The sequence below is a fragment of the Flaviaestuariibacter flavus genome (assembly GCF_004337505.1).
Lineage (GTDB): Bacteria > Bacteroidota > Bacteroidia > Chitinophagales > Chitinophagaceae > Flavisolibacter > Flavisolibacter flavus.
In genome coordinates this window covers 452,959-499,350 of sequence record NZ_SJZI01000002.1, presented here as the reverse complement: position 1 = coordinate 499,350, position 46,392 = coordinate 452,959, and the positions used below count along the sequence as shown (strand labels likewise).

The 46,392-nt window shown below is 56.4% G+C and carries 48 protein-coding genes, 2 tRNA genes, 1 other RNA gene and 1 pseudogene (1 of these 52 only partly in view); 25 read left to right on the top strand and 27 right to left on the bottom strand.

Going from position 1 to position 46,392, the window contains the following annotated elements; genetic code table 11:
- The coding region (locus EPD60_RS17410) for a hypothetical protein (RefSeq protein ID WP_425168843.1) at nucleotides 1–1,961 on the bottom strand (1,961 nt) is incomplete at its 3' end.
- Here EPD60_RS17410 and EPD60_RS17365 point away from each other — a divergent pair.
- Nucleotides 1,950–2,087 (top strand): GIY-YIG nuclease family protein, encoded by a 138-nt coding sequence (locus EPD60_RS17365; protein WP_131446649.1) that lies wholly within the window; start codon nucleotides 1,950–1,952, stop codon nucleotides 2,085–2,087. The two genes, EPD60_RS17410 and EPD60_RS17365, sit on opposite strands and share 12 nt — an antisense overlap.
- A 391-nt stretch (nucleotides 2,088–2,478) precedes the next feature.
- On the opposite strand, the gene EPD60_RS02885 is transcribed toward EPD60_RS17365, so the two are convergent.
- On the bottom strand, nucleotides 2,479–2,712 hold the full coding sequence (locus EPD60_RS02885; RefSeq protein ID WP_131446647.1) for a hypothetical protein: 234 nt from the start codon (nucleotides 2,710–2,712) through the stop codon (nucleotides 2,479–2,481).
- Between the two features lie 368 nt (nucleotides 2,713–3,080).
- Between EPD60_RS02885 and EPD60_RS02880 the strand changes: the two genes are divergently transcribed.
- Entirely contained in the window at nucleotides 3,081–3,467 is a 387-nt protein-coding gene (locus EPD60_RS02880; RefSeq protein WP_131446645.1) for a PAS domain-containing protein, read from the top strand.
- A 25-nt stretch (nucleotides 3,468–3,492) separates the two neighbouring features.
- On the opposite strand, the gene EPD60_RS02875 is transcribed toward EPD60_RS02880, so the two are convergent.
- On the bottom strand, nucleotides 3,493–3,900 hold the full coding sequence (locus EPD60_RS02875) for a response regulator (protein ID WP_165871378.1): 408 nt from the start codon (nucleotides 3,898–3,900) through the stop codon (nucleotides 3,493–3,495).
- A 194-nt stretch (nucleotides 3,901–4,094) separates the two neighbouring features.
- Between EPD60_RS02875 and EPD60_RS02870 the strand changes: the two genes are divergently transcribed.
- A complete protein-coding gene (locus EPD60_RS02870; RefSeq protein WP_131446641.1) occupies nucleotides 4,095–4,304 on the top strand; it encodes a hypothetical protein in 210 nt (69 codons plus the stop codon).
- Here EPD60_RS02870 and EPD60_RS02865 read toward each other — a convergent pair.
- Nucleotides 4,301–4,591 carry a hypothetical protein gene (locus EPD60_RS02865; RefSeq protein ID WP_131446639.1) on the bottom strand — a complete coding sequence of 97 codons (291 nt, stop codon included), beginning with the start codon at nucleotides 4,589–4,591 and terminating at the stop codon, nucleotides 4,301–4,303. The genes EPD60_RS02870 and EPD60_RS02865 overlap by 4 nt on opposite strands.
- Nucleotides 4,592–4,724: 133 nt before the next feature.
- On the bottom strand, nucleotides 4,725–6,002 hold the full coding sequence (mtaB, locus tag EPD60_RS02860) for a tRNA (N(6)-L-threonylcarbamoyladenosine(37)-C(2))-methylthiotransferase MtaB (protein ID WP_131446637.1): 1,278 nt from the start codon (nucleotides 6,000–6,002) through the stop codon (nucleotides 4,725–4,727).
- Nucleotides 6,003–6,146: 144 nt separating this feature from the next.
- Here mtaB and EPD60_RS02855 point away from each other — a divergent pair, with 144 nt between their 5' ends.
- The 3 genes from EPD60_RS02855 to priA are packed head-to-tail and all read left to right on the top strand — an operon-like array spanning nucleotide 6,147 to nucleotide 9,793.
- On the top strand, nucleotides 6,147–6,548 hold the full coding sequence (locus EPD60_RS02855; protein WP_131446635.1) for a DUF4258 domain-containing protein: 402 nt from the start codon (nucleotides 6,147–6,149) through the stop codon (nucleotides 6,546–6,548).
- Nucleotides 6,549–7,325, top strand: a complete 777-nt coding sequence (locus tag EPD60_RS02850) for a lysophospholipid acyltransferase family protein (protein WP_131446633.1) — start codon at nucleotides 6,549–6,551, stop codon at nucleotides 7,323–7,325. It begins immediately after the preceding gene.
- Nucleotides 7,326–7,351: 26 nt separating this feature from the next.
- Complete coding sequence (gene priA, locus EPD60_RS02845) at nucleotides 7,352–9,793, top strand: replication restart helicase PriA (protein WP_131446631.1); 2,442 nt, start codon at nucleotides 7,352–7,354, stop codon at nucleotides 9,791–9,793.
- Between the two features lie 3 nt (nucleotides 9,794–9,796).
- Here the strand turns inward: priA and EPD60_RS02840 are convergent, their stop codons facing one another.
- Complete coding sequence (locus tag EPD60_RS02840; protein WP_131446629.1) at nucleotides 9,797–10,489, bottom strand: NAD(P)H-binding protein; 693 nt, start codon at nucleotides 10,487–10,489, stop codon at nucleotides 9,797–9,799.
- A 106-nt stretch (nucleotides 10,490–10,595) separates the two neighbouring features.
- On the opposite strand from EPD60_RS02840, the gene murB reads away from it, so the two are divergent.
- The 3 genes from murB to EPD60_RS02825 all read left to right on the top strand — a co-directional run bounded on the left by murB (nucleotide 10,596) and on the right by EPD60_RS02825 (nucleotide 12,646).
- Nucleotides 10,596–11,603: a UDP-N-acetylmuramate dehydrogenase gene (murB, locus tag EPD60_RS02835; RefSeq protein WP_131446627.1), complete on the top strand. Its 1,008-nt coding sequence runs from the start codon at nucleotides 10,596–10,598 to the stop codon at nucleotides 11,601–11,603.
- A 57-nt stretch (nucleotides 11,604–11,660) separates the two neighbouring features.
- Nucleotides 11,661–12,056 carry a hypothetical protein gene (locus EPD60_RS02830; protein WP_131446625.1) on the top strand — a complete coding sequence of 132 codons (396 nt, stop codon included), beginning with the start codon at nucleotides 11,661–11,663 and terminating at the stop codon, nucleotides 12,054–12,056.
- Nucleotides 12,057–12,154: 98 nt separating this feature from the next.
- A complete protein-coding gene (locus EPD60_RS02825) occupies nucleotides 12,155–12,646 on the top strand; it encodes a hypothetical protein (protein ID WP_131446623.1) in 492 nt (163 codons plus the stop codon).
- 66 nt (nucleotides 12,647–12,712) lie between these two features.
- Here the strand turns inward: EPD60_RS02825 and EPD60_RS02820 are convergent, their stop codons facing one another.
- The 11 genes from EPD60_RS02820 to EPD60_RS02770 all read right to left on the bottom strand — a co-directional run bounded on the left by EPD60_RS02820 (nucleotide 12,713) and on the right by EPD60_RS02770 (nucleotide 24,371).
- Nucleotides 12,713–14,239: a magnesium chelatase ATPase subunit I gene (locus tag EPD60_RS02820; RefSeq protein ID WP_131446621.1), complete on the bottom strand. Its 1,527-nt coding sequence runs from the start codon at nucleotides 14,237–14,239 to the stop codon at nucleotides 12,713–12,715.
- Between the two features lie 107 nt (nucleotides 14,240–14,346).
- The gene (locus EPD60_RS02815) at nucleotides 14,347–15,444 is read right to left on the bottom strand and encodes a vWA domain-containing protein (RefSeq protein WP_131446619.1); all 1,098 of its coding nucleotides are present in this window, start codon (nucleotides 15,442–15,444) and stop codon (nucleotides 14,347–14,349) included.
- A 101-nt stretch (nucleotides 15,445–15,545) separates the two neighbouring features.
- The gene (locus tag EPD60_RS02810; protein ID WP_131446617.1) at nucleotides 15,546–18,875 is read right to left on the bottom strand and encodes a glycosyltransferase family 117 protein; all 3,330 of its coding nucleotides are present in this window, start codon (nucleotides 18,873–18,875) and stop codon (nucleotides 15,546–15,548) included.
- Nucleotides 18,876–19,205: 330 nt separating this feature from the next.
- Nucleotides 19,206–19,502 carry a putative quinol monooxygenase gene (locus EPD60_RS02805; RefSeq protein ID WP_131446615.1) on the bottom strand — a complete coding sequence of 99 codons (297 nt, stop codon included), beginning with the start codon at nucleotides 19,500–19,502 and terminating at the stop codon, nucleotides 19,206–19,208.
- Nucleotides 19,499–20,308 (bottom strand): SAM hydrolase/SAM-dependent halogenase family protein, encoded by an 810-nt coding sequence (locus EPD60_RS02800; RefSeq protein WP_131446613.1) that lies wholly within the window; start codon nucleotides 20,306–20,308, stop codon nucleotides 19,499–19,501. The genes EPD60_RS02805 and EPD60_RS02800 overlap by 4 nt, the downstream gene beginning before the upstream one ends.
- Before the next feature lie 91 nt (nucleotides 20,309–20,399).
- Nucleotides 20,400–21,209, bottom strand: a complete 810-nt coding sequence (locus EPD60_RS02795) for an SDR family oxidoreductase (protein ID WP_131446611.1) — start codon at nucleotides 21,207–21,209, stop codon at nucleotides 20,400–20,402.
- Between the two features lie 161 nt (nucleotides 21,210–21,370).
- Nucleotides 21,371–21,443 (bottom strand) — tRNA-Lys (locus EPD60_RS02790).
- 114 nt (nucleotides 21,444–21,557) lie between these two features.
- Nucleotides 21,558–22,412, bottom strand: a complete 855-nt coding sequence (locus tag EPD60_RS02785) for a hypothetical protein (protein WP_131446609.1) — start codon at nucleotides 22,410–22,412, stop codon at nucleotides 21,558–21,560.
- A 48-nt stretch (nucleotides 22,413–22,460) separates the two neighbouring features.
- Nucleotides 22,461–23,384 (bottom strand): phosphate acyltransferase PlsX, encoded by a 924-nt coding sequence (gene plsX / locus EPD60_RS02780; protein WP_131446607.1) that lies wholly within the window; start codon nucleotides 23,382–23,384, stop codon nucleotides 22,461–22,463.
- Between the two features lie 72 nt (nucleotides 23,385–23,456).
- On the bottom strand, nucleotides 23,457–23,645 hold the full coding sequence (gene rpmF / locus EPD60_RS02775; protein ID WP_131446605.1) for a 50S ribosomal protein L32: 189 nt from the start codon (nucleotides 23,643–23,645) through the stop codon (nucleotides 23,457–23,459).
- Nucleotides 23,646–23,813: 168 nt separating this feature from the next.
- On the bottom strand, nucleotides 23,814–24,371 hold the full coding sequence (locus EPD60_RS02770; protein WP_131446603.1) for a YceD family protein: 558 nt from the start codon (nucleotides 24,369–24,371) through the stop codon (nucleotides 23,814–23,816).
- A 100-nt stretch (nucleotides 24,372–24,471) separates the two neighbouring features.
- Here EPD60_RS02770 and EPD60_RS02765 point away from each other — a divergent pair, with 100 nt between their 5' ends.
- Both EPD60_RS02765 and EPD60_RS17215 read left to right on the top strand, forming a co-directional pair.
- Nucleotides 24,472–25,566: a DUF3810 domain-containing protein gene (locus tag EPD60_RS02765; protein ID WP_131446601.1), complete on the top strand. Its 1,095-nt coding sequence runs from the start codon at nucleotides 24,472–24,474 to the stop codon at nucleotides 25,564–25,566.
- Between the two features lie 87 nt (nucleotides 25,567–25,653).
- A pseudogene (locus tag EPD60_RS17215) lies at nucleotides 25,654–26,127 on the top strand (TspO/MBR family protein).
- Nucleotides 26,128–26,260: 133 nt separating this feature from the next.
- Here the strand turns inward: EPD60_RS17215 and dcd are convergent.
- A complete protein-coding gene (gene dcd, locus EPD60_RS02755; protein WP_131446599.1) occupies nucleotides 26,261–26,797 on the bottom strand; it encodes a dCTP deaminase in 537 nt (178 codons plus the stop codon).
- Between the two features lie 88 nt (nucleotides 26,798–26,885).
- Between dcd and EPD60_RS02750 the strand changes: the two genes are divergently transcribed.
- Complete coding sequence (locus EPD60_RS02750) at nucleotides 26,886–27,509, top strand: 4'-phosphopantetheinyl transferase family protein (RefSeq protein ID WP_131446597.1); 624 nt, start codon at nucleotides 26,886–26,888, stop codon at nucleotides 27,507–27,509.
- Between the two features lie 127 nt (nucleotides 27,510–27,636).
- Here EPD60_RS02750 and EPD60_RS02745 read toward each other — a convergent pair whose 3' ends face one another.
- A complete protein-coding gene (locus tag EPD60_RS02745; protein WP_131446594.1) occupies nucleotides 27,637–28,947 on the bottom strand; it encodes a DUF2130 domain-containing protein in 1,311 nt (436 codons plus the stop codon).
- A gap of 119 nt (nucleotides 28,948–29,066) precedes the next feature.
- Here EPD60_RS02745 and EPD60_RS02740 point away from each other — a divergent pair, with 119 nt between their 5' ends.
- Nucleotides 29,067–29,849: a HipA family kinase gene (locus EPD60_RS02740; RefSeq protein ID WP_131446592.1), complete on the top strand. Its 783-nt coding sequence runs from the start codon at nucleotides 29,067–29,069 to the stop codon at nucleotides 29,847–29,849.
- Entirely contained in the window at nucleotides 29,827–30,216 is a 390-nt protein-coding gene (locus EPD60_RS02735; RefSeq protein ID WP_131446590.1) for a DUF3037 domain-containing protein, read from the top strand. Before EPD60_RS02740 ends, EPD60_RS02735 begins: the two co-directional genes overlap by 23 nt.
- 32 nt (nucleotides 30,217–30,248) lie before the next feature.
- Here EPD60_RS02735 and EPD60_RS02730 read toward each other — a convergent pair whose 3' ends face one another.
- On the bottom strand, nucleotides 30,249–30,671 hold the full coding sequence (locus EPD60_RS02730; protein ID WP_131446588.1) for a response regulator: 423 nt from the start codon (nucleotides 30,669–30,671) through the stop codon (nucleotides 30,249–30,251).
- Entirely contained in the window at nucleotides 30,672–32,576 is a 1,905-nt protein-coding gene (locus EPD60_RS02725; protein ID WP_131446586.1) for a PAS domain-containing sensor histidine kinase, read from the bottom strand.
- 276 nt (nucleotides 32,577–32,852) lie between these two features.
- On the opposite strand from EPD60_RS02725, the gene EPD60_RS02720 reads away from it, so the two are divergent.
- Genes EPD60_RS02720 through EPD60_RS02705 form a run of 4 tightly spaced genes read left to right on the top strand, consistent with a single transcriptional unit; the run spans nucleotide 32,853 to nucleotide 35,644 of the window.
- On the top strand, nucleotides 32,853–33,287 hold the full coding sequence (locus EPD60_RS02720) for a thioredoxin family protein (protein ID WP_131446584.1): 435 nt from the start codon (nucleotides 32,853–32,855) through the stop codon (nucleotides 33,285–33,287).
- A gap of 4 nt (nucleotides 33,288–33,291) precedes the next feature.
- Nucleotides 33,292–34,233 (top strand): FAD:protein FMN transferase, encoded by a 942-nt coding sequence (locus tag EPD60_RS02715; RefSeq protein WP_131446582.1) that lies wholly within the window; start codon nucleotides 33,292–33,294, stop codon nucleotides 34,231–34,233.
- Nucleotide 34,234: 1 nt separating this feature from the next.
- Nucleotides 34,235–34,447, top strand: a complete 213-nt coding sequence (locus tag EPD60_RS02710) for a DUF4266 domain-containing protein (RefSeq protein ID WP_131446580.1) — start codon at nucleotides 34,235–34,237, stop codon at nucleotides 34,445–34,447.
- Between the two features lie 6 nt (nucleotides 34,448–34,453).
- Nucleotides 34,454–35,644, top strand: a complete 1,191-nt coding sequence (locus EPD60_RS02705; RefSeq protein WP_131446578.1) for a DUF3570 domain-containing protein — start codon at nucleotides 34,454–34,456, stop codon at nucleotides 35,642–35,644.
- A 42-nt stretch (nucleotides 35,645–35,686) separates the two neighbouring features.
- On the opposite strand, the gene EPD60_RS02700 is transcribed toward EPD60_RS02705, so the two are convergent.
- Nucleotides 35,687–35,770, bottom strand: a tRNA-Leu gene (locus EPD60_RS02700).
- Nucleotides 35,771–35,782: 12 nt separating this feature from the next.
- Nucleotides 35,783–36,298, bottom strand: a complete 516-nt coding sequence (locus EPD60_RS02695) for an iron-sulfur cluster co-chaperone HscB C-terminal domain-containing protein (protein WP_131446576.1) — start codon at nucleotides 36,296–36,298, stop codon at nucleotides 35,783–35,785.
- A gap of 51 nt (nucleotides 36,299–36,349) precedes the next feature.
- Between EPD60_RS02695 and EPD60_RS02690 the strand changes: the two genes are divergently transcribed.
- Nucleotides 36,350–37,564 carry an NAD(P)-dependent oxidoreductase gene (locus tag EPD60_RS02690; protein WP_131446574.1) on the top strand — a complete coding sequence of 405 codons (1,215 nt, stop codon included), beginning with the start codon at nucleotides 36,350–36,352 and terminating at the stop codon, nucleotides 37,562–37,564.
- On the opposite strand, the gene EPD60_RS02685 is transcribed toward EPD60_RS02690, so the two are convergent.
- The 3 genes from EPD60_RS02685 to EPD60_RS02675 all read right to left on the bottom strand — a co-directional run bounded on the left by EPD60_RS02685 (nucleotide 37,555) and on the right by EPD60_RS02675 (nucleotide 40,644).
- Nucleotides 37,555–38,262: a tRNA1(Val) (adenine(37)-N6)-methyltransferase gene (locus tag EPD60_RS02685; RefSeq protein WP_165871377.1), complete on the bottom strand. Its 708-nt coding sequence runs from the start codon at nucleotides 38,260–38,262 to the stop codon at nucleotides 37,555–37,557. The genes EPD60_RS02690 and EPD60_RS02685 overlap by 10 nt on opposite strands.
- Before the next feature lies 1 nt (nucleotide 38,263).
- Nucleotides 38,264–39,268: a tRNA (adenosine(37)-N6)-threonylcarbamoyltransferase complex transferase subunit TsaD gene (gene tsaD, locus EPD60_RS02680; protein ID WP_131446570.1), complete on the bottom strand. Its 1,005-nt coding sequence runs from the start codon at nucleotides 39,266–39,268 to the stop codon at nucleotides 38,264–38,266.
- A 125-nt stretch (nucleotides 39,269–39,393) separates the two neighbouring features.
- Nucleotides 39,394–40,644 carry an ABC transporter permease gene (locus EPD60_RS02675; protein ID WP_243647745.1) on the bottom strand — a complete coding sequence of 417 codons (1,251 nt, stop codon included), beginning with the start codon at nucleotides 40,642–40,644 and terminating at the stop codon, nucleotides 39,394–39,396.
- 120 nt (nucleotides 40,645–40,764) lie between these two features.
- On the opposite strand from EPD60_RS02675, the gene ffs reads away from it, so the two are divergent.
- Both ffs and fsa read left to right on the top strand, forming a co-directional pair.
- An RNA gene (gene ffs / locus EPD60_RS02670) (signal recognition particle sRNA small type) lies at nucleotides 40,765–40,864 on the top strand.
- Between the two features lie 111 nt (nucleotides 40,865–40,975).
- Nucleotides 40,976–41,629: a fructose-6-phosphate aldolase gene (fsa, locus tag EPD60_RS02665; protein WP_131446568.1), complete on the top strand. Its 654-nt coding sequence runs from the start codon at nucleotides 40,976–40,978 to the stop codon at nucleotides 41,627–41,629.
- 97 nt (nucleotides 41,630–41,726) lie between these two features.
- On the opposite strand, the gene EPD60_RS02660 is transcribed toward fsa, so the two are convergent.
- Complete coding sequence (locus EPD60_RS02660; RefSeq protein ID WP_131446566.1) at nucleotides 41,727–42,131, bottom strand: hypothetical protein; 405 nt, start codon at nucleotides 42,129–42,131, stop codon at nucleotides 41,727–41,729.
- 246 nt (nucleotides 42,132–42,377) lie between these two features.
- Between EPD60_RS02660 and hisG the strand changes: the two genes are divergently transcribed.
- The 4 genes in view from hisG to hisB are tightly spaced (at most 33 nt apart) and all read left to right on the top strand, a layout consistent with a single transcriptional unit that may run on beyond the window.
- The gene (hisG, locus tag EPD60_RS02655) at nucleotides 42,378–43,232 is read left to right on the top strand and encodes an ATP phosphoribosyltransferase (protein ID WP_131446564.1); all 855 of its coding nucleotides are present in this window, start codon (nucleotides 42,378–42,380) and stop codon (nucleotides 43,230–43,232) included.
- A 33-nt stretch (nucleotides 43,233–43,265) separates the two neighbouring features.
- Nucleotides 43,266–44,549 (top strand): histidinol dehydrogenase, encoded by a 1,284-nt coding sequence (gene hisD, locus EPD60_RS02650; RefSeq protein WP_131446562.1) that lies wholly within the window; start codon nucleotides 43,266–43,268, stop codon nucleotides 44,547–44,549.
- Nucleotides 44,550–44,575: 26 nt separating this feature from the next.
- Nucleotides 44,576–45,628 carry a histidinol-phosphate transaminase gene (gene hisC, locus EPD60_RS02645; RefSeq protein ID WP_131446560.1) on the top strand — a complete coding sequence of 351 codons (1,053 nt, stop codon included), beginning with the start codon at nucleotides 44,576–44,578 and terminating at the stop codon, nucleotides 45,626–45,628.
- Nucleotides 45,621–46,392: the 5' portion of a bifunctional histidinol-phosphatase/imidazoleglycerol-phosphate dehydratase HisB gene (hisB, locus tag EPD60_RS02640; RefSeq protein ID WP_131446558.1), read on the top strand. It continues 380 nt past the right edge of the window; the window shows 772 of its 1,152 coding nt (coding positions 1–772); the start codon lies at nucleotides 45,621–45,623; the stop codon falls past the right edge of the window. The genes hisC and hisB overlap by 8 nt, the downstream gene beginning before the upstream one ends.

The following is a 46,392-nucleotide window of genomic DNA, read 5'->3' as shown; positions in this document are numbered from 1 at the left end:
AATTTGAAAATAAAGTGGACGCCTACGCACGCGAGCGCGAGATAAAGTCGTGGAAGAGCCGCAAACGAATTGAGCTTCTGATCAAAAGCCGTCGGTAGCGATGCTGGTTCAGAGCATCCCGCTTTCAGCGGGAGGGTCGGCGGTTCGAACCCGTCAACTCCCACCAAGAGCCCCGCAAATGCGGGGCTTTTTTTATGCCCTGTCATTTCTATATACTTTACTCTACGCAGCGTGATCGCTACTACATCGGTCACACCGGTGATACGCTGGAGCAACGCCTGCGGCGGCACCTTAGCGGCCACAAAGGTTTTACCGGCGCACAGGCCGACTGGACAATCGTTTACAGCGAGGAATTTGAAAATAAAGTGGACGCCTACGCACGCGAGCGCGAGATAAAGTCGTGGAAGAGCCGCAAACGAATTGAGCTTCTGATCAAAAGCCGTCGGTAGCGATGCTGGTTCAGAGCATCCCGCTTTCAGCGGGAGGGTCGGCGGTTCGAACCCGTCAACTCCCACCAAGAGCCCCGCAAATGCGGGGCTTTTTTTATGCCCTGTCATTTCTATATACTTTACTCTACGCAGCGTGATCGCTACTACATCGGTCACACCGGTGATACGCTGGAGCAACGCCTGCGGCGGCACCTTAGCGGCCACAAAGGTTTTACCGGCGCACAGGCCGACTGGACAATCGTTTACAGCGAGGAATTTGAAAATAAAGTGGACGCCTACGCACGCGAGCGCGAGATAAAGTCGTGGAAGAGCCGCAAACGAATTGAGCTTCTGATCAAAAGCCGTCGGTAGCGATGCTGGTTCAGAGCATCCCGCTTTCAGCGGGAGGGTCGGCGGTTCGAACCCGTCAACTCCCACCAAGAGCCCCGCAAATGCGGGGCTTTTTTTATGCCCTGTCATTTCTATATACTTTACTCTACGCAGCGTGATCGCTACTACATCGGTCACACCGGTGATACGCTGGAGCAACGCCTGCGGCGGCACCTTAGCGGCCACAAAGGTTTTACCGGCGCACAGGCCGACTGGACAATCGTTTACAGCGAGGAATTTGAAAATAAAGTGGACGCCTACGCACGCGAGCGCGAGATAAAGTCGTGGAAGAGCCGCAAACGAATTGAGCTTCTGATCAAAAGCCGTCGGTAGCGATGCTGGTTCAGAGCATCCCGCTTTCAGCGGGAGGGTCGGCGGTTCGAACCCGTCAACTCCCACCAAGAGCCCCGCAAATGCGGGGCTTTTTTTATGCCCTGTCATTTCTATATACTTTACTCTACGCAGCGTGATCGCTACTACATCGGTCACACCGGTGATACGCTGGAGCAACGCCTGCGGCGGCACCTTAGCGGCCACAAAGGTTTTACCGGCGCACAGGCCGACTGGACAATCGTTTACAGCGAGGAATTTGAAAATAAAGTGGACGCCTACGCACGCGAGCGCGAGATAAAGTCGTGGAAGAGCCGCAAACGAATTGAGCTTCTGATCAAAAGCCGTCGGTAGCGATGCTGGTTCAGAGCATCCCGCTTTCAGCGGGAGGGTCGGCGGTTCGAACCCGTCAACTCCCACCAAGAGCCCCGCAAATGCGGGGCTTTTTTTATGCCCTGTCATTTCTATATACTTTACTCTACGCAGCGTGATCGCTACTACATCGGTCACACCGGTGATACGCTGGAGCAACGCCTGCGGCGGCACCTTAGCGGCCACAAAGGTTTTACCGGCGCACAGGCCGACTGGACAATCGTTTACAGCGAGGAATTTGAAAATAAAGTGGACGCCTACGCACGCGAGCGCGAGATAAAGTCGTGGAAGAGCCGCAAACGAATTGAGCTTCTGATCAAAAGCCGTCGGTAGCGATGCTGGTTCAGAGCATCCCGCTTTCAGCGGGAGGGTCGGCGGTTCGAACCCGTCAACTCCCACCAAGAGCCCCGCAAATGCGGGGCTTTTTTTATGCCCTGTCATTTCTATATACTTTACTCTACGCAGCGTGATCGCTACTACATCGGTCACACCGGAGATACGCTGGAGCAACGCCTGCGGCGGTACTTTAGCGGCCACAAAGGTTTTACCGGCGCACAGGCGGCATAGTAAAATTCTTACGCTTGTTAGGTAGATCGGGCAGTAATCCGTTCGCTTTGGAACGGCCTGCAGGTTTGCACCTGCCATTAAGAGGCTAAGAACCCCGGTGGTTAGCCGGGGTCCTAGGAATTGCGATTGTGATGAGAGGAAAGTAACTTTTGATGAGGTGGCTAAGGTACTGTTGCAAGACATCGTATTTATACATACAGCAATACGAAGGGCGACGATTTTTATACTTTAGCGGTTATCACCTAGCCAGAAATGGTTATCACCTAGCCGGGCGGTTTGCCTTCTCTTTTTCACCGGCCTGCGTCGGTATGATGGATTATTTGTTTCCAGTGAGAAGTATTGTGCGGTATAGTTGCCGCGGGTGCGAACAGGAGCCTGGCCGAACAATATCTTAATTGAGCTCCGGCTCGGTCGACGCGCGGTTTTGGTTTTCGGCAGGGTTGCCACCTGCCATCCGCAGCTTTTTGTAAAGCGCGATTTCCAGCTCGGTAACGTCGTGCCGGTACTCCTGCAGCGCGTCCCAATCGGCGCCGTCCAGCAGTGCCTGCTTGAGGATCGTCGCCGCGTTGGCATACATATCCTTCAGGGTTTCCAGTTCCAGTTGTATCAGTTTCTTGTGATCCACTGTCGTAGGTTAATGGTGTTTTCTAGCCGTATTGATTAGCAATAGTTGTACCGATGGGCTAAAGCGCGAACAATAATAAAAAATTTAAGCATATGTAAACAGATGAGATTAAGGTCTTACTACTAATAGGCACTCCCGGCTCCGCAAAGCTTTGGTTCCCTGTTTTGTCGGGGGAATTCGTATTCCGTCACCCGGGCGGGCTTACGGATCGTTGCCGCGACCTGTTCGGGCCAGCCTTTCTGTTTGGCGGTCGCGGGGAGTGTAGTTGCATTTTATTGCGGAAGGGCGCGTCGATACTGTGGAAGCATGCCACATTAAAACAGATTAAGACATAAACGTCGGATTTGTTCAACCGGTATTTTCGCGCGATGGAAAAGAAGAAGTTGCTGGAAACCCTGCACCGGCAAATGATCGAGGAGGTTCAGGATTATGCAATCATCCTGCTTGACCTGGACGGAACGATACTTTCCTGGAACAAAGGCGCCGAGCACATTAAAGGGTACAAACCGGAAGAGATCATCGGGCAAAACTTCCGCCTGTTTTACCTGCCGCAGCATCGGGAGGAAAAGCTGCCGGAGCGCCTGCTGGCACAGGCGGTTAAAGAAGGAAGGGCCAAGCATATCGGCCGGCGCCTCCGCAAAAACGGAACGACCTTCTGGGGCAGCATCCTTATCACCGCACTGCACGACGAAGACAACAACGTCGTTGGATTTACCAAGCTGACCCGCGAGCTCAGTGACTACGAGATTGGTTGATTGCCGGCTGTTTTCGAAAGCGAGATCAGTATTTACCCCGGTGGCATAAAGCGCCGAACCCTGCCACTATTTCCTTCAGCTTTTCGAACGAATTTGGTTTCTGGTAGATCGGGGCTTTGTATTTCCGGCAAAAAACCTCGTCGAGCGTGCTTGCAGAGGTTGTAAACACCACCACCTGCAGCTGCGCGAATTCCGGGGTCGATTTTATCGCCGCAAGGGTACTCCGCCCATCCATCTGCGGCATATTCATATCAAGGATCACCAGGCAGGGAAGCTGGCCGCAGGCGCCGCGTTCCTGCAGGTAGGCCACGGCCTCCACACCGTTTCGGGCATGGTGAATTTTTACGTCAAGACCCGTTACGGCCGCGGCATTCCGGAACGTTTCCAGGTCGTCCTCGTCGTCGTCTACCCAAAGTATGATTGATTCCGCCATATCCATCGGGGTGGCTTGTTGCGCGAAGAAAGCTAAAAACGGGCCTAAAATCCCGGTTAAGCCTCCCGGTGTGTGTAAAAAAGAAGGGGCACGAATGTTGATACGTTAAACACCGGAAACCTAAATTCGAAACCCTTAGCCGGCAAGTAAGCCGCCCGGTAGCACCCGGCGGGACGCCTTGCACTACATCCGACATGACGCTCAATCACCCCCAGGACCTGGAAACCATGGATCTGAAAGATCTCCAGACACTCCTCTCCTCAATGAAACAAAAGTTTGAAACTGCATTTGCGGCGGGCCGACCGTACGAAGAAACCAATGCCGTTTATAAGCTATTGAAAGAATTGCAATATGCCGTCAGCCTCCGCTATGCGCGTACGGAGGCGCTCGCCGAGGCGAGCTAGTTGAGCTGCACGGCAGGAAGGCGGTAGCCCACCCCGTCCCAAAGGAAAAGCTCGGTCAGCTCCACCGTCCAGAAGCGGCTGAAAGGCGACTCGTCGAGGATCTCGCGGGCGTGTTCCGGGCTTTCGGCGTTGAGGGTTACCCAGGCCTGCTGCTTTTCCATGCTCACTACATAATGCTCGATCACCTGCTCGTCAATCAACTCGTTGATGTAGGTGCGGTGATCCTGGATGACGGCGCCTGCCTCCTCACTCCATTCAAAATCTATGATCGCCAGGTATTTTTTCATCTGTCGGCGTGCGGTTTTTCGTTGATAGGTCTATTGGTGCAATGGTCTGCTTGTCTAATGGTAAATAGTAGCTCAGGCTCCAGCCCGGGTGCTCCCGTCGGCACTTTACCTCGTTAGCACATCAGCACATGAATTAAACGGTCCAGTCCACAACCTGGTTGGCCCATTCGGCGCGGTAAGGCGTGCGGATGCGAATATAGTTATCGGTATAGCCTTCCATCATGCCTTCTTTTTCGTGGCCTTCGAAAAGCACTTTCCGAACGGCACCGCGGTGCTGCTCTGTAAAATGCTGCAGCTTCAGGTAACTGAGGTTGCGAAGCGTTTTGTTGCGTTCATTCCGCAGTCCTACCGGCACCACGGGCTCGATCTCAAGTGCCTTTGTGGCCGCCCGCTCCGAGTAGGTAAACACGTGTAGGTAAGATACGTCCAGGCTGTGCAGGAAGTCGAAGGTTTCGCGGAAGTGGGCGTCCGATTCCGACGGGAAGCCCACGATCACATCAACTCCAATGGCGCAATGCGGCATCTTTTCCTTGATCAGCGCCACACGCTCGGCATACAGCTCGCGCCGGTAGCGGCGGCGCATGCGCCCGAGGATGTCGTTGGACCCGCTCTGCAGCGGCACGTGGAAGTGCGGCATAAACTTCTTGCTGCCAGCTACAAAGTCGATGATCTCCGGTGTGAGCAGGTTGGGCTCGATAGAGGAGATGCGGTAACGCTCTACACCCCCGATTTCATCAAGTGCTACGATGAGGTCGTAAAAGCTCTCCTCGTGCGCACGGGAGCCGTCAGGACCCTTGCCGAAGTCGCCGAGGTTGACACCGGTAAGCACAATCTCTTTCACGCCGCCTTCGGCCAGTTTGCGGGCATGGCCAAGCACATTTTCAACAGAATCGCTGCGGCTTTTGCCGCGGGCCATCGGTATCGTACAGAAAGAGCAGGTGTAATCGCAGCCATCCTGCACCTTCAGGAAAGTGCGGGTTCGGTCATTTACCGACCAGGAGGCATGAAAGCCGGTCACGGCTTCGATATCACAGGAGGAGATCCGGCTCGAGTCGCCCTTGGTCAGTTCACGCAGGTGCGTGGCCAGGTTGAATTTTTCGGCGGCGCCGAGCACGAGGTCGACACCGGGAATTTCAGAAATCTCCTTCGGTTTCAGCTGGGCATAGCAGCCCGTGATCACCACGAGGCTTTCAGGTGCGCGGCGCTGGATGCGACGAACCAGCTGTCGGCACTCCTTGTCGGCATTATCGGTCACCGAACAGGTGTTGATGACGTACACGTCGGCCGCTTCCTCGAAGTCCCGCTTGACAAAACCCTCGGCCTCCAGGTGGCGCGACAGGGTGGACGTTTCGGAGAAATTGAGCTTACAGCCCAGCGTGTGAAAGGCGACGGTACGCTGTGTGGTGGACATAGCGGGCAAAATTACGAAAAGGATGTCTGATGTCGGATGCCTGATGGCTGATATGCCGGAAGGTGGGCGAAGCTTTAACATTTTTGCCCCCCGGCTTGACATCGGTCAACCCGAGGTACCGGCCGAAGGCTTTATCTTGGACCCGTGAAAGCCCGTAATCTTTTCTTCGTCATCTTCCTGCTGGTGCTGGCCGCCGGCATCTTCCTGAAGCGGCGCTGGCACGAGCCGGTGGCGCGCGAGGCCTTCGACCGGCACCCCGCCCGGCTGGTGTATACGAAGCACGCCCGCTGCCGGATGGACTGCCGCGAAATCTCCGAGCAGGATATCCGGGAGGTCATGGACCGGGGCATCATCAACCTCGCCAAGAGCGACCCGCGCGACCGTCCCTGTCCTACCTATGCCCTCCAGGGCGAGACCTCCGACCATGAGTCGGTGCGGGTTATTTTCGCCCAGTGCGGCTCCGAAACAAAAGTTATCACCTGCTATAACCTCCGCCAGGAGTTTGAATGTCACTGTCCCGGCGACGAGCGCAAACAATTCCGTTAAATGCGAATCCTGCTCAGGCCGCTGCACCTCCTTTACTGGATCTGGGCCGTCGGTCTTTTCCTTGCCCTGATGATCCCCGTCTTTGTGTGGGCACTGCTGGTGGTCGGCTTCGGTCCGGTGCGTGGCGGCAACCTGATCTACCGTGCCTGTGTGCTCTGGGGCGCCATCTGGTTCCCGCTGATCGGTGTGCGCCACCGCAACATCGAGGAGGCGCCAACCGATCCCGACGCGGCCTTTATCTACGTCTCCAACCACGTTTCTTATTTCGATATCCCGGTCATCGTAAAATCCTTCCGGCACCCGGTGCGCCCGCTTGGCAAAGCAGAAATCGCCAAAGTGCCCATATTTGGATTTATCTACCGCAACGCCATCGTTACCGTTGACCGGAGCAGCCCCGAAAACCGGGCGCGCAGCGTGAAGCTGTTGCGGAAGACGATCGAGAAAGGCGTGTCGGTGCTGGTGTTTCCCGAAGGCACCTTCAACGAAACGGGGCAGCCGCTCAAGGATTTTTACGACGGTGCATTCCGCATCGCCATCGAAACCGGCACCCCCATTCAGCCCGTGCTGATGCTGGATACGTGGAGCCGGATGCACCCGCGCAGCATCTTCAGCCTGCGCCCCGGACGGAGTCGAACCGTGTTTCTTGAGCCCATTCCGGTCGCCGGTTATGGTCTGGCCGACGTGGCCCGCCTGCGGAAGGAAGTATATCGCCGCATGGAAGAAGGCCTGCTGCGCTGGAAGGCGCCCTGGATCGAGCCGGTCGGCGCTGCCGTTTAACCGCGGAGCGTTACTTTTGCGGGTTCATGTTTGCCGAGATTGTAATACCCCTCGCGCTGCCGCGCAATTATACGTGGGAAGTGCCGGCGCGGCTTGAGCCGCAGGTGCGTGTGGGCTGCCGCGTGGAAGTCAACCTGGGCAAACAGAAGAAATATGCCGGTGTCATCAAGGCGCTGGTCAACGAGAAGCCCGCGGGCGTAGATGTCAAGGAGATTCTCAACCTGCTCGATCCCGAGCCGGTGGTGCATCCCTGGCAGCTTGGATTCTGGGAGTGGCTCGCCTCTTATTACTGCTGCACCGAAGGCGAAGTGATGGCGGCCGCGCTGCCGGCGCATTTCAAGCTTTCCAGCGAAACGGTGCTGGTATTCAACGAGGAGTACGGCGATGATTTTTCCACGCTCGATTCGGAAGAATACATGGTGGCCGAGGCCTTGCTGATGAAGCAGGAACTGCGGCTCACCGAAGTGCAGCAAATCCTCGACACCGCGCATGTTTATCCCATCGTCAACAAACTGATCGGGAAAAAGGTGTGTCATGTGTGGGAGTCGCTCAAGCAGACCTACGCGCCGCGCAAAGACACCTTCGTGCTGCTGCAGCCGGACTATTCCAGTGAAGACCGCCTGTCGGAACTATTAAATAACTGGACGCGGGCTCCCAAGCAAATGGAGTTGCTGCTCGGCTACCTCCACCTGATGAAGACGGAAGGCGAGGTAACGAAAGCGGGTTTGCTGAAGAAGTCGAACGCTACCGACGCACAGCTGAAAGGGCTTGTAGAAAAAGGGATCCTCCGCACCGAGCGCCGCAACGTTGATCGCATTCAATACCTGCCCAAGGACGTCCAGATCGACTTCACCCTCACGCCCGCCCAGGATGCCGCCTTTGCCGGTGTGCAGGACGCGCTGGCGCAGAAGCAGGTGTGCCTGCTTCAGGGTGTTACCTCCAGCGGCAAAACGCAGATCTATATCCGGCTCATCGAGCAATTCATCCGCCAGGGACGGCAGGTGCTTTATATGTTGCCCGAGATTGCGCTGACGGCCCAGATCGTGCGGCGCCTGCAGAAATATTTCGGCGGGCATATCGGTATCTACCACTCCCGCTTCAACCATAACGAGCGGGTGGAGATCTGGAATAAGGTCAAGAGCGGCGAGCTGAAAGTGGTGCTGGGTGCCCGTTCCTCGCTTTTTATGCCCTACCAGGATCTGGGGCTCATCATCTGCGACGAGGAGCATGACTCCTCGTACAAGCAGCAGGACCCGGCACCGCGTTACCATGGCCGCGATGCGGCGATCTATCTTGCCGGCATCACCGGTGCCAAAGTGCTGCTGGGCAGCGCCACGCCTTCGCTGGAGACGTACCATAATGCCCAGACCGGGAAATTCGGACTGGTAGAAATACGGGAGCGCTACGGTGATGTAAAGATGCCCACCATCGACCTGGTAGACCTGCGTGCCGTGCCCCGTAAGCCGGGGGAGAAAGTGATGTTTTCGATGCACCTGCTGGAAGAGATGAAGGCGGTGATCGAACGCGGCAAGCAGATCATTCTTTTCCAGAACCGCCGTGGTTATGCGCCCCTGCAGCTTTGTACGGTATGCGGCTGGATTGCCCAGTGCAAACACTGCGATGTGTCGCTCACCTTTCACAAGTTTTCCAACAAGCTGAAGTGCCACTATTGCGGCCAGGTGTACCCGCCGATGCATACCTGCGGCGCCTGCGGCTCGGACAAACTGGTGCAGAAAAGCTTCGGCACCGAGCGCATTGAGGAGGTGCTAGAAGAGCAGCTGCCCAAGGCGCGGGTGGCGCGCATGGACTTCGACGCCATCCGCAACAAGAACGCCCATGATGTGCTGATTCAGCAGTTTGAGCAAAAGAAGATCGACATCCTGGTGGGCACACAAATGGTCGTGAAAGGACTGGACTTCGACAACGTGGAGCTGGTAGGTGTGATTGATGCCGACGGCCTGCTGCATTTTGCCGACTTCCGCGTGCATGAGCGCGCCTTCCAGCTGATGGAGCAGGTGAGCGGCCGCGCCGGCCGGCGCGATGGCGTAGGGGAGGTGCTCATCCAGACGAATACGCCCAACCACCCCCTGCTCCAATACGTGATGCGCCACGACTATAACGGGATGTATGCCGAGGAGATCGAAAAGCGGAAACAGTTTTTTTACCCGCCGTATTCCCGGATCATCATGCTGCACTTCCGCCACAAGGAGCGAGAAGTGGTTACCGAAGCAGCGCACCTGTTTACTCAAAAGATGACACCGGCTTATGGCAACTACCTCGTTGGTCCCGCCGAGCCGACGGTGAACCGGGTTCGCAATCAGTACCTGATGGAGCTCATGCTGAAGCTGCCCCGCGATAGTGCTACCATCGCCCGGTGCAAGGAAGATATCCAGAAGCAATGCGCCGCATTGCACTTCGAGAACCGGTTTAAGAAAGTGCAGGTGATCGTGGATGTGGACGCGGTGTAATAGCTAGCGCGCACCAGCCAGCTGCCGTATCGCATCGTACTCAAAAACATGGAATCCACGGGCCCCGGTCTTTGCCTGTGCAATCATCGCAGCGGCAACCAGCTCCGCCAATACGGGTTTGTATTTGCGCAGGCCACCCATCATCAGCCCCGAAAAAAGTTGGGACGCCACCTGTCCGATACGCTCCCCGGGCCGGGCCTCTTTTCGCTCACCCAGCAGCATTGATGGGCGGAACACCGAAACCGCCTCCATTCCCGACGCTTTCACCGCATCTTCGGTTTGGCCTTTCAGACGGAGGTAGAAGTTGGAGCTGCCCGCGTTGGCGCCAACCGATGACACGAGCAGCAGGTGGCGTGCCCCCGCTTCTTTGCCCCAGCGGGCGGCGGCCACCGGTATGTCGAAATCCACTTTCCGGTACGCCGCTTCGTCGCCGCCGACCTTTTTCTGCGTGGTGCCGACGGCTACAAAAATGACATCGCTTCCTTCGAGCCCAAGCCGGAAAGATTCCACGTCGGCGAAGTTGATCAGTTTCTCCTCCGTCCGCGGCGACTGCAGGCCGATAGGCCGTCGCACCAGCACGCGTACCGTACCGAAATAAGGGTCGGCCTGAAGCAGCCGGAGCAGGTGTCCGCCGATCAGACCGGTCGCTCCGATCAGCGTCGCCGTCAGCGGTCGCGGGGTGTTTGTCTGAGCCATACTTAAAATTAACAAGGAGCCAAAAGGCAGCATGGAAACTTTTTTCTGCGTGTTGGATGCGGTGGCTTCGAGACGCATTTTGACCGCACTCCGTTAGCTTTGCCGCATGCTTTTCCAGGAAGATGTTTCGTTACGCCCTTTCAACACGTTCGGGATCGACGCCCGGGCCCGCTACTTTGCTGCGTTTACAGGAACGCAAGGGCTGAGAGCATTGCTGGAAGCACTGCCGGAAGGCCCTTTGCTCGTGCTGGGTGGCGGCAGTAACGTGCTGCTTACCGGCGACTTTCCCGGCACCGTGCTCCGAAACGAGATCGGTGGCATTGAAACGGTTGATGAAGACGAGGAGTACGTTTTTGTGAGGGCGGGCGGCGGTGTCAACTGGCACCAGTTTGTGCTGCACTGCATCCGCAACGATTACGCCGGGGTTGAAAACCTGTCATTGATTCCGGGCAGCGTAGGTGCCTCGCCCATGCAGAACATCGGCGCCTATGGCGTGGAGATCAAGGATGTCTTTCACGAGCTCGAAGCCGTTGAGATCAGCAGTGGAAAAACGGTGCGCTTCACGCATGCCGATTGCCACTTCGGGTACCGGGAGAGCGTCTTCAAGAACATCCATAAAGGCCGCTTCATAATCACTTCCGTAACCTACCGGCTTCGGAAAATACCCGTTTTTCACACCGAATACGGTGCTATAAAACAAGAGCTCGAAAAGATGGGCGTCACCCGGCTAAGCATTGCCGCCGTATCGCAGGCAGTGATCAATATCCGGACGTCCAAGCTGCCCGACTGGAACGAAATCGGCAACGCGGGTTCCTTTTTCAAAAACCCTCAGGTTTCGCTTGAAAAATATGCTGAACTGAAAGCAGGCTGGCCCGACATTGTTGCCTATCCCCAGGATGCGGGCATGAAGCTGGCGGCTGGCTGGCTGATCGAGCAGTGTGGCTGGAAAGGATACCGGGAAGGCGACGCCGGCTGCTTTCCCAAACAGGCGCTTGTGCTTGTTAACTATGGTAATGCTACCGGCAATGAAATTCGTACGCTGAGCGAACAGATCATCCGCTCTGTGGAAGAAAAGTTTGGCGTTACACTGGAGCGGGAGGTCAATATCGTATAATGTTTCCCTGCTGGTGCAACGCCGGGGAAGCTCAAGGTGTCAGGAAAGAAAAACACCATGAACTACGCAATGTATCTCCTTGGCGGGGCGCTTCTGTTTGCCGGCTGCAGGAAAAGCGAAGAAACCAACTTCCGCGAGGCTGCCAACTTCACCATTACGTCCACACAAGCCCCGGCTACCCGCGCACAGGGCGAGCCGATCCTTTCCCGCGTGGTCAGCTACGGGCCCAACGCCTGTTACCGGTTTGAAAAGATGGAGGTACAGGCCACCGCCGCGCGTGAATTTGCAATCCGTTCACGCGGCACCGTGCTGCGGGGTAATGTAGCCTGCGCCGAAGTACTCGTACAGGTAGACACAACCGTTTCTATTCCGACGCCGACGGCAGGACAATATATACTTCGTTATTACAACGGCGCTACACCTTTCAAGGCCGATACCGTGCAGGTAAACTGATTCTGGTCATCGCCCCGTAATAGCCCCGGTCTTCTGATTTTTACATTTCTTTATTAACATTGCTGCATCATTAGTAGCGCGGCAATAGTCATAGGATTATGAAAAACAAAACGATCTGCATTGCATTACTTACCGGTTTACTGCTTACCAGTAGTGCTGCGGGGGTAGCTGCCCAGCACGCTGCAAAAAGTGTTTTTGTAGAACTGGGCGGTCCTGGCCTTACCTCGGTCAACTTCGACTCCCGCTTTACGAAAAAAGACGGCGGGATCGGCGGCCGTGCCGGCGTTGGCTATTTCAACATCAGCGGCGAGCGTCTGCTGCTGGTGCCGGTAGGCGTTAACTACCTGCTTTCAAAAGATCAGCGCCACTACTTCGAATTGGGGGCCGGCGTTACCGTGGTCGACTACAAGTCGGACTTTTTCTACGAAGACCCGAACCGCTTCACGGGAACGTTCGGGCATCTGAACTTCGGATACCGCCTGCAACCGAAAGAAGGCGGCTTTATGTTCCGGGCGGCCATCAATCCCCTGTTTACGAGCGAAGGATTTTTTCCTTATTACGGCGGCATCTCTTTCGGCTACGCGTTTTAACGCCGGCCGGCAGTTGTATGTATAAAAAAGGCGCGGCTGAATTAAAGCCGCGCCTTTTTAGTTTGCCTAGTTGAAATCTTCGTCTTCCTCTTCATCGTCGGCGGAGGGCATGGTGAACATGCTGCCCATCAGGTCCTTAAACTCCACCGATGTCTCCAGTATCTTCTTGCTGATCAGGGAGAAAGCCGCGAGCCCGTGCAGTACGAACTCCATCAGCAGGGCCGTTTCCTTTTCAGAGCCTTGCGGAAACAGTTTTTTCACCAGCGCATGCAGCCCGTCGACGGAATAGAGCCCGTTGATCTTTTCCCGGTCGGATAAAGAGAACAGCAGGTTGACGTGGTTGCCGCGGTCAAACCAGTTAATGATGGCGCGGTAAGGATTATCCACCGTTTCCGGAGCAGCGCCTTTTTTAGGTGCGCGCTTCTTCAGTGTTTCGGGGTTGGGAAAATATTGAATGAACTGTGTTCGGATGGCCTTGTTGAGCAGGTTCATCCCCACCTGGTAAGGGCCTTCCTGCTCGCCTTCGTATACCAGTTCAATCTTGCCGGTGATTGACGGAATGATGCCCACCAGGTCGGAGATCCACACCTGGGTTGCTTCTTCGCGGTTGACGAGTGCGCGCCGCTCGGCTGCGCTCACGGCGTTCTCGAATGCGGAGATGGTGAGCCGCGCGGAAACACCGCTCTTCTTGTCCACGAATTCAGACGCTCTTGCCTCGAAGGCTACCTGCTCGATGAGGCGCTTCACCAGGTCGGATACCTGCACCAGCTCTTTTTGCGCCGGCTCCACGTCTGCCTCCTGCTCGGTAATCGCCAGCGCGTGCTCGATATCTTTCGGGTAGTGTGTCAGGATCTGGCTCTGAATGCGGTCTTTGAGCGGTGTAACAATAGAGCCGCGGTTGGTATAGTCTTCCGGGTTGGCCGTGAAAACAAAGAGGATATCAAGCGGCAGGCGGAGCTTGAATCCGCGGATCTGTACGTCGCCTTCTTCGAGTATGTTGAACAGCGCCACCTGGATGCGTGCCTGCAGGTCGGGCAGTTCGTTGATGACAAAGATGCCGCGGTTGCTCTTCGGGATGATGCCATAATGGATCACCCGCTCGTCGGCGAAGGATAGCCGCAGGTTGGCGGCCTTGATCGGGTCTACGTCGCCGATCAGGTCGGCCACGCTCACATCGGGTGTCGCCAGCTTTTCGCCGTAGCGCTGCGAGCGGTGCATCCATTCAATCGGCGTGGCGTCGCCCTTCTCCGCGATCAGCTCGCGCGAGTGCCGCGAAATGGGGTTGAGCGGGTCGTCGTTGATATCGGAGCCCGCGATGACCGGGATCCATTCGTCAAGCAGCTCCGTCATCTGCCGCGCCATCCGCGTTTTCGCCTGGCCGCGCAGTCCCAGGAATAGGATATTGTGTTTGCTCAGGAGCGCGCGCTCGACGTCGGGAATAACGGTTTCTTCATAGCCGACAATGCCGCTGAATGTTTCTGCTTTCTGCTGCAGTTTCCCGATCAGGTTCCGGCGGATCTCTTCTTTAATGCTTTTAGGTTGGTAGCCGCTTTCTTTGAGCTCGCCAATCGTGTTAATGTGCTTGGTGTCCATTTTTGTTCTTAGTCCTTTTCGTTATCGGGCCGCAGGATAGGCACGTGTTGCATTGATGCCTGCGTTCCATATTCGTTATTCGTTATTCGTTATTCGAAATTCGATATTCAATAGAGGGTTTTGCGCTTGCCGCTTTCGAAGTCGCGGAAGATAAAGGCGCCGAGCTTGTCGAGCGAAGCGAAGAAAGCCTTGCCGTTGTTGGTTTCCGTAAATTCCTGCACGAAACGCTGGAGGTAAGGGTCCGTGGCGATCATAAACGTGGTGATCGGGATCTTCAGCTTCTTGCACTGCGCGGCCAGGTTCATGCAGCGGCTCGTCACCTTGCGGTCAAGACCGAAGGAGTTCTTGTAGTAGCGTTTACCGATCTTCAGGCAGGTAGGCTTGCCGTCGGTGATCATGAAGATCTGCTTGTTGGGATTCTTGCGCCGCCGCAGGATGTCCATGGCAAGCTCCAGGCCGGCCACCGTATTGGTATGGTAGGGGCCCACCTGCAGGTAGGGCAGGTCTTTGATCTCCACCGGCCAGGCGTCGTTGCCGAACACCACGATGTCGAGTGTGTCTTTGGGGTATTTGGTGGTGATCAGCTCACTCAGTGCCATCGCTACCTTTTTTGCCGGCGTGATGCGGTCCTCACCATAGAGGATCATCGAGTGCGAAATATCGATCATCAGCACCGTCGACGTTTGGGCTTTGAAGTCGTTCTCGCGGATCTGGAGGTCGTCCTCGCTCATCGAAAAGGCATCGAGCCCGTGGTTGATCTGCGCCGTGCGGATCGATTCGGTGAAGTCGATCTGCTCCAGCATGTCGCCAAACTGGAACGGCCGGGTGTTGGGGCTCTGCTCGTCGCCCTGGCCGGGCTTGAAGGTGTTGTGCTCTCCGGCACGCGCTTTCGTCAATTTACCGAAAATCTCCTCGAGGCTCCGCTTGCGGATGCCCTGCTCGGTTTTGGGCGTGATCCGGATCTCGCCCTGCTGGTTTTCCTCGGTGATATATCCCTTTTCCCTGAGGTCGTCGATGAAGTCGCCCATGCCGTATTCGGGGTCGGTAAGCTCGTATTGCTTGTCGAGCTCATTGAGCCACTGCAGGGCTTCGCCGACATCGCCGCTGGTGTAGGTGAGCAGTTGCATGAACAGGTCCAGCAGTTGCTCGAAGCGGGTCTTTCCCTGCTCGTTGGGGTCGAAGCGGGTAAAGTGAAATCCTTGCATAAGGGGTACAAGCTACACCAAAACCAATTTCACCCTGCTTCCGGTTCTGTTAAGAAAAAACCCTCCGGGAGGCCGGAGGGTTTGTCTGTTTTTATTGAAAATTAATGACGTGTCGTGTCGGCGGCTTGCCCCTGCGCGTGGGGCTGGATCTTCTCCGGCGCGGGAGCGGCAGCCGGGTTGTAGCGACGCTCAATGGCCGGCAGCAACTGCTCGAGCATAAAATTGTTGATATCATCTTCGCGGGCGATGTAGTTGTATGCGTCGCCGCGCTCGTTCTTGATATACTCGTAATAGGACTTCTGCTCACGCATGTCTTTTTCCAGTGCGGCCTTGAGCTTTTGGGCAAGCTGCAGGTTGCCTGCCTTATAGGCAGCCTCCAGGTAGATAAGGCCGGTCTGGTTGTGGCTGCTGTAGCGGCTTACCATGGCATAGGGCATCTGTGCAGGCTGGATCAGGCTTTCCAGCTTGTTGAGGGCCTGCTGTGCGCGGGCCTTGTCGCCTTTGTCGGCCAGGTTGCCGGCCAGCTCGGCATAGGTAGCGCGGATCGTCAGCAGGTGCCGGCGGTTTTCCTCGTCGAAGTAGACGCCGGCTTGGTTGGCATTGCCGCCGCGGAACTTCTCCATCATCACTTTATACATCCAGTCGGAGTTGTTGTCGCGGATGGCTGTGCCGCGGAGGGCCTGGTCAACGGTCCAGTTTTGCTGCGGGAAGGTGTTCTGCACCGGCACCAGGCGATAGGTGAGGCCGTCCTTGCGCAGGTACTGGCCGAAGCCGAGCTCGCCGTAGGGGGAGGTGAAGTAGATCGGGCGCTGCCAGCCCTTGGCGGCGTTGGCGGCGATCACGTTGAGGATCGTCATCTGGTCGAGCGTCAGGTAATTGCGGGCCTCGGGAATGTCGAGCTGAAGCTGCGGCAACACGACATCGTTGGCATTGACGGTACCATTGGCACGCACAGCGGCCTCGTTCACCGGGATGATGAACTTCTTGTTCTGGAATACGGCCTGAACGTTCGCCTTGTCTTCGTTATTCAGCTGGGGTCCGACGCGGTCGCGCATCACGGTAAGCAGGTCGGCGGGAGCCGCGCTGGCACCGGAAGGCTGGTACATGATGTAGGAGAGACCGGCGATCTGCTCGGGTGTCCACACCACGTCTATCGGGGCGCTTTCGTTGACCTTGTAGCGCATCTGGTTTACATACCAGTCGATACCGAGGAGGCTGGTGTTGATAATGCGGATGTCGGGGCGCACGCCTTCCGTTTCCTGGATATACCAAAGGGGATAGGTATCGTTGTCACCGAAAGTGAAGAGGATAGCGTTGGGCGCGCAGCTCTCGAGGTAATCGCGGGCGAGGTCGGGTGCCAGCACCTTGTTGCTGCGGTCGTGGTCATCCCACTCCTGCGAGGCCATCACGATGGGTGCGGAGGCGCACAGCAGCGTAGCAAGGCCCACGGCGGCGGGGGCGAGGCGGGGGCCGTTGCCCGATACCGCGCGTACCACAAAGAAGATGATACCAACCAGCACAGCGTAAAGCAGGGTGGCCATCATCGCCGTGCCGAGGCCCGGACCCAGCGGCACCGTCGCATTCGACCAGAGCGTGATCACAAAGGTGGCGACACCGCCGTAAAGCAGGGCGTTCATGAGGCTGCTCTTGTCGGCACGCTCGCGGGCCATCCGTACAAAGCCTACCACGGCAAGACCAACCCAGATACACCAGGCATAGAAGGAGCCGGCATAGGCATAGTCGCGCTCACGGGGCTGGTTGCCCGGCTGGTTGAGGTACAGCACGATGGCGATGCCGGTGAAGAAGAAGAGCAGGAAAGACACGATCCAGTCGCGGCGGTCCTTCATGAAATGATAGACGCAGCCAAACACGCCGAGCAGGAAGGGGAGGAGCAGGAGCTTGTTGTTGGCCTTATTGTGGCGGATGCTTTCGGGCATCTTCGACTGGTCTCCGAGGCGGGTGTTGTCGATGGCGCCGATACCGGAGATCCAGTTGCCGTCGCGGTGATTGCCGTCGCCCTGGATGTCGTTCTGGCGGCCGGCGAAGTTCCACATAAAGTAGCGCCAGTACATATGGCCCATCTGGTACTGCATGAACCAACGGATATTGTTGGCGAAGGTTGGGGCTTCGTAGGTGCCGTCGCCGGTGCGCTCGAGGCCGAGCCACTGTGCGTAGGCATCGGCATGGCCCTGGTCGTTGCTGCGGTCCCACACGCGCGGGAAGAGCATCTCGTCGCGGCTTTCATATTGGGGCTCCTGCGAGCGGCCGGTTTCGATGTAGCGGTCCTTGCCCCGGGTGTACTTCATTTCACCTTCCTTCAAAACAGCCTGGCCGTTTTCGTCGCGCTTCATTTCGGCCATGAAGTGCGGACCGTAAATAAGCGGCGCCGAGCCATATTGTTCGCGGCCCAGGTAGTAATTCAGGCTCATCGGGTTGTCCACGTTGTTCATGTCGATGCCCGGGTTGGCGTTCGAGCGGATCATTGTGGTGGCATAGAGCGAATAACCCAGCATCAGGAAGATGAACGACCAGAGGCCGAGGCGGAGAAAGGACCAGTGGTTACGGGAAGCCACGCGGAGGCCCCACCAGACGCCCAGTGCCAGCAGCAGGAAGAAGATTACAAAGCCCGTAAAGAAAGGCAGGCCGAAGGAGTTGACGAACAAGACGTCGAACTTACCCGCGAACTTCACAGTCCACTGGATAACAGCCACCTGGATAACACCGGTGATGATGCAACCGATGATAAAGGCCAGGATTGCACCTTTCTGGGTGTACTCATAGCGGCGGTAGTAGTAGATCATCACTATCGCGGGGATGGTGAGCAGGCCGAGCAGGTGCACACCGATGGCGAGACCGGCGAGGAAGGCGATGAATACGATCCAGCGGTCGGCATAGTTGCGCAGCTGTCGGTCGGTGCCGGCGGCGATGTCGGCGCGTTCCCACTTGAGCATCGCCCAGAACATGATGGCGGTGAAGAAGGAGGAGAGCGCATACACTTCACCTTCAACGGCGCTGTACCAGAAAGAGTCGGTGAACGTATAAGCCAGGGCCCCTACCACGCCGGCGCCCATGATGGTGCCGGTTTGGGGGCCGTTGGGCTCTTCCGCGAAACCGATCATCAGCTTGCGCGCGAAGTGCGTGATGGTCCAGAAAAGGAACAGGATGGTAAAGCCGGAGGCCAGGGCATTCATGATGTTGACGGCCTTGGCGGCGGTGGCGGGGTTGTCGCCGAAGAGGATAATGAAGAAGCGCCCGAGCAGGGTAAATACGGGAGCGCCTGGGGGGTGCGGCAGCTGCAGCTTGTAGGCGGTAGATACAAACTCGCCGCAATCCCAAAAGGAACCGGATTTTTCAGCTGTGAGAATGTAAACCAGCGAGGCGATAAAGCACACGGCCCAGCCGGTCAGGTTGTTGACTTTCTTAAAGTTCATACAGTGTAATGGTTGTTAGTACACGGTTTTCGCGGAATCTGGCAAAAATATAGGGAAGGGCCTAAATTAAACCGAAAAGCTATCCCCGATTTGTTAAAGGATATTAGGAGCTCGGGCGTCCGATGTCGGATTTTTTGGACGCTGGAAGGTTTTAAAGGACGCCAAGGTTTTTTAACCGCGAAGAAAGAAGTAGAATAAGCGTTACGCAAAGTATTGAAATCCGGTTTTGCGCTGAACAGAATAGTCACCTTAGCGAAAACCTTTGCTCCTTATTTTCTTTGCGGTTAAAGACGCTTCTTTTCCTTCCTTGCCTTCCGGCGAAGAGCGGGTTCAGACCAATTGATGAAGCGCATCCACTGTCCATGCCTCCGCCTTCTCCGCAAACTTGGCTTTCGTTTCACGCCAGGTTTCGTCGAAGAATTCCGACTTGCGGTACGCATCCAGGTGCGCTTCCGAATCCCAGTGGCTGTAGGTGAAAAAGATGCGCGGATCCCGGTGGTCGCGCCAGAGCTCGAGGTGACTGCAGCCATCGAAGCCGCGGATGCGCTCTTTACGGGATTCGAAATAGGAAAGGAAAGTGTCGGTCTCCTCGGGACGGAAGACCATCTTTACAACACGGCGGATCATGCCTCAAAGTAAACCTTTACCGTCTGGTAAAACAAACGGTTCGATTCCTTTTCGTTGAAGCCGCGCAGCCCGAAGAGCCCGGCGGCATTGCCCTTGTTGATAGCGATCTCCATGTAGCCGGCGCTGTTGAACAGCACCAGCTTTTCGCCCTGCGGCACATCGGCATAGGAACCCGAGATGCGGTCGATCACTTCGTCGCGCTTGAACACGATCTTGAAGCGGCGCCCGCGGCGCTGTTGCTCAAACTGCTCCTGGGTGATGTTCACCACCACGTTCTCGAAGTTATCGATGAAGATGATATGTCCCTCGATCCAGCCTTCGCCGTGGAGCGGGCGGAGCGGGTTTTTCTCAATATAGCCCGCGTCGGGGGTGCCGATGTTCTGCACCGGCTCGCCGTTCACGAGTTGGGTGATGGCTTTTGCAGCCACGTCGATGCAATAGAGCGTATTCTTGATCGCGGTCTTTTCAAGCGGTACGCCGATCACCATTTCGGGGCGGTCCTCGAGGATCATCTCCAGCAGGCCGTTGTCGGCGCATACCACGTACTGGTTGTTATGATATGCCAGCAGCAGCTGGTCGGGCTTCGACTCAAAAAGGTTGATCAGTACGATGTGAAAGGTGAACTCGGGGAAGTTCTTGATGGCGCTCCGGCACACGTAAGCCGCTTGCGGGTAGTTGAACGGAGAGAGGCTGTGGGTGATGTCGATGATCCGGAACTCGGGGTTGATGCGTAGCAGACGCCCCTTGATGGCGCCCACCAGGTAATCCTGCTGGCCAATGTCGGATGTAAGGGTTACGAGTGGCATGCCGATGAGTGGAAGCCCCAAAAATCAACAATATCCGCGAAAGCGCATAATCCGTTCCGGTGAACAAGTTATTCCCATCCGCGCGAAGCCCCTATTTAACCAGCTTTCCGTCTTTGAAGAAGAACTTTTGCACAAGCCGGTCGGCCCATCCCGGGAAGAATTTATTCATGAAAACGGTGCGCTTACCGGTGAAGGTCATCACCCGGGTGCGCCGCCGCTTTTCGATTGCGCGCAGGATGATGCGCGCGCATTCGTCGGCCGGCATCAGCTGCCCTTCGTCCATCGGGCTTTCTCCCTGTGGCAGTCCTTCCTCATTCAAGGCCGCGTTGCGGATATTGGAGGTCGTGAATCCCGGGCACACCCACATCACATGTACCCCGCTTTCGAGCAGCTCGGTGCGGATCGCTTCGAGCCATCCCTGCAGCGCGAATTTCGATGCCGAGTAACCGCTTCGGCCGGGGAGGCCTCGGTAGCCCGCGATCGACGATACGCCTACGATGCTTCCTTTTCGCCCGATGATCGAAGGAAGCGCATAACGGGTACAATAAACCGCGCCGAAAAAGTTGACGTCCATCACCCGGTGCATTACGTCGGTGTTGAGATCCTTCAGCAGGGCGCGCATCGAGATGCCCGCATTGTTGATCAGTATGTCGATGCCGCCGTAGATCTTGAGCGTTGACTCGATGAATGCACGGCACGCGTTCTCGTCGCTCACGTCGGCGCCATAGGTGTGGAGCGGGTAGGAGGGGTATTCAGACTGGAGCTTGTACAGCTTGTCGTGGTTGCGGCCGCAGGTGGCTACCCGCGCGCCGCGCGCGAGCAGTTCGTCTACGAGGGCGCGGCCGATGCCGTCGGTGCCGCCGGTTACCACAACGATCTTGTCTTTGTAGAAGTCTGCCATAGGAGGAGGATTGTGTGCCTAAGGTATTCAGAAAATCATTCAATATCCAATGTTCAATGTTCAAGGCACGAGTGCACCCTGCTTGAAGATTGAAAATTGAGCATTGAATATTGAACATTCAAGCCGAAAACAACAAAGCCTCCCGAAGGAGGCTTTGTTTGTGATCCGGCTGGGACTCGAACCCAGGGCCCATACATTAAAAGTGTATTGCTCTACCAACTGAGCTACCAGATCTTTTGATGCTTTTCGTTCCCGTTGAGCATCAACCCGTTTGCGTTGGGAGTGCAAAAATAAAGGCTGTTTTTTAACAGCCAAAATATTTTTGAAAAAAGCGCAGATTTTTTTTCGCTAGCGCAGAATTTCACGCACCATCTGCACCATACGCAGCTGTTCTTCGCTATGTCCTTTGCGTGTTTCGATGCCGAGGTAAGCGCGGTGCGTACGGCTGCAATACACGCCCAGAGAGCCATCGTCTTTCGAGCGCACGCTTTGCAGCACTACATTCATGTTGCGGGTTTTCAGCGCCTGGAAAATTTCTTTATCCGTGGTTACGAAGAAATCATTTTCGTCGATGGAGGGATTGCGATACATCATCCATGCGTCGCGCTCGCGTTCGCCGTTTTTGCTGTAGTCGTTGATGGTGAAATCGCCGGCTTCGTTGCTGTGGACCGACACCACCGTTTTTTCATAAGGCAGCTCGTCTACCAGGAATTGAGCGAAGCCATTCAGCTGGTGTGCAATCACCATATCGGTCTTGCGGCTCACAGCCAGGTCCTGGTTGCGGCCCTTCGGGGTGAAGATGTTGTTGGGGTCGACGCTTACTTCCTTATCGAAAAGCGTGAACTCGATATTCCGCTGGTTGTCGTTGAGGAGCTCCAGCAGGGTGCCGCCCTGTGTGTAGATCGACTGGCGTGCCGCGTCGGCAATACCGCTTTCGTTGTTGTGGAGGGAAATAAAAACGTAGGGCATGCTCTCATCGGTAACCTGCTTGTTGATGGTCACCAGGCGCTCGCCGAGGCGATAATACATGCGGCGCTGTTGCAGCGTCAGGCGCCTGGCGGCAGGAGCTACGCTGGAAGTGGCAGCTACGGTGAAGTACTCGGGGTTGCTTTGCTTGTTGATGGCTACCGGAGCGGAGAGTTCCTGGGCATGCAGGAGATTGATGCTGCCAAGGAGCAGCAGGCCGGACAATAGGTGTTTCACGGTTGAATGATTAAGGGTGTTCGCTGCAGCCTGCCTGTCCTCACTGCGTCATATCGACATCTGCTGCATTACTCCCGTATAAATCATTTTCTGTGCCAATGTTATCATGTTGTGAAAAGCCATCGATTTCGAGATGCCGTGACCGATAATGACGGGCTTTGAAATGCCGAGCACGGGGGTGCCGCCATAGTTTTCGAAATTGAACCGATTGAAGTATTCGTGGTCAATCTGTTTTTGCTTCGCGATCTCGAAAAGCGACTCGGCGAGCTTGAGAATGATATTGCCCGTGAAGCCGTCGCAGACCATTACATCGGCCTTGTCGAGCAGGATGTCGCGTCCTTCCACGTTGCCCACGAAATTCAGCTCTGTATTGGCTTTGAGCAGGGGATAGGTAGCCTGCGCCAGGAGGTTGCCCTTGCCTTCTTCCTCGCCGATATTGAGGAGGGCGACACGCGGGTTGTCGATGCCCAGGATGTGCCGGGCATAGATGGAGCCCATCCGTGCAAACTGGTTCAGGTGCTCCGGCTTGCAGTCGGAATTGAGGCCGACGTCGAGCAGGAGCCCGGTCTTGCCGTTCTCTTTCGGAATAATTGTGGAAATGGTGGGGCGAAGCACCCCTTCCAGGGGCTTGAGGGCGTAAAGTGAGCCCACCAGCATCGCACCGGTGTTGCCGGCGGAGATGAAGGCGTCCATCTTACCCGAAGCCAGGAGGTGGAAGCCGATAGCGATCGACGATTGCTGCTTTTCCTTGAGCGCCCGGGTTGGATGCTCATGCATATCGATCACCTGGGGTGCATGTACGAGGGTATACTTCCCGGCGGGGATGCCTTCCTGTTCCAGGAGGGGTGCCACCTGTGCCTCGTCGCCGAGCAACAGCAGGTGCGCTTGTCCGTCTTGCAGGTACTGCCGGATGCCCCGGACCGCTTCGAGGGGGGCGAAGTCGCCGCCCATCATATCAATGCCGATCTTCATGAAGCGCCAAAAATAAAAAATCCATGGTTCCACCGGTCAGCGGAATCATGGATGTTCGAAAAAAGGTGTCGCTTACTTCTTGAAACCTTCAACCACAACTTGTCCTTTGTACATCAGGTTGCCTTCACTTACGTGGGCACGGTGACGTACATGGATGTCGCCGGTGGTCTTATCGGTGGACAGCGTGGGGGCTACGGCCTTGTAGTGCGTGCGGCGCTTGGCGCTGCGTTGCTGCGAATGTCTGCGTTTAGGATTAGGCATAACTCGGTTTTTTTATTCTGTTATCGGTATCGTGAAACGGGGATCGTCAAACGAAAATCGCAACGCTTTCCTTCCACGTGTTACAAAAATCTATCGATCTCTGATCTCAGATCTCGGATCTATTGTTCTCGGCAGCCAGATCTTAGATCTGCGATCTGACATCTGAGATCAATTGTTTTCCTCTCCTTCGAGGTCCCGGAACTTCTCCAGGCCTTTCCAGAGCGGGTTTTCTTTGGGTCCTTCCACCGGGCGCATGTCGTTAAGCAGGCGCCTGGCATCGGGGCTGCAGTGCGGTCCGTCCATATTCTCGAACTCGCAGGTCTTCTGCATCGGGATGCTGAGGCTGACGAATTCGTAGATCCAGTTCTTTACATCGAGGTGGCTTTCGCCGCGGCCGATATAATAGACGTCCGGGTCTTCCTCCTGGTCGTTCATGGTTTCGGGGTCTTCCACCATTTTCACCGTGAGGTTAAATTCGTCGAACAGCTGCAGGGGGAGCTCCGATGCGCAACGGTCGCAGGTTACTTCGGTCTTGCCGCCAACCTCGAACCGCAGGCGCATAAAGCCCGTGTTCTTTTCCAGGAAGAGGCGTACCGTGGCACCCGTCTTCCGGAAATCCTGCTCTCCAAACTCCTCAAAGAACGAATCATTGACTTCATACAGGTATTCATGAACACCCGGCTTTAATCCAACAAACGCTATTTCAAACTCCCGCCGGTGGGTCATGATCCTGGGTTTAAATCCTTGAAATTCGGAGCGCAAAGGTAAGGCAAAAAGGGTAAAAAGGGCTATTTTGCCCCAAGAAATTTAACGAATAAGGCCCTGAATGACCGGCAAAAGCCCTTTCCGCGACCCTTTCCTGCTCATTTTAGCGGCTGCCGTAGTGGTAGTACAGGTCTTTTCTTCTGATGCCGGCCGCGTGGAGCGGTGGTACAGCCAGGGCCTTTACCCGCCCCTGAGCCGCGGGCTCCGTGCGCTCTTCGGCTGGGTTCCTTTCTCGATAGGCGACCTCTTATATGGCGCCGCTGTCGTCTACCTCGCCTGGCAGCTCTTTCGCTTCCTCCGCCGGGCGGCCCAACGTAAGCTCGCGCTGGGCAACTGGGCGCGCCCCCTTTCTCGGGCTGCAAAGATCGCGCTTTCCGTCTACCTCCTGTTTCAGCTGCTCTGGGGCCTGAACTACAGCCGTACCGATATCGCTCACAGTCTTGACCTGCACCTGGAACCACGCGACACGGCACTGCTGCCCGGGCTGGCCCACCTGCTGCAGGCGCGGCTCTGTACCTGGGGCGACCGGGTGGATACGGCGCGGCGCGGGCGCCTTGCCCGTCATGGGGTGCTGTTCGGTGAAGCCGTGGCAGCCTATCAAAAAGCAGCGGGTCCTTACCCTTTCCTCGCTTATTCCAACCCCTCGATAAAACCCTCGCTGCTGTCGCCGGTAGGACATTACTTCGGCTTTACCGGTTATTATAACCCCTTTACTGCCGAAGCCCAGGTGCATACGGGCATCCCGGTCTTTATCCGTCCATTTGTGGTTTGCCATGAAATGGGCCACCAACTTGGTTATGCCAAGGAGAATGAAGCGAACTTCGCCGGCTTTCTCGCCGGGCGCGCTTCGGGAAACCCCGATTTTGTTTATGCGGCCTATTATGAAATGTACTCCTATGTGCTGGCCGATTACAGCGCTATGGACCCGATGGAAGCATACGTGCTCCGGCGGACCGCCCATTTCCGGGTGCGCCGCGACCGGCGGGAATACCTGCGGTACGTGATGCGAACCCGCAACTCGGTAGAGCCGCTGGTGATGAAGTTTTACGATCAGTATCTTAAGCTCAACAACCAGAAAAAAGGGATCGAGACCTACGACGAAGTGGTGCGCTGGCTGCTGGCCTATTACAAGAAATATGGCGCGGATGCCATTTGAATATCGAATAATGAATATCGAATAAAGAATATTTAAGCGAGGCGTTCGCAAAGTGAGCCAAATCCTTTTTCGTTTGTTTAGGTCGGTATGAAAAACGGCTACAGGCTTATCCTTTCACTTGTCATCCCGCAGCTGGTGGCCGCATCGGCCGCGGCATTCACCGAAACTGGCCCGGGAAGCTGGTACAGGGCCATTGCACGGCCCTCCTGGAACCCGCCGGGATGGGTGTTCGGACCCGTATGGACGGTGCTTTATATCCTGATGGGAATCGCCTTTTATTAAGTGTGGAAAAGCCCCGGCAGTGCTGCACGGCAAAGGGCGATCATTTTATGGAGTGTCCAGCTGTTCCTGAATTTCTGCTGGTCGCTGTTATTTTTCGGGATGCATCGCATCGGCGCCGCTTTCGCAGAAATCCTGCTGCTCTGGATCGCCATTCTCCTCACCATTTTCGCCTTCGCCCGCACCAGCCGGCCGGCAGCCTGGATGCTGGTTCCCTATATCGCATGGGTAAGCTTCGCGGCGATGCTCACCTTCAGCATCTGGAGATTGAACGGCCACTAGAAAGGTTCTGAAATTCTGGATTTCTGAGGTTATTTGAACGCGGTAAGTCGTGCAGAACACAGATGCAGCTTTGCTGAAAGGAAAGATATCGGGAATGACAGGCTTCTTAGGAATTAACCAAATAACCGATCAACTAGAACTTGTTCTTCCACATCATCGATTCCACGGGCTTGTCGATCTGGTAGCTATATTTCGCATTGGCCTTCTGGTTGTAAGCCACTTCGATCTCTCCGTCTACCGGGAAGTAGATCAGCTGTCCCACGGGCATGCCGGCATAAACGCGCACGGGTTGCTTCACCGAGATTTCCAGTGTCCAGTGGCCGCAGAAGCCGACATCGCCCTTGCCGGCGGTGGCGTGGATATCGATGCCGAGGCGCCCCGTAGACGATTTGCCTTCGAGAAACGGTACATGTGCATGGGTTTCCGTGTATTCCAGCGTTACGCCGAGGTAGAAGATGTGCGGGTAGAGCACAAAGCCCTCTTCGGGTATCTCGAAATATTCGATCTCGTTGTGCTGCTTCGCGTCGAGAATGTGATTGCGGTAGGTGGCCAGCGTCTTCCCGAGGTGCACATCATAGCTGTTGCTGCCGAGGCAGGAGCGGTCATAGGGCCGAACGAGGATGGTGCCCTTGCTGATTTCTTCGAGTATGCGTTTGTCGGAAAGGATCATGTGGCGGGTTTATCGGTGTCGAAAAATACTTTAAGTATTTACTGTAGGTATCTTCGGACGCGCCAAAATACCGGAAAACAGCAAAACGATGCCGATCTTTTTTGAACAGGAAGTGGATAAGGACACGCGACTGGCCGTTTGGCACATCGCCGAGGAGGAGGCCTTTTTCGATGTGCCGCTCCAGCGCGCCATCACGCATCCGCACAAGCGGCTCCAGCACCTGGCGGGTCGCTACCTGCTGCGGCACCTGTTCCCGGATTTCCCGCTGGCCCTCATCCGCATCGCCGATACCCGCAAGCCTTTCCTTGACGACGAGGCCTTTCATTTCTCCGTTTCGCACTGCGGCGATTATGCAGCCGCGATTGCCAGCCGCTCGCTGCGCGTGGGAATCGACATCGAGCTGGTTTCTGAAAAAGTGCAGCGGATCCGGCATAAGTTTCTCTCGCCGGTCGAAGAGCAACGCATTGCTCCCGGCGCCGCGTGCTGGTCGGACCCGGAGCTGGCCACACTGGTATGGAGCAGCAAGGAAGCCGTTTTCAAATGGTACGGAAAGGGCAATGTCGACTTCCGCCATGATATGCCGGTGCAATCCGTCAGGGATACGGAAGCCGGCTGCCGCTTCAGCCTGTTGTTCGGAAAAGAGCTCGGGCAGCCGCTCGATGTTCATTGCCGGATGACGGGCGACCTGTGCCTGGCGTATGTGGCGGGGTAGGGAGAAAGAACGCAGATTTCTTATGATCTGTTATGGTTGACGCAGATATCGGTACCACCACCTGCGCAAATCTTAACCAATCCGCGTATTCCGCTTGCGGAATCAGCGTTCCTTCTCTTGCTTCCGGTTATTCGTCTAACAAGCCTACATCGCCGCCATCATCCAGCAGCGGGATCGAGCCGATTGAGGCGCCCGCAATTCCCTTGATGGAGCCGTACATCCCCGAGGTGGACAGCAGCACTTTCTCGAGTTGCTTTTCGCGCTCCTTCCACATTTTTTCCATCTGGATGCGCTCCTTGGTGATGTTGTTTTTTAGTGAAAGAAAACCTTCAACGATCGTTTCGATCTGCTGGCGAAATTCCACGCCGGTGAGATAACCATAGAGCAGGTTCATCTTATCGCCCTTATTTTCTTCCGACTTCCGGGCTTCCGACACACGCAGGATCGTGTGGCGCAGCGCATTGGTCAGGGCAATGACCTCCGAGAAGGTGCAGATCCACACGCCGTCGCGCTCGCCGAAGCAATGCATGTCCTTGGGGAAAACGGCCGTTACCAGGATGGCCACGTCGGCGCCCTGGGCCCGCATATCGGTCTTGAGCTTTTCGATCCAGCCGTTGTGGAAAGCCTTGGTGCGCTTGCTTTCAAAAATGATCTTGCCGCTTTCCTGCCCAAGGCGGTTTTGTACGGTCAGCATGCAGTCGGCGCCTTCCACGCCCTTGCCCACTTCATGCACGACGTCGGTGGGAAAAGCTTCTCGCAGCAGCGATTCGAGCAGCAGCTCCTGCACCTCGCCCTGGAGCTGCATGGAGCCCTGTTCGGCCTTTCGCTTCATTTCCTCGGCCAATTTGCGCTGGTCTTCGAGCTGCTTTTCCAGCTCTTTTAATTTGAGGGTATATTCAGTTTCCTTGAGCTGGTTGCGCTCGGCTTCTTCCTTGCGGATCTGCTGCGACAGGATGTTCCGCTCCTCAAGCAACTTTTTCTGAATGGCGATCTCGAGTTCCTGCTCGCGGTTCCTGAGGGCCTGCTCTTTCTGCAAAAACTCAAGCTCCTTTTTCCGGGCATCTTTCAGCTTCGCCTCGTTGTCGGCTGCGTTTTGCTGCAGCAGGCGCAACTGGTTCTCGTAATCGGCCGAGATCTTTTGCTTCAGTTGCTGCTGGAGCTCACTTTCGATGCGCCGCTTTTCAGCATTGAGTTCTGTCTCCAGCTTCTGCTTCTCGGCCTTCAGGCGCTCCTGGAACAGTTCGTTTTCGCGGCGTTTTTTCTCTTCGAAGGACTTCTGCTCTTCTTCCAGCCGCTTTTTTTCGTTGTTGATGGATGCAAGGTTTTTCTGAAGCTCCTGCTCGTATTGCTGCCGGATCCGCTGCTCGGCATCGGCGGAAAGCACTTCTTCAACATCCACGGAGGTGCCGCAGCTGGGGCAGTTGATATGGGTAGGCATGATCGCGTTCTTTGCTACAAAGTACGGGATAGGAGCTAAGATATTTAGCAATGTGGAAAACTTAGCTGCGGTTAGGCTGTCCCGTTTCTGCCGATATTTGCCGCCTGATCCGCGAAACTATGTCGATACGCACCATTCAAGTTACCCGCTACGTGACGCCTTTGCGTGAGGGCGGCTCGCTGCCGGCCATCGTGGAGGGTGACGACGATTTTCTTTATGCGCTCAAGTTCCGGGGCGCGGGGCAGGGCGTGAAGGCGCTCATCGCCGAGCAGGTGGGTGGTGAGCTCGCGCGGGCGCTCCGGCTCAAGGTCCCCGAACTCGTTTTCGCGGAAGTTGATCCTGCCTTTGGCCGCACCGAGCCCGACGAGGAGATACAGGACCTGCTCAAGGCCAGCGCGGGGCTAAACCTGGCGCTCCATTACCTCTCAGGCGCCATTACCTACGACCCCGCGGTCACCACCGTCGAAGGTGCGCTTGCCTCACAGATCGTGTGGCTCGATGCGCTGCTGATGAACGTTGACCGGACGGCGCGGAACACCAATATGCTGATGTGGCAAAAGGAACTCTGGCTGATTGATCATGGCGCCTCGCTTTATTTTCATCATGCCGGTTCCGACTTCAGCGGCCAGGCGCAGCGGCCCTTTGCGATGATCAAGGACCACGTGCTGCTTCGCTGGGCCGACCAATTGCGGGAAGCCGACGCGGCCGGGCGTGCGGCGTTGACGCCGGCTCTTGTATGTGCGCTCACCGATGCCATCCCGGCCGACTGGCTGGGGCATGCCTTCCCGGGTGAGGACCCGGAAAAGATGCGCCTTGCCTACTGTGATTATCTTAACGAACGTATTGCCGATACCGCTCCCTTTTTAAATGAAGCCATCAATGCCCGCAACGCTGCTTTATGAATACGCCGTGGTGCGCCTGGTGCCCCGCGTGGAGCGGGAGGAGTTCATCAACGTCGGCGTGGTGCTCTATTGCCGTCAGAAGCGCGCTGTAGAAGTGCGGCTGCACCTCGACGAGGCACGCCTGCTGGCTTTGGCACCCGGAGCTGACGTTGTAGAAATACAGTCTTACCTGGATGCGTTTTCGCGGATTGCGCGGGGCGAAGCAGGCAGCGGCCCCATCGGAGCACTCGATGCCGCCGGACGTTTCCGTTGGCTCACTGCTGTGCGCAGCACGGTAGTGCAGACCTCGCGGGTCCACCCCGGTATGTGCACCGACCCGGGCAATGCGGTGGAGCATCTGTTGGAACGGTTTGTTACCGGCTCCTGATCAGCCGTCATTCCTAAGCCTGGTCGGCCCGGTCAGGACGTTGTGGTTCCCGGCTGTCCCTCGCGGCGTTTCATGAATTGATAGAGTTCCTTTACAAAGGGATCGTATTGGATAAACGTATCCGGCTTCACCATATAGTTGGCTGCGCCGGCATCCATGCATTTGTCAATGATGGAAGGGGTGGACGAGGTGGAGGTGATCACCACCGGGATGCCCCGGAGGCGGGGATCGTCGCGGAATGCGCCCAGGATGTCCATCCCGTTCATTCCCGGCATGTTCAGGTCGGTGAGCACCAGGTCGGGGCGGGTGCTGTTTTTCGAAATCCATTCCAGCAGTTCTTCTCCATTCGACGCCACGGTCAGCAGTTCAAAAACGCCGGCCCGCTGAAAGCTGTCTTTCATAAATAATTGCTCGTCGTCGTCGTTCTCAACAAGGATGATCCGGTAGGTTTTCATTTATGCGGGTGTATTTTCCTTAAGATTATTGTTCAGCGTAAAATGAAAGGTGGTGCCGCCGCCGGATTGCGATTCCGGCCAGATCTGGCCCTGGTGCCGGTCGACGATCTTTTTACAGATGGCCAGCCCGATGCCGGTGCCGGGGTATTTTTTCTCGGTGTGAAGGCGGCGAAAGATCTCAAAAACCTTGCTCAGGTCGGCCTCGGAAATGCCAATGCCGTTATCCGTGATAGAGAAGCGCGCCGTATTGCCTTCGGCCCGGACGAGGATATGGATCCGCGGGCTTTCGGCGTCGGTAAATTTAATGGCGTTGCTGAGGAGGTTCTGCACCAGCTGCACCAGCTGCACCCGGTCGCCCTCCACCCACTCCACCTCGTTTTCAATAAGGATCCGGGCATGGCTTCGGTCGATCACCGATTTCAGGTTTTGCAGGGCTTCCTGGAGAATATCGTTCACCGGCACGTGCCGTACCTCGAGCTCGCCCTTGCTCAGCTGCGAATAGTGGAGCAGGTTGCGGATGAGCTCGCGCATCCGGTCGGCGGCCGCGATCGATTTGCCGATATAGTCGGTCAGGTTTTCCTGCTCCCCACTGGTGAGCTTTAGCTCAATCAGCTGGAGAAAGCTCTTGATCGTGCGGATCGGCTCCTGGAGGTCGTGCGACACAATGGACGTGAATTGCTCCAGTTCCTCGTTGGCAGCCGACAGCTCGGTGTTGGTGTGGCGCAGTTCGTCGGCCAGCATCCGGTATTGCTCATAGCTGTCGCGGAGCGCGCGCTCCGAGGCTTTGCGTTCGGTGAGGTCGCGCGTCACTTTCGAAAAGCCGATCAGGTTGCCTTCAACGCCGTACACAGCGGTGATCAATACGCTTGCCCAGAAGCGGGTGCCGTCTTTCCGCAGGCGCCAGCCTTCTTCGGTATACATCCCGTCAGCACGGGCCACCCGCAGCTCGTGGGCGGGCTTGCCGTTGATGATATCTTCCTCGGGGTAAAAAATCGAAAAATATTTCCCGATGATCTCGTTGGAATTATAGCCGCTGATGCGTCGTGCGCCTTCGTTCCAGGAAACAATCCGGCCGCGCTCATCGAGCATAAAAATCCCGTAGTCGACCACCTGCTCCACCAGCGAGCGGTAGCGCTCTTCGCTCTGCCGCAGCGCTTCCTCGTTCATCCGCCGCTCGGTGAGGTCGCGGGTGACCTTCGAAAAGCCCACCAGTTTATTCTGTTCGTTGAGCAGCGCCGTGATCACAATGTTGGCCCAGAATACCGAACCGTTCTTGCGTACGCGCCAGCCCTCCTCTTCGTATTTGCCCGTGGCCACGGCGATCTTCAGCTCGCGCTCGGGCTTTTTCGATTCCAGGTCTTCGGAAGTATAGAAAGTGGAGAAATGCTTGCCGATGATCTCGCTTGGCCGGTACCCTTTAATCCGCTGTGCCCCGTCGTTCCAGGTGAGGATGTGACCTGTGGTGTCGAGCAGGAAAATGCCGTATTCATGAACGCCCTCCACCATGAGGCGGTAGCGCTCCTCGCTGCGGCGGAGCTCCACCTCATGCTCCTTGTGCCGGGTGGTGTCGCGGAGGATGGCCACGAATCCCTCCAGCTCGCCGCTTTCGTTCTTCAAGGGGCTGATGAGCAATTCGCCCCAGTATTGACTGCCGTCTTTACGGCGGCGCCAGCCTTCGGAAAGAAAGCGGCCTTCGCGCACCGCCATATCAAATTCATATTCGGCTTTTATCGAATCCTCATCGGTGAGGTAGAGCAGGGTGCGGGTACGGCCGATCCATTCCTCCGGGCTATAGCCGGTGATTTTTGTTACAGTAGGGTTCACATAGCGTACGAAACCATCTGCGTCGAACTGGAAAATAGCTTCCGGCAGCCGCTCCAGTAAATGTTGGCTGTTTTTCGTCATGGTAAAAGGGTGTATAAACCCGTCCGTCCGGGCAGGGCTTAAAGTTACACACAAACCGCTCCGTGGACTTCCCCAAAGGCAAAAGTCCTCATCATTTTAGGGTAATAAGGGTGAACCGGCAGTATTCGGCGGCCCATTACCGGCGCCGTAACGATTCTCACTGCTGCGCTTCAAGGGAGCCACAGTGGCAAATTCACCACAGTTTAACGCTGCGCAACGTCGCTTTAACACTGCCGTCAGGACGGTGTTTGTAATTTTAAGCAAAGCCTGTCTCCTATGAAAACTCTGATCCTTTTCCTGTTGCTGGCCGTGACTACGGCTGTTTCCGCGCAGTCTCCAGCTTTCGACAGCGTACTGACGACCGCCCATGCCGGACACAAAGCGGTGCTGCTTCGTTTTAGTGGTTCCGACTGGTGTATTCCTTGCATACGGATGGAAAAAGAAATCTTCGGTGATTCGGCTTTCAGCCACTATGCCGCGGTTAACCTGCTTACGGTACAGGCCGACTTCCCGCGCCAGAAAAAACACCAGCTGTCGCGCATACAGCAGCAGGCAAATGAAAAACTTGCCGAGCGTTACAACCCGCAGGGGGAGTTTCCGCTGCTCGTGCTGCTCGATGGCAACGGCAAGGTGTTGCGGCGCTGGGAGGGAGCTGTAACCGATAAGGCTGCGTTCATAGCAGAGCTCGACCGCCATCGCCGGGAGCTGTAACAAAATGCCCACGCTGACTACAGAAAACGTCCTGCGCCGCTCCGAGCGGCTGATGGGAAATACCTTCTCTTTTACGATCCTTTCCCCGGATGCCGGTACCGCTGCGTCGGCACTCGACGCCGCCATTGATGAGATCCGACGGATCGAAGCCGTCCTGACCACTTTTTCAGAAACCAGCGAAACCGCGCGTATCAATGCTGCGGCCGGCGCGGCGCCGGTGCCGGTAAGCCCTGAGGTGTTCGCCCTGGTTGAGCGGTCTCTGCGGATCTCGCGGCTCACCCAGGGTGCCTTTGATATTTCCTATGGCGGGCTCGACAAGCGGCTCTGGAATTTCGACCGGACGATGAACGCATTGCCCGACGCGGCGACTGCGCGCCGGGGTGTTCGCCTCATCAATTACCGTAATATTATCCTCGATCCCGGCAAGAGCACTGTATTTCTACGGGAGCAGGGCATGCGTATCGGTTTCGGCGGCATCGGTAAGGGATATGCCGCTGAGCGTGCCCGCGCCCTGCTCCGCGGGCTGGGCATCGCTTCTGGTGTCGTGAACGCCTCCGGCGATCTCTGCTGCTGGGGCCAGGCGCCGGGCGGCCGCCCCTGGACCGTAGGCATCGCCGCGCCCGATGAGCGGCGCCTGCCCTTTGCCACGCTGGCGCTTGGAGCAGGAGCGATTGCCACTTCGGGTGACTACGAGAAGTTCGTAGTGATCGGTGGACGCCGCTATTCGCACACGATCGACCCGCGTACAGGCATGCCCGTGGCTGGCATAAAAAGTGTATCGGTTATCTGCCCGAACGCGGAGATCGCCGATGCCCTGGCAACGCCGGTAATGGTGATGGGGGTACGTGCCGGTCTCGACCTCGTAAACCAGTTGCGCGATGTGGAGTGCCTGATTGTGGATGAGCAGAATGTGGTGCACCGTTCAATGGGTATCAAACTTTCCTGATATGAAAAAACGCCTGATCGGATTTGCCTTAGCCGCGGTGGCCGCTGGCGCCTGCAGCCCGGTAAAACCTTACCAGAAAGCCTACCTGAACGACGCCGAGATGGAACTGGCGGCGCGGAAGGTGCAGAAGTTCGAATTCAATTTCCAGGCTTACCGCGAAGGGGCGTCCGGTGCCACCGGAGGCAAAACGGGCGGCGGCTGCGGCTGCAATTAGCGACATATGAAAAAAATCTACCTGAACGTTCTTGCTCTTTACGTGGGCATGCTTTCGGCCGCAGCGCAGCAAACGGCTGTCAGTGACAGCAGCGCATACCGGCCACGCAAGCTCAGTATCACCGAGATCAACCTGGTTTCCGCCTACTATACCCAGGACGGTGATAATTCGGCGGTTACCGGCGGCATCGGTACGGAGCAGCTCACCGACATCAGCAATACGATCGACATCAAATGGGTCCGTTACGACCGCAACAACCGCGAACACAACCTGGTGGCCGAGATCGGCGTGGATCACTATACTTCGGCTTCCTCCGATATGATCGACCCGGCAACGCTTTCATCAGCTTCGCATGCCGATACACGGATTTATCCCTCGCTGAACTACACGGTTAAAAACCCGGTGCGCGGCCATACACTCGGTGGCAGTGTTTCCTTTTCGAAAGAGTACGACTATACCTCGCTGGGTGTGGGGCTGCAGGGCTCCAAAAGCTCGGCCGACAATAACCGGGAATTCGGGCTTCATCTGCAGGCTTATTTCGACCAGTGGAAAGTGATCCTGCCCGTAGAATTACGGAGGCGGGGTGAGGCCGTTGAAGGCTACTCGCCACGCCGCACCTACAGTGCTTCTTTTTCCTATTCACAGGTGATCAACCCAAGGCTGCAGGCGGTGCTGCTGCTCGACCTGGTGGGCCAGGAAGGCCTGCTGGCGACGCGCTACCAAAGGGTTTATTTCAAGAACGGCTCCGAGAGTGCCGAACAGTTACCCTCCAGTCGCTTTAAACTGCCAATAGGAGCGCGGCTCCACTATTTTGCGGGCGACCGTTTTATTTTCCGCGGGTCCTATCGCTTTTACACCGACGACTGGGGCATCCGGGCGCATACCGCCGAACTGGAGGTGCCGGTAAAGCTCACACCTTACCTGTCGGTCAGCCCGTTTTACCGTTATTACACGCAAACCGCGGCCGACTATTTCGCTCCCTTTGCAGCCCAGGATCCCGCGGCAACGCTTTTTACCAGCGACTATGACCTCGCCGCGCTCCACAGCCAATTTTTCGGTAGCGGTATCCGTTTCCTGCCGGAGAAAGGGGTGCTGGGAATGAAGCACTGGAATATGCTCGAGCTGCGCTACGGTCATTACCTGCGAAGCAACGGGCTGCACAGCGATATCATTTCGATGAACCTGCGTTTTCGCTGAGAAGGTGCGACGGGCACAAAAAAAACCTCCCGAAGGAGGTTGTGCCCAAGGCCGGAATCGAACCGGCACATTGTTGCCAATGGCAGATTTTGAGTCTGCTGCGTCTACCAGTTTCGCCACTTGGGCAGGGCGGCAATATTACAACTTTTGCCCCAACTGCCCCGCAAGACGCTGGAGGTATTTCTTGCGGTAGTAAAACTCCTTTACTTGCAGCAGCTCTTTTTCGGAAGTAACACCTTCCTGATAATGTTCCAGAGTGTTTTCAACAGGTTCATAAATTTCATTTTTCCACTGCCGCAGCCGCTCCACGAGGCGCCCGCGTGCGGCCTCATCGTCAAGGGCGTCGGGCACCTCTTCGTTGAGCTCCATCATCTCCATGAGGAAGTCGGGCGAAAGCGCGTACTTCTCTTCCGGCTGCATCAGGCCTTTTTCCAAAAGCACATAACGGACCAGTTCGTCCTCATTGGTCAATGTCTTATACGCCTTGTTCAGCTGCGCCGAACGCTCAAGGGCTTCTGCCTGGTTGGCTTCGGTCTCCTGCGCGAAATGATCGGGGTGCACGTCGCGCGAGAGCTCGAAGAATCGTCTGCGCAAAGCGGCCTTGTCGGGGCGAAAGGTAACGGGGATGGCAAAAAGTTCGAAATAAGATAGCATGAATGGCAAAGCTACGTCTATGTCGAATCACTTAGCTTTGCCTCGCTTGTTATGATCACTATCGGACTTATTCGCGAAGGGAAGACACCGCCGGACAACCGGGTAGCCCTGACGCCCAGCCAGTGTAAATGGATTCGCCAGCGTTTTCCGCAGGTAGCCGTGAAGGTGCAGTCTTCGCCCGGCCGCTGTTTTTCCGACAACGAATACCGCAAGGCCGGCATCGAAGTGACGGAAGACCTTTCTGATGCCGATATTCTCCTGGGCATCAAAGAGGTGCCGGTGGAGCAACTGATTGCCGGTAAGACCTACCTGTTTTTTTCACATACCAAAAAGAAGCAGCCACATAACCAAAAGCTGCTGAAAGCCATTCTGGATAAAAAGATCCGGCTCATCGACTACGAGTGTCTCCTGCATGACGACCGACAGCGCATCATCGGTTTCGGCTTCTTCGCAGGTATCGTAGGTGCGCACAACGGGATGATGGTGTACGGACATCGTACCGGCACCTTTTCGCTCGGCCGCGTGCACCAGCATAAGACCTTTCGCAAACTGATGCACACATATTTCGGCCTTGATATTCCCAATGTCAAGATCGTGGTCACCGGATCGGGCCGGGTGGCGCAGGGCGCGCTCGAAGTAATGAACCTGATGCAGGTGCGCGAGGTGGAGAAGGAAGAGTTCCTGGAGCGCGAATTTTCCTACCCGGTGTATATCCACCTGAAGGGGTCCGACCTGTATGCCCGGAACGATGGCGCGCCCTACAACCGCCTCGATTTTCACAACCATCCCACCGAATACCGCAGCCGCTTCCGTCCCTATGTATTTGCCGCCGATATACTCATGAACGGTGTGTATTGGGATGTGAACATTCCGCGGCTCTTTGAAGCCGAAGACGTGCAGAAGCCGGGCTTCCGCCTCCAGGTAATTGCCGATATCACCGACGATACCGGCGGCTCGGTGCCGATCAACCTGGGCGACCAGACGATTGACGAGCCGGTATACGGGGTTGATAAAAACAGCCTGCAGAAAACCGTCCCTTACCTTCCGGGCTCTGTTGATATCATGGCCGTAGGCAACCTGCCCAATGAGCTTCCGCGCGACGCATCGCGTTACTTTGGCGAGCAGCTGATCAAATATGTGCTTCCCAGCCTAGTGGGTACAACTTCTGCCATTATTGAACGGGCAACGATTGCCCAGGGTGGGCACCTTACCGGAGAATATCTGTATCTGCAGGATTACGCGGACGGAAAGGACGATCAGAGATAGAGATAATAATCCCGGAGCAGCGCCACAAATTCGGGCGAGTAGCCGCTTTCGTTAGCAATGAGCAGCTCACCTGATTGCACTTCCCGTTCAGTGGAGCCTAATGCAACCATCAGCCGGGAAGGGCTTTGCCGCGTGCTCGGGCGCACCGCGATCTCCTCGTATAAATACAATCCCTCCCGGCGTAGCAGGGCGTCCAGGTCTTTCCGTCGCTTGTAGGGAAGCAGCAGGTAGGCCGTGCCTCCCGGCGCCAGGTGACGCGTTATGAAAGCGAAGAGTTCGTTCCAGGTGAGCCCGTCGGCATGGTGGGCCGTTCGCCGGCCCGCGTTGCCCGATTCGATTTCTTTCTCATAAAAAGGCGGGTTCGAAAAGATTACGTCGTATCGCGGCAGGTCGAGCTGCAACAGGTCGCCGGTAAGCACGGTGATGTTGCCGAAGCCGGCGGCAGTGCGATTCTCCATGGCCTGCATTGCTGCCTGCGGGTCGATTTCCACGGCGTCGATCGGGGCACTGCATTGCTGCGCCACCATTAACGATAAAAGGCCGGTGCCCGTGCCGATATCGAGCGCATGGCCGACCGCGCTACCGCGGAGGCGCGAAGCCACCCAGGCACCGAAAAGGCAGGCGTCGGTGGTCACCTTCATCGCGCTGCGGTCGTGCCAGACCGTAAATTGCTTGAACCGGAAAAAAGGATTCGCCATATCAATGCCAGTCGGAGCGCGCGGTGGCGGCGGCATCCAGGTCTTCGTGAACGCCGGCCAGCAACTTGTGGTATGCGGTAATTGCGATCATCCCGGCATTATCGGTACAGTACTGAAAATCGGGGATGTAGGTGTTCCATTCCTGCTCGCGACCCAGCTCCTCGAAGGCGCGCCGAAGGCCGCTGTTGGCTGAAACACCGCCGGCGATGCAGAGCTCGCGGATACCTGTTACCAGGGCCGCTCTCTTCAGCTTTTTAAGCAGAATATTGATGATCGTGGCCTGCAGGGATGCGCAGATATCCGCCATGTTTTCTTCAGCAAAAGCGGCGTTGGCGGCCCTTTCTTTTTGCAGGAAATAGAGCACCGATGTCTTGAGGCCGCTGAAACTGAAATCGAGTCCCTCGATCTGCGGCTCGGCGAACTTAAAGCGCTTCGGGTTGCCCTCTTTGGCGTATTTGTCGATCAGCGGTCCACCGGGGTAGGGGAGGCCCAGCAGCTTTGCTGATTTGTCAAACGCTTCACCCGCCGCGTCATCGATAGTTTCGCCAAGGATGTGCAACTCTGTCGGGCTGTCGGCCCGCACGATCTGTGTGTGACCACCGCTCACCGTAAGGCAAAGGAAAGGGAAAGAGGGCCTGCGCTCCGGGATCAGGTTGGCGAGCACGTGGGCCTGCATGTGGTGCACGGCCACGAGGGGCTTGCTGAGCGCCAGCGCCAGCGACTTCGCAAACTGGGCGCCTACGAGCAGTGAGCCGATCAGGCCGGGCGCCTGAGTAAACCCGATTGCGTCGAGCTCACTTAAAGAAACGCCGGCCTGCTTCAACGCCACATCCACGACCGGAACGATGTTCTGCATATGCGCGCGGCTCGCCAGCTCGGGAACGACCCCGCCATAGCGCTCGTGCACCGTTTGATTGGCGATATGATTTGAAAGGATCTTTCCGTCGCGGCACACGGCGGCAGACGTTTCGTCGCAGGAAGATTCTATGGCGAGAAGCGTGGGCATAGGCAAAATTAATGCGGTAATGCGGTAATGAGCTAATGTGATAATTGTCTGGCATACGCAGGCCGGCCAAACCGACGATACAACCCGCTTTTACCGTATTAGCACATTATCATATTACCGCATTATTAAGAACGAATCGCTACCACCGGGTTCAGTTTGGCTGCGCGGGCGGCGGGGATGATGCCGGCGATAAGGCCGACGGCAACGCAAATGCCGAGGCCGAGTAGTACGAGCGAAGTGGACACATAGATCGGGAAATCGAACAGGATCGTAACGAGGCGGGTAAGCCCGTAAACAAGGCCGATACCGATGATACCACCGATGATGCAGAGAAAGGCCGACTCCAGCAGGAACTCGCTCAGGATAACGCCGCTTTTGGCGCCAAGCGCTTTTTTAAGACCGATCTGGGACGTGCGCTCCTTGACCGTAACGAACATGATATTGGCTACGCCGAACATACCCACGATCAGCGAAAGGGCAGCGATGGCCCAGCCGCCGATATTAACCGCTACGAAGGCTTCGCTGATGCTGGTGGAGAAATCGTTGATGTCGTTGAGGGCGAAATTATCCTCATCGCGCGGGCTCAGGCGCCGCACGGCGCGCAACGCCACCCGCAGCTCGTCGGCGAGCGCCTTGGTGGTGACGCCTTCTTTGGCCTGCACCAGCAGCAGCGGATCGGCACGGCGCTCGTCCATGATAAAGCGGGCAAAGCGATAAGGCATCACGGCACTCTGGTCGAAGTTCCAGCCACCGATCATCGACTTACCTTGCTTTTTCATCACTCCCACTACCTGGCATTTACGGCCCCGGATGGTGATGAGTTTGCCCACGGCAAGCTCCGGGGCCGGGAAAAGCTTGTCGGCTACTTCATTGCCGATGACCACCGTGCCGGAGCCGCTCGAAAACTCCGCATCGCTCAGCCCGCGCCCGTAGCGGATCTCCATGGTCTGGATCGAGGGGAAGTCTTCGGTGACACCGTAAAGCGTGACGCCGCTGAGCGACTTGTCGCCGACCTGCACGCGGTCGTTGGCGTTGATCTCGAAACAGGTATAGCGTGCCAGGGTGCTGCGTTGCTTAACGGCGGCGAGCTCCTCGATGCGTGGCGAGGGGCGCTTCACATACTTCCACCAGGGATAGTTAGGACCGCCGCCGGCGCTGTAATCCCATTTATCAATATAAATGGTGTTGGAGCCGAGCGACTTGATCTCGTTCTGCAGGTTGTGCTCGAGACTTTGCACCGTAGACAGCACACCGATGATGCAGAAAATGCCGATGGTGATGCCGAAAAGCGATAGGAAGGTGCGCAGCTTGTTTTTCCAAAGCTCCTGGAGGGCCATCCGGAAACTGCTGCCGGCGATCTCGAGTAGGCGACGCATATGGCAAATGTAACGATCTCAGATCTCGGATCTCAGATCTGCACACCAAGCCGAAACACCTTTTTCAAAAAAATCTGTAAAACATCGGACATTGGACATCGGACATCCTTACATTTGCACCGGCAGGTCTTACACGACCAGCTCCTGCTGAACTCCCCCAGGACCGGAAGGTAGCAAGGGTAGGCGGTCGTAGCGGTGCGATGTGAGTAGCCTGCCAACTTATTGAGAGCCCCGAAAGGGGCTTTTTTCTTTGGTAGATTTGATCAAAATCGGAGGTCCGACATCCCACATCAGACATCTGCTTGGCTATCTTTGCGGCAAATCATCCTCCATGAAGTTTTTCATCGATACGGCCGACCTGGCCCAGATCAAAGAAGCCCATGAGCTCGGCATTCTCGACGGCGTAACCACCAACCCTTCCCTGATGGCCAAAGTAGGCATCTCGGGCGAAGAAGCCGTGTTCAATCACTACAAGACGATCTGTGAAATGGTCGACGGCGATATTTCGGCCGAAGTGCTTTCTACCGACTACAAAACCATTATCGAGGAAGGCAAGAAGCTGGCCGCCATTCACCCGAATATCGTGGTGAAGGTGCCGATGATCAAAGACGGCGTCAAAGCGATCAAGTATTTTACCGATAACGGCATCCGCACCAACTGCACGCTCGTGTTTTCCGCAGGGCAGGCCATCCTCGCCGCAAAAGCGGGCGCGGCCTACGTTTCGCCCTTTATCGGCCGCATTGATGATTCCGGCTGGGACGGTATGATCCTGATCGAGCAGATTGCCAATATCTACGCCGTGCAGGGTTATGAGACCGAGATCCTCGCTGCTTCCATCCGCAACGTCAACCACATTGTCAAAGCCGCCGAGCTCGGCGCCGATGTGATCACCTCGCCGCTCGAGTCGATCCTGGGCCTGCTGAAGCACCCGCTTACCGATATTGGCCTGGCCAAGTTCGTAGAAGACGCGAAGAAATTTTCCTGATCCACCGCATCGCAAATAATAGAATCGAAAAGGACGCACATCGGTGCGTCCTTTTCTTTTGATCGTGGTGTGAATGCGGTTTGAGGATTTCCTGTCCTTAACTACGGCCCTTTCGCCGGTCACCGGCGGAGGGCCCGTTGAGCACTTCCTGCTCGGAAGGAAGGGTGTCGAAGCCTCGTTTGCGGATATAGATGATCACTTGGCGGCGGATCGCGGGGTTGGAGCGGAGCACGGCCTTAATGAGTACCGAATCGCCTTTATAGCTGCTGTCGATAAACAGCTCGTTGCCTTTGAAAATGCCCGCGCTTGCGCTGAGGGCCACCTGCACCGAATCGAGCGGCCGCCAGCTGCCATCGCTGAGCTGCCCGTCGATATTTATGTAGTTATAAAAGCCTTTTTTGAGGCTGTCGGTGTAAAGGTTGAATTCAAAACGCTCCACCCGCTGCGCACGCAGGGCCGGTGCGGCAAGCAGGAGCAACAACAGGAGCCGGATCGATCTCATGCTGCTAAATTCGGAATTCCGCGCGGGGGCGGGCGTTAAACAAATGCGCCTTAACACAATTTTGAAACGGCTTTTGCAAAAAGCCGTGCCAGGAGCTTTGTTTCCCCCTTACTTTTGTGGCCGGAATGAAAAACAATACTGTACATATCCACCAGCATCATACCTCCCAGGGGTAAGCCGGTGTATTGTGCAGTGCAACGATAACAGGGGCTTACCGGTATGGTAGGCCTTTTTTAATGCCAGAAAATGAACCTGAGAATTGCCATACAGAAGTCGGGGCGCTTGTCGGAAGACAGCATCAAGCTCCTCAATGATTGCGGGATCGCCGTGAAAAGCAGTGGTGCCAAGCTTCGCAGCGAGGCGGAGAATTTCCCGGTAGAGGTATATTTCCTCCGCGACGATGATATCCCGCAATATGTGCAGGATGGTGTGGCCGACATCGGCATCGTTGGTGAAAACGTGCTCTACGAAAAGTGCAAGGATGTGGACGTGGTGTTGCCGCTCGGCTTCGGACGCTGCCGCCTCGCGCTTGCACTGCCGCGGGGCATGACCTATAACGAACCCGCCGACCTCGAAGGCATGAAGATCGCGACCAGCTACCCTTTCCTGCTGCAGAACTTCCTGCGCAAACACCGCGTGGAAGCCGAGATACACGAGATATCCGGCTCGGTGGAGATCGCGCCGGGCATCGGCCTCGCCGATGCCGTTTGCGACCTCGTCAGCTCGGGCTCGACCCTGTTCATGAACGGGCTCCAGGAAGTGGAAACCCTGCTCGACAGCCAGGCTGTACTGGTGCGTCATGCCACCCTCGATGAGCAGAAAGAAGAGATCCTCCGGAAGATGATCTTCCGCATCCGCTCGGTGCAGGCCGCTCGCAAGAACAAGTACATCCTGCTGAACGCGCCGAATAATACACTCGATATTATCTTTTCGCTGCTCCCGGGGATGAAGAGCCCCACCGTGCTCCCGCTTGCCGAAGAGGGATGGAGCTCCGTGCACAGCGTGCTGCCCGAAGATGAATTCTGGGATAAGATCGAGGCCCTGAAGGCTGCCGGCGCCCAGGGTATCCTGGTGGTACCGATTGAAAAAATGATCCTGTAAACCAGTAAAGGACCTGACCCCGAAATCGTATTCATGGAAATCATCAAATACCCGGATCGCAGCCAGTGGAAAGGCATTACGGAACGGCCCTATTCCGACAACCGCGCGGTGCTCGATACCGTAGCATCGGTGCTCGAAGAGGTTCGGAGCGGTGGCGACGCGGCTCTGATAACGCTCGCTGCACGCTTTGATGGTGTGGCGCTGCAATCGCTGGCTGTAACGTCCGGCGAAATGGCTGCTGCAGAAGACCTGCTGGCACCGGAACTGAAAGAGGCGATCGACGCCGCCTACCGGAACATCCGCGTTTTTCATGCGGCGCAGGAAAAAGCGGAGGAGGCTGTGGAAACCCTTCCCGGCGTTCGCTGCTGGCGGAAAAGTATCGGTATCGAGCGCGTTGGTCTGTATGTGCCCGGTGGGACCGCACCGCTTTTTTCAACGGTGCTGATGCTCGGCGTGCCGGCGCAGCTTGCAGGATGCTCTATCGTGGTGCTCTGTACACCACCGATGAAAGACGGAAGCGTACACCCGGCCATCCTTTACGCTGCGCGGCTCTGCGGCATCAGCCTCGTGTATAAATCAGGCGGGGCAGGCGCAGTTGCGGCCATGGCCTATGGCACCGAATCGATTGCTGCAGTACACAAGATCTTCGGTCCGGGCAACCAATATGTTACCGCGGCCAAGCAACTCGTGCAGCAGTCGGGTGTAGCCATCGATATGCCCGCGGGCCCAAGCGAAGTCTGCGTCATTGCCGATGAATCGGCAAACGCTGCTTTCGTTGCCGCTGACCTGCTTTCGCAGGCGGAGCATGGTCCGGACAGCCAGGTGCTGCTGCTCACCGATAGCGCGCCCCTGCTCGAAGGCGTGCAGCAGGAACTGCGGCGGCAGCTGGAATTGCTTCCCCGTGCTTCCGTTGCCGGGAAAGCACTGGAAAAAAGCCGGAGCGTATTGGTGCGCGATCTCGATGAAGCCCTGGCACTGGCTAATGCATATGCCGCCGAGCATCTCATCCTGCAATGCAAGGATGCGGAAACCCTCGCCGGGCGCGTGATCAATGCCGGCTCGGTCTTCATCGGACCCTATTCACCCGAAAGTGTCGGCGACTATGCCAGCGGAACCAACCATACGCTGCCCACCAACGGTTTCGCAAGGGCCTACAGCGGCGTCAGTCTCGACAGCTTCGTAAAAAAAGTTTCGTTCCAGCAATTGACCCGCGCCGGTCTTGAATCGATCGCAGGCACTGTAACGACCATGGCGGAAGCCGAAGGACTGCAGGCCCACGCCGAAGCGGTACGGGTTCGCCTGGGCTCGTCCAAATAACTCAAATCTGAAATCTGAAACCGCTTATGTTCGATATCAATAAACTCGTTCGCCCCAATATCCGCGCGCTGAAGCCGTACTCTTCGGCACGCAGTGAATTCAGCGGGGTTGCCAGCGTTTTCCTCGATGCCAACGAAAACTCTTTCGGCTCGCCGCTTACGAAATGGTACAACCGCTATCCCGATCCGCTTCAGTGGGAGCTGAAGAAAAAGATCGCCGGCATCAAGAATGTGCCGGCCGGGCAAATGCTCCTGGGCAATGGTTCCGACGAATGCATCGACCTGCTGCTGCGCGCCTTTTGCGAGCCCGCGCTGGATGCGGTGCTCATTTGCCCGCCGACCTACGGCATGTACGAAGTGTACGCCCATGTGAACAACGTGGCCGTTCAGGAGGTGCCGCTGCTGCCCGACTTTCAGCTCGACCTCGAAGGCATTGAGGAAGCACTCACTGCTCAAACGAAGATCATTTTCATCTGTTCGCCCAATAACCCGACGGGCAACAGCATCGACCGGGAAGCGATCGAAGTGATCCTGAATAATTTCGACGGGCTTGTGGTGGTGGATGAGGCCTATATCAACTATAGCCGCAACCGCTCCTTTCTTTCCGAACTGAAAGATTACCCCAACCTGGTGGTGCTGCAAACCTTTTCAAAAGCCTGGGGGTTGGCTGCATTGCGCCTTGGCGTTACCTACGCTTCAACTGATATCATCGAAATTCTCAATAAAATCAAGCCGCCTTATAATATCAATGCCGCTACCCAGGAGCTGGCACTGAAGGCCCTCGACAGCCTGGACGAGGTCAACGCGATGATCCGGGAAACGGTAGCCGAGCGGGAAACGCTTGTCCGCGGGCTCGCCACACTTCCCGGCGTGCAGCGGGTCTTTCCGTCCGACGCCAACTTCGTGCTGGTTCGGATCGCGGAGGCTACGAAGGTGTACGAGTTCCTGCGCGACAAAGGGATCATCGTTCGCAACCGGAGCAACGTAATCCTCTGCGACGATTGCCTGCGCATCACCGTGGGCACACCGGAACAGAACCAAAAGCTGATCACCACTTTAAATTCGTACCCGAATGGCTGACAATAAGCGCCGCTGCCTTTTCATCGACCGGGATGGCACCATGATCAAAGAATATCCGCCTACGTACCAGATCGATTATTTCAACAAGCTTTCTTTTTACCCGGAAGTGTTTCGCTACCTGGGAAAGATTGCTCAGGAGATGGACTATGAGCTGGTGCTGGTAAGCAACCAGGACGGGCTCGGAACCGCTAAGTTTCCCGAGAAGGACTTTACACCGGTGCACCGGCTCATCATGGAAACCTTCGCCGGTGAGGGGATTATTTTCGCCAACGAGCTGATTGACCGGAGTATGCCCGAAGACGGGCTCGATACCCGCAAGCCGGGCACCGGGATGTTTGGTGCCTACCTCGGCAGCGAAGATTACGACATGCCGCATTCTTATGTAATCGGCGACCGGGTTACCGATGTGCAACTCGCCAAGAACCTGGGCTGCGGCGCCATCTGGCTTAAGAACAATCCCACGCTCGGGGGAGCGGAAGTAAAAGACGACGAAGCGGAACTTGCCAAAGTGGTGGCCCTCGAAACGCAGCACTGGCGGGATATCTACGAGTTTTTGCGCAGGCAGGAGCGAAGTGCGGTGCATACCCGAAAGACGTCGGAAACACAGATCGATATCCGGATCAACCTGGAAGGGGCAGGGAAGTCGGTGATCAGCACCGGACTCGGCTTTTTTGATCATATGCTCGACCAGGTAGCGCGTCATGGCGGTATGGATCTGCACATTGATGTTCGGGGCGACCTGCACATCGACGAGCACCACACCA

What these genes read in the sequence shown, in the direction of transcription:
- EPD60_RS17365 (WP_131446649.1), top strand. Translation starts at nt 1,950, where the DNA reads ATGCCCTGTCATTTCTATATACTTTACTCTACGCAGCGTGATCGCTAC.
- EPD60_RS02880 (WP_131446645.1), top strand. Translation starts at nt 3,081, where the DNA reads ATGGAAAAGAAGAAGTTGCTGGAAACCCTGCACCGGCAAATGATCGAG.
- EPD60_RS02875 (WP_165871378.1), bottom strand. Translation starts at nt 3,900, where the DNA reads ATGGCGGAATCAATCATACTTTGGGTAGACGACGACGAGGACGACCTG.
- EPD60_RS02870 (WP_131446641.1), top strand. Translation starts at nt 4,095, where the DNA reads ATGACGCTCAATCACCCCCAGGACCTGGAAACCATGGATCTGAAAGAT.
- EPD60_RS02865 (WP_131446639.1), bottom strand. Translation starts at nt 4,591, where the DNA reads ATGAAAAAATACCTGGCGATCATAGATTTTGAATGGAGTGAGGAGGCA.
- mtaB (WP_131446637.1), bottom strand. Translation starts at nt 6,002, where the DNA reads ATGTCCACCACACAGCGTACCGTCGCCTTTCACACGCTGGGCTGTAAG.
- EPD60_RS02850 (WP_131446633.1), top strand. Translation starts at nt 6,549, where the DNA reads ATGCGAATCCTGCTCAGGCCGCTGCACCTCCTTTACTGGATCTGGGCC.
- priA (WP_131446631.1), top strand. Translation starts at nt 7,352, where the DNA reads ATGTTTGCCGAGATTGTAATACCCCTCGCGCTGCCGCGCAATTATACG.
- EPD60_RS02840 (WP_131446629.1), bottom strand. Translation starts at nt 10,489, where the DNA reads ATGGCTCAGACAAACACCCCGCGACCGCTGACGGCGACGCTGATCGGA.
- murB (WP_131446627.1), top strand. Translation starts at nt 10,596, where the DNA reads ATGCTTTTCCAGGAAGATGTTTCGTTACGCCCTTTCAACACGTTCGGG.
- EPD60_RS02830 (WP_131446625.1), top strand. Translation starts at nt 11,661, where the DNA reads ATGAACTACGCAATGTATCTCCTTGGCGGGGCGCTTCTGTTTGCCGGC.
- EPD60_RS02825 (WP_131446623.1), top strand. Translation starts at nt 12,155, where the DNA reads ATGAAAAACAAAACGATCTGCATTGCATTACTTACCGGTTTACTGCTT.
- EPD60_RS02820 (WP_131446621.1), bottom strand. Translation starts at nt 14,239, where the DNA reads ATGGACACCAAGCACATTAACACGATTGGCGAGCTCAAAGAAAGCGGC.
- EPD60_RS02815 (WP_131446619.1), bottom strand. Translation starts at nt 15,444, where the DNA reads ATGCAAGGATTTCACTTTACCCGCTTCGACCCCAACGAGCAGGGAAAG.
- EPD60_RS02810 (WP_131446617.1), bottom strand. Translation starts at nt 18,875, where the DNA reads ATGAACTTTAAGAAAGTCAACAACCTGACCGGCTGGGCCGTGTGCTTT.
- EPD60_RS02805 (WP_131446615.1), bottom strand. Translation starts at nt 19,502, where the DNA reads ATGATCCGCCGTGTTGTAAAGATGGTCTTCCGTCCCGAGGAGACCGAC.
- EPD60_RS02800 (WP_131446613.1), bottom strand. Translation starts at nt 20,308, where the DNA reads ATGCCACTCGTAACCCTTACATCCGACATTGGCCAGCAGGATTACCTG.
- EPD60_RS02795 (WP_131446611.1), bottom strand. Translation starts at nt 21,209, where the DNA reads ATGGCAGACTTCTACAAAGACAAGATCGTTGTGGTAACCGGCGGCACC.
- plsX (WP_131446607.1), bottom strand. Translation starts at nt 23,384, where the DNA reads ATGAAGATCGGCATTGATATGATGGGCGGCGACTTCGCCCCCCTCGAA.
- rpmF (WP_131446605.1), bottom strand. Translation starts at nt 23,645, where the DNA reads ATGCCTAATCCTAAACGCAGACATTCGCAGCAACGCAGCGCCAAGCGC.
- EPD60_RS02770 (WP_131446603.1), bottom strand. Translation starts at nt 24,371, where the DNA reads ATGACCCACCGGCGGGAGTTTGAAATAGCGTTTGTTGGATTAAAGCCG.
- EPD60_RS02765 (WP_131446601.1), top strand. Translation starts at nt 24,472, where the DNA reads ATGACCGGCAAAAGCCCTTTCCGCGACCCTTTCCTGCTCATTTTAGCG.
- dcd (WP_131446599.1), bottom strand. Translation starts at nt 26,797, where the DNA reads ATGATCCTTTCCGACAAACGCATACTCGAAGAAATCAGCAAGGGCACC.
- EPD60_RS02750 (WP_131446597.1), top strand. Translation starts at nt 26,886, where the DNA reads ATGCCGATCTTTTTTGAACAGGAAGTGGATAAGGACACGCGACTGGCC.
- EPD60_RS02745 (WP_131446594.1), bottom strand. Translation starts at nt 28,947, where the DNA reads ATGCCTACCCATATCAACTGCCCCAGCTGCGGCACCTCCGTGGATGTT.
- EPD60_RS02740 (WP_131446592.1), top strand. Translation starts at nt 29,067, where the DNA reads ATGTCGATACGCACCATTCAAGTTACCCGCTACGTGACGCCTTTGCGT.
- EPD60_RS02735 (WP_131446590.1), top strand. Translation starts at nt 29,827, where the DNA reads ATGCCCGCAACGCTGCTTTATGAATACGCCGTGGTGCGCCTGGTGCCC.
- EPD60_RS02730 (WP_131446588.1), bottom strand. Translation starts at nt 30,671, where the DNA reads ATGAAAACCTACCGGATCATCCTTGTTGAGAACGACGACGACGAGCAA.
- EPD60_RS02725 (WP_131446586.1), bottom strand. Translation starts at nt 32,576, where the DNA reads ATGACGAAAAACAGCCAACATTTACTGGAGCGGCTGCCGGAAGCTATT.
- EPD60_RS02720 (WP_131446584.1), top strand. Translation starts at nt 32,853, where the DNA reads ATGAAAACTCTGATCCTTTTCCTGTTGCTGGCCGTGACTACGGCTGTT.
- EPD60_RS02715 (WP_131446582.1), top strand. Translation starts at nt 33,292, where the DNA reads ATGCCCACGCTGACTACAGAAAACGTCCTGCGCCGCTCCGAGCGGCTG.
- EPD60_RS02710 (WP_131446580.1), top strand. Translation starts at nt 34,235, where the DNA reads ATGAAAAAACGCCTGATCGGATTTGCCTTAGCCGCGGTGGCCGCTGGC.
- EPD60_RS02705 (WP_131446578.1), top strand. Translation starts at nt 34,454, where the DNA reads ATGAAAAAAATCTACCTGAACGTTCTTGCTCTTTACGTGGGCATGCTT.
- EPD60_RS02695 (WP_131446576.1), bottom strand. Translation starts at nt 36,298, where the DNA reads ATGCTATCTTATTTCGAACTTTTTGCCATCCCCGTTACCTTTCGCCCC.
- EPD60_RS02690 (WP_131446574.1), top strand. Translation starts at nt 36,350, where the DNA reads ATGATCACTATCGGACTTATTCGCGAAGGGAAGACACCGCCGGACAAC.
- EPD60_RS02685 (WP_165871377.1), bottom strand. Translation starts at nt 38,262, where the DNA reads ATGGCGAATCCTTTTTTCCGGTTCAAGCAATTTACGGTCTGGCACGAC.
- tsaD (WP_131446570.1), bottom strand. Translation starts at nt 39,268, where the DNA reads ATGCCCACGCTTCTCGCCATAGAATCTTCCTGCGACGAAACGTCTGCC.
- EPD60_RS02675 (WP_243647745.1), bottom strand. Translation starts at nt 40,644, where the DNA reads ATGCGTCGCCTACTCGAGATCGCCGGCAGCAGTTTCCGGATGGCCCTC.
- fsa (WP_131446568.1), top strand. Translation starts at nt 40,976, where the DNA reads ATGAAGTTTTTCATCGATACGGCCGACCTGGCCCAGATCAAAGAAGCC.
- EPD60_RS02660 (WP_131446566.1), bottom strand. Translation starts at nt 42,131, where the DNA reads ATGAGATCGATCCGGCTCCTGTTGTTGCTCCTGCTTGCCGCACCGGCC.
- hisG (WP_131446564.1), top strand. Translation starts at nt 42,378, where the DNA reads ATGAACCTGAGAATTGCCATACAGAAGTCGGGGCGCTTGTCGGAAGAC.
- hisD (WP_131446562.1), top strand. Translation starts at nt 43,266, where the DNA reads ATGGAAATCATCAAATACCCGGATCGCAGCCAGTGGAAAGGCATTACG.
- hisC (WP_131446560.1), top strand. Translation starts at nt 44,576, where the DNA reads ATGTTCGATATCAATAAACTCGTTCGCCCCAATATCCGCGCGCTGAAG.